The sequence below is a fragment of the Adlercreutzia sp. ZJ242 genome (assembly GCF_011038995.1).
Lineage (GTDB): Bacteria > Actinomycetota > Coriobacteriia > Coriobacteriales > Eggerthellaceae > CAAEEV01.
In genome coordinates, this window is record NZ_JAAKEE010000004.1 from 1 (window position 1) to 57,671 (window position 57,671).

The window sequence follows — 57,671 nt, forward strand, 5'->3', positions numbered from 1 at the left end:
GCCCGCGTGCGCCTGCGCGCCGCTGGGCACCCGCGCGTGCCCGCGCGCATTGCGCGCCCGCGCGCCGCCGGGCGGCATCCGAGCATCATCCGAAGGAGTTTGACCCATGGAGCGAATCGCCAGCTTTTCCGTTGACCACACCGTGCTCGAGCCGGGCGTGTACGTGTCGCGCAGCGACGCGGACGCCGCCACCGGCTGCGTGACCACCACGTTCGACCTGCGCATGACCGCGCCGAACCGCGAGCCGGTGATGGACACCGCCGCCGTGCACGCGCTCGAGCACCTCGGCGCCACCTTCCTGCGCAACGACGCCGAATGGGCCGACCGCGTGGTCTACTTCGGGCCCATGGGCTGCCGCACGGGCTTCTACCTGGTGGTGTTCGGCGCGTGCGAGCCCGCTGACGTCGCCGACTTGGTGCTGCGCCTGTTCACGTTCGCGCGCGACTTCGAGGGCGAGATCCCCGGCGCGCGCCCCGAGGAGTGCGGCAACTACCACGACTCCGACCTCGCGCAGGCGAAGTGGTGGGCGCGCCGCTACGTGGCCGAGACGCTCGAGGTGCTCGACGAGGCGCACACCGCCTACCCCGCGCTGCTCGACTAGCGCAGAAGGCGGATGCGGCAGGCGCGGCAGGCAGAAGGATGGTCGAGCGCGGGCGAGGGCGCAGGCGCGCATGATGCGCGGCCTTGCGCCCGGACGCGGAAGGAGAACGGCATGACGGTGAAGGTCGGCGTCATCGGCGCCATGGACGTCGAGGTGGAGGCCTTGTGCCGCGCGCTCGGTGACGCGCGCGTCACCACCTGCGCGAACATGGACTTCCACGAGGGGGTCGTCGGGAGCACGCCCGCCGTGGTGGTGCGGTGCAACGTGGGGATGGTGAACGCCGCCGTGTGCGCGCAGGTGCTCATCGGCCGCTTCGGCGTCACGCACGTGGTGAACACCGGCGTGGCCGGCTCGCTCGACGCGGCGATCGACATCGGCGACGTGGTGGTGGCGACCGACGCCGTGAACCACCTGATGGACGTCTGCAACCTCGGGTACGCGCCCGGGCAGACGCCGGGGCTTGACGCGCTCGCGTTCCCCTGCGACGCGCGCCTGCGCGAGCGGCTCGCCGACGCGGTGCGCGCGACGTGCCGCGTCGGCGTGCACGAGGGGCGCGTGGCCTCCGGCGACCGCTTCGTGCGCGACGCCGAGGAGAAGGCCCGCATCCGCGCCGCGTTCGGCGCCGCGTGCTGCGAGATGGAGGGCGCCGCCATCGCGCAGGCGTGCTGGCTGGGCGGCGTGCCGTGCGGCATCGTGCGCGCCATATCCGACAAGGCCGACGGGTCGGACGCCGTGGACTACCCCGTCTTCGAGGCGCGCGCCGCCGCCGACTGCGCCGCCATCGTGCGGCAGCTGCTCGAGAGCTGGGAGTAGCGGCCCACGCGGCACGAGCGCGCGTGCCGTGAAGCCCCGAGGCCCCGAAGCGCGCCCTGGGCCGGGACGGCCCGCGGCGCGCTAGTACGGCTCGTCGAGGTCGGCGTGAGCCCAGGCGTCGGCGTCGAGCCCGAAGAACTTGCCCGCGCGGAAGCGATCGAGCGCCACGAGCGCGATCATGCCCGCATTGTCGCCGCACGAGTGCAGAGGCGGCATGACCAGCCGCACCCGCATCTTCGCGCACAGCTCCTCGTAGGCCGCGCGCAGCACGGGGTTGGCCGCCACGCCGCCGCCGAGGCAGAACGTGCGCGCGCCCGTCTCCTCGAGCGCCCGCCGCGCCTTCGCCACCTGCACGTCGACGACCGCCTGCTGGAAGCTCGCGCAGACGTCGGGCACGCTGAGCTCGCGCCCGGCCGCGCGCTCTTGGTTGACGTAGGTGACGACCGCGGTCTTGAGGCCCGAGAGCGAGAAGCGCAGGTCGCCCGAGTGCATCATGGCGCGCGGGAACGCGATGGCGTCCGGGTCGCCGTCCTTCGCGTAGCGCGAGATCACGGGGCCGCCGGGATATCCCAGCCCGAGCGCCTTCGCCACCTTGTCGAACGCCTCGCCCACCGCGTCGTCGATGGTGGCGCCGAGCGTGACGTAGTCGCCCCAGCCGCGCATGTGCACGAGCAGGGTGTTGCCGCCCGACACGAGCGACACCACCGCAGGCGGCGCGAAGTCAGGCGCGCCCACCTTGTTCGCGTAGAGGTGGCCCTCGAGGTGGTGCACGCCGACGAAGGGCACGTCAGCCGCCCACGCCGCGCCCTTCGCGAACGCCACGCCCACCACGAGCGCGCCCACGAGCCCCGGCGCGTAGGTGACCGCCACGGCGTCGAGGTCGCGCCAGCGCAGGCTGCCCGGCGCGCCGCCGAGGCGGGCGGCCGCCACGTCGAGGCACTCGTCGCACACGCCGCAGACGGCCTCGATGTGCTTGCGGCTCGCGATCTCGGGCACCACGCCGCCGAAGCGCGCATGGAAGTCGATCTGCGAGGCCACCACGTCGGAGAGCAGCACGCCGTCCCCGTTGACGACGGCGGCGGCCGTCTCGTCGCAGGAGGACTCGATGGCGAGGATGAGCGGGCGGACGGGCTCGGAAGCCGCGGAAGCGCCTGCGCCTGAGGCGCTTTCGGCCTCCGCGCCTGCGCTGCCCGCGCCCGCGTCCCCGCACGCGGCGTCCCCATCATCGAAGCGCTGCAGCTCCATGCCCGCGACGTCCTTGCGCGCGGCGGGCAGCGTCTCCGCCTTCATGATGAGGGCGTCCTCGCCGTCGGAGTAGTAGCGCGGGCGCACGCCGAGGCTTTCGTAGCCGAGCGCCGCGTAGAGCGCCTGCGCGCCCGCGTTCGCCGCGCGCACCTCGAGCGAGCTCGTGCGCGCGCCCAGGTTGCGCGCGTCGGCGGCCACGCGCGCGACGAGCTCGGCGGCGATGCCGCGGCGGCGGTGCTCGGGCGCGGTTCCCACCTTGAGGATCTGCACGTCGCCGTCGACCACCCAGCCGCCCGCATAGCCCACGAGCGGCGCGTCAGGCGGAAGCGGCATGGCGGGGTCGGCCGCGAAGGCCGCCCACCACACGCGGTCAGCGCGGCCCAGCTCGTCGGCCACGAGCGCCTCGCTCCACGCGTCAGACCCCATGATGCGCGCCTCGAGCGCCGCCACGTCGGCCACGTGCGCCGCGTCGAGCGGCTTGTAGGCGATGCCCTCGCCGTTCGCGCGCGCGTTGGCGATGGCCGTGTCGTTCATGGTGACGTGCTTGCTGCCGCGCGCGCCGGCGAGCGCCTGGTCCGCGCGCGCGAGGCGCGCGCGCTCAGCCTCCTCGGCGTCCGACAGGCGCGTGTACACCGGCAGCGCGAACGCCGGGTCGTGCCGGCGCGCGTCGAGGGGGTCCGCCTCGCCGGCGCGCCACGCCGCCTGCAGCGCCAGCAGCAGGCCCGCGCCCGTCGGCGTCCACTGGTCCTCGGGCAGCAGCGCACCGCACGCCGAGAACGAATCGGCGTACTTCTTGAGCGCGTCCCCCGTGATGAGCAGCTGGTCTGAGGGGGAAGCGGAGGAGGCGGGGCGGGGCTCACCAAGCGAGTTCCGCAGCGAAGCGAGGACTGTCTGAGCGACTGAGTCCTGCCCCGCCTCCGCAGCGTCGGGAGCCGTTGAGAGTTCGGGGCTGCTCACCAAGCGAGTTCCGCACGAGCCGGAAGCGCCGGCGGCGCTTCCGAGCGAGCCAGGACTGTCCGAGCGACTGAGCTGCCCCGAGCCCTCGACGGCGGCGGGAGCGACAGCGTACTCCCGCGCGCACAGCTCCGCCTTCACCACGCGATCCTCGCCAAGGCGCACCACGCCCGCGTCGCTCACGTCGAACTCAACCGGGTACACCTCCTTGCGCATGGCGTCAGCCGCCACGAGCAGGTGCCCGCGCACGCCCGCGCCCCACGCGCCCCACGCCACCGCGTCGAGCGTCGAGACGCCCACGAGGCCCACCTCGAGCGCGCTCGCGATGCCCTTGGCCGTGGCCATGGCGATGCGCACGCCCGTGAACGAGCCCGGGCCGCGCCCCACCGCCACGCACGCGACGTCTCCGCGCGCCACGCCCGCGTCCCGAAGCAGCGCGTCGATGCGCGGCAGAAGCTGCGTGTTCGACGCGCGCCGCGCCGCCACCTCGACAGCCGCGACGAGCGCGACCGAGCGCGCGGCCGCGTCAAGCGCGCCCACGCCGATGGAGATCACCTCGTTGGCCGTGTCAAACGCCAACACGTATTGTGCCTGCACTTTCGCAAACCTCCGTAAAGCACGTCTCGCACGGGCGCCGCCTTGCTTACCAAGACGGCGCCATGATATACTGAGCTACGCCAGCAAAGCCCGCGTTTCGTTGACAGGGTACGGGCGGCGCGGTGTTTTCGAATCAAGGGGTCGGTTGCAGTCGACCCCTTCTGCTTCTCCCGCTCACCATCCGATCACTTATTTTTCCGTCGTTCGAGCAACAAGGGCAGCAGCGAGGCAAGCGCCGCAACCCATGCCGGTAACCCGTAGAGCACGAAGTTCAGAATTTCTTTCAGCATAAGGCGACTCCTCTCTCGAGAGGCACCGCCCGTGTCGGACTTTGCTGGCGTTGTGCATTCTAGCAGATGCGGCGAAGGGGCCGCTTGGGTCAGCGGGCGCCCCCCGCCGTCTTCGAGAGGCGCGACCGCGAGTCGCTCGCCCACACGAACAGCAGCTGGCGCGCGCGGGCGCCGCAGGAGTGCGCGCGCACGATGCGCTGGCCCGCCGCGTCGACGGCTATGGTGATCTCGAGGTAGTCGCAGGGCAGCTCGTCGGGGAACTTCTCGGCCCACTCCACGAACGTCGCGCCGTCGGAGTCGCCGTCGATGAGCGCGTAGTAGTCGATGTCCTCGAGCTCGCTCGCATCATCGAGGCGGTACAGGTCGAGGTGGTGCAGCGGGATGCGCCCCTCGTCGTAGGTGAGCAGGATGTTGAAGGTGGGGCTGGTCACCGGGGAGGTGACGCCGAGCGCCGCCGCCACGCCCTGCACGAACTGCGTCTTGCCCGCGCCGAGGTCGCCGTTCAGCACCACCACGTCACCCTCGTGCAGAAACGGCGCGAGGGTGGAGGCCAGCTGCTTGGTCGCCTCAGCCGAGCCGGTCTTGCGCAGATATGTGAGTCCACTCGCCATGTCATCATCATACGCCAAAGCGCGACGGCACGCAGGCTCGCGGTACCCACCGCATGGGAAAATGCGCGAACTTACGCCTTTGCCGCCTTCCCCTCCGCCTTCTTCGCCTTCTTCGTGCCGTGGCAGGCGTACATCACCACGCCCACGAGCACGCCGCCCACGATGTTGCCGAGCGTGACGGGGACGAGGTTCGCCGTGACGAACGTGCCGAAGTCGAGCACGGCGGTGTTGATGCCCGCGTCGACGATCATCTGCGTGTAGGCGGGGTTCAGGTACGCGAAGATGCCCGCCGGGATGTAGTACATGTTGGCCACGCAGTGCTCGAAGCCCGCCAGCACGAACCCCATGACGGGAACGTAGAGCCCCATCATGCGCCCCGCCGCGTCCTGGGCGGCGTTGCCCAAATACACCGCGATGCACACCATGAGGTTGCAGAAGATGCCGAGCACGAACGCGTTGCCCCACGGCAGCGCGTCCTTGCTCGCCGCCACCTTCGCCGTGTAGACCGCCAGATCGCCGCCGCCGATGTTGAGCTGCCCGAAGAACGCCATGAGCGCCGCGAGCGCCACCGCGCCCACGAGGTTGCCCACGTACACGATCGCCCAGTTGCGCGCGAGGCGCCCCCAGCTGATCCGCCCGTCGAGCGCCGCCGTCACCATGAGGGCGTTGCCCGTGAACAGCTCGGTGCCCAAAAGCACCACCATGATGAGCCCCATGGGGAAGATGAGCCCCGACACCAGACGCACGAGGCCCGCGTTGTCGAGCGCATGCGCCGCCGTGGAGGAGGTGACCGCGCCCAGCCCGATGAGCAGGCCCGCGGCCACGCCCAGCACGAGCAGGCGCCACGCGGGAGAGGCCGCCTTGCCGACCGAGGCGCTCATGTAGTTGTCAGTGATCTCAGTGGGGGTGAACAGGGGCATGGCTATCCTTCCGCGATCTTTTCCGCTGCTTGCACGACATGCGCCATGGTGACGCTCGTGGTCACCGATCCGAGGCCGCCCGGCACGGGCGTGATGGAGCCCGCATCTCCGAGCACGGGCCCTGCGGCGTCGAAGTCGACGTCGCCGCACAGGGCGCCCTGCGCGTCGAAGTTGATGCCCACGTCGAGCACCGTCTGGCCGGGTCTGAAGTACGCTGCGCCGAACGCGCGCGGGCGCCCCGTGGCGCAGACCACGACGTCGGCCAGGCGCGTGAGGGACTCGAGGTCCTCGGTCTTCGAGTGGCACAGCGTCACGCTCGCGTTGCGGCCGAGCAGCATCATGGCCACCGGCCGGCCGATGACGAGGCTGCGCCCCACCACCACCACGTGCTTGCCCTCCACGGGGACGCCGTAGTGGTCGAGCACCTCGAGGCACGCCTGCGCCGTGGCGGGCGGGAAGCCCTGCGGAGTTCCGGCGAACACGCCCGCGAGCGACGAGCTCGTGATCCCGTCGACGTCCTTCGCGGGAAGCAGCAGGTCGCAGGCGCGCGCCTCGTCGATGTGCGACGGGAGCGGGCGGAACATGAGGCAGCCGTGGACGGAGGCGTCGGCGTTCACGGCCTCGATGGCGCGCGCGAGCTCGTCGAAGGGCGCGTCGGCGGCCAGCGCGAGCGAGCGCACGCCGATGCCGAGGCCCGCGGCGCGCTTGGCGGCCGTGCGCTCGTAGGAGAGGTCGTCGGGACGCTCGCCCATGCGAACGACGGCGAGCGTGGGGGTGATGCCGCGCGCGGCAAGCGACGCCACGCGCGGCGCCAGATCATCCTCCAGGGAATCTACGACCTCCCTGCCGGCAAGCAACCTCACCATCAAACCCCCTCTTTTCCGCCATCTCAGAAGATCGGTCTATCTTAGATGATAAGCGAGGACAATGCGACGGCAGTATGCCCGTCGGCTCGCCAAACCCCGCGAAGCTCCATGATCTTCAACATGCGGCAAGAGCCCCGAACAGCAGAGCGCGAGGACGAGGCGCGAGGATGCGAGGATGCGAGGCAGCAGGGCGCGAGGCCGCCCACCCCTTCCGCGCGCACGGCGAAGCCTCAGCCCCGCTCGCGTCCCTGCCTGGCAACTGCAGCCATGAGCTTGATGCGATTCACCTGGTTCACGCTGCTCGTGCCTGGGTCGAACTCCACGGTGGCTATGTTCGCGCCCGAGCCGTAACGACGAAGGCGGCGCAGGACCCCGCGCCCGACCACGTGCCCCGAAAGGCAGCCGAACACGCTCGCGTAGACGATGTCAGTGACGCCCTCGTCGATGAGAATGCTCATCCAACCCGCAAAAGACCAGCCCAGACCATGAGTGAGCAGCTCGGGGACGAAGCGCAGCCCCGCGCTTCTCGCCCGCTCGTAGGTTACGGCGTGCGGAATGACGCGCAGCCCCTCGCTCGCGCACGCACACAGGCCATCCACCTCCTCGAGGAACGTCCCCTCTGCGCCTTGGGCATGAAGAGCATAGCTTACCAGGCCTGACAGGTACGGAGCCACCACTTCGCAGCCCTCCTCCTCGAGCACCTGGAGCAAGCCCCCGTTGACGGACGGGCAGAACAGCGCCGCCGCCGTCCCCGCAACGCCGACGCGCGGCTTGGAGAGGCGGGCCGTCGGCAGAAGCCGCGCCGCCTCGTCGTCGAGATTGCGCATGAAGCTCCTCGCGTCGAACGGCTCTCCCGAACGCAGCATCTCCAAAACCCTGCCGCGCCAGCTCTCGGAAAGCGCGTCGAAATAGGGCACCTGCGGCCCCTCCAAGTGGGGGCGCATGCGCAGCCGAAGCTGAAGCAGCAGGTCACCCGCCATGAGGGCATGTGCAAGGCAGCGCTGCTCAGCAGAGGAGGCGCCGCGGAGGAGCTCGTTGAAGTCATGCAGCGTGATCCCTGGCAACCCCGCTTCGCGCAAGCCGCGCTCCACGAAGAAGGGGATGTCCTTGCAGCGGCATCCCGGGCACAGCATCGGCACGCACACGTCAGCCGACTCGCCGGGGATGCCCGCGCCCGCTTGCGCCTGCACGGCGCGATGAGCCTGTGCCACGGCCACGACGGCCGTGAAGCACGCGTCATTGTTCACCAGCGACAGTCCCTGGCGAATCGCGTCAGCGTCCGCCTCCGTCGGAAAATGCGCACCCAAGCCGGCGCCTTGCGCCGCCGCAGAGAGGAACCCCCCGTGCCAATCGGACGGAAGGGGAATGATCAGACGCTCTCTCATCGAAGACCCCTTGCTCTCTCGTCTGCCATGCCGCCCCGCAGCTCACGCGTCCTGAGGCCGATGATGCCCGCCTGTGCCGCCGCCAGCGACCTTATGCGAATGCGCACCGCCGCAAGATCGCACATCTCGTCGATCTTGAGCATCGTCATCATCTTCCCGGACGCCCGCAGGACGTCCCTCACCTTGTCAGACGCCGCGGCATCCAAGCCGCAGCCGAACGAGCACAGCTCAACCAGCTCGAGCTCGTCGTGACGCGCGACGAGCTGCGCCGCCGCCAGCAGCCGGTCAGGATACTCCCACAAGCGCTCCCCCGCGCCAGGCGCCTGCCGAGCACCGAGGCAGTCGTCAGTCAGCACCGCGTACCCGCACGATCGCAAGAGCCCCGGAATGCCATGGTGAACCGCCGGGTCAACGTGATAGGGACGGCCCGCCAGCACAATGCCGCGCGCGCCTGACGCGGCGATCTGCTCCAAGGCGCGCGCGCCCTCCGCCCGCAGGGCGCGCCTGAAAGCGCTCTGCGCGGCACGTCCTGCCCGTACCGCCACGTCGACCTCAGCACGCGTGACGTCAGGCCACGCCGACGCAAGCGACGCGCGAACGACTTCTGCGAGCGCTGCGGCCGCATCCGGGAAATCATCCCGCGCGTCCCCCAGCAGACACGCGACCTGCGGCATGACGAAGCGGACCTTCTGCCGATCCGCCGTGCTCACGTTCTCCGCGAGCACGAGGCCGTAGCCCGCCGCCACCGGGCAGGCAGACCTCGGCATGCTCACGCCGTCCACAAGGGGCAGAAAGACGGTGTCCACCCCGCGGTCGATCAGGTCGAGCAGCTGACCGTGGGCGAGCTTCGCCGGATAGCACACCGACTCAGACGGTATAGTCTCCAAAGCCCGGCCTCGCAGCTCGCCGCAAGACAGCACGACGCGGAACCCAAGCGCCGACAGGAGCGCATGCCAGAACGGATACGTCTCGTACATGTCGAGGGCGCGCACCACGCCGATCTCCCCGCGTCGCGCGTCGCTCAGCTCAAGCGAGGGACGATCGAACAGGGCGTGATAGCGCCAGTCGAACAGATCAGGTAGCGTCCTCGTGCTCGACGCCCCCGCACGCATCCCCCCAGGATGCGCTTGCTCGCCCGCACCGCGCTCGCAGCGGTTTCCCACCGTGAAGGTTCGCCTCTCCCCCGCATCAGAGAACGTCGTGACCATGAGCGTGCAGGCGTTTGGGCAGCGACGGCACGTCACCGTCTTTCCAGCGCAGGAAAGCCCCCTCATGCGCTCGCGCGAAAGCAGCGCCGACGTCGACTGGCCGCGCCCGCGCTCCCGCGCGATGAGCGCAGCGCCGTATGCCCCCATGTAGGCGGCGATGTCCGGTCGGTGCACCGTGCGACCGCATACGCGCTCGAAGGCCCGCAGCACTGCGTCGTTGGAGAACGTCCCGCCCTGCACCACGATGCTCTCGCCCAAGGCGGACGCGTCGCGTACGCGCATGACCTTCTCGAGCGCGTTTCTCACCACGGAGTACGCGAGCCCTGCCGATATGTCCCCCGTGCTCGCGCCTTCCTTCTGCGCATGCCGCACGCGCGAGGTCATGAACACCGTGCAACGCGTCCCCAGGTCAACGGGGTTCTCAGCCGTAAGCGCCGCGTTGACGAAGCGATCGAGCCGCACGTTCATCGACCACGCCATCCCCGAGAGCAGCGCCCCGCATCCGCTCGAGCACGCCTCGTTCAAGACCACGTCGTCAACCGCCCCGTCGCGCAGGTAGACGCACTTGATGTCCTGACCGCCGATGTCCAAGATGAAGTCCACGTCAGGAACAAGCTCGAGTGCCGCGCGCACATGGGAGACCGTCTCCACCTCGCCCGAGTCGAACGAGAACGCCTGCTTGAGGTATCCCTCGCCATATCCCGTGACGCAAGCGTGCGCGATAGTGATAGCCGGGTTGCCGTCATGCAGGCGCGGAAGGCGCTTCCACAGGTCGGACAGCATGTCACGCGCCACTTCCATGAGATTTCCCGCCGAACGCTCGTACCCGGTGCGCAAGATGCGACCGTCCTCGGAGACCAGCGCGTACTTGATCGCCTCCGACCCCGAGTCCACGCCCAGAAAAGCGCGCCCCTCATAGCTTGCCAGGCCAGCGCGAGGTGCGCGGCAGCGCGCATGCTCGTCTGCGAAACGGCGATGCTCGTCACGCGAGGCGAACAGGGGCTCGAGGCGCGAGAGGGTGGCGCCGTCATCCCAGGAAACGCCCTCCAGCTGATCCAGCAGCTGCGCCAGCGTGCAGGACGATTCGCCGCGAGCCTCGAAAGCAGCTCCTTGGGCGACGAACAGGTGTCCTTCGGCGGGCACCAGCATGTCCTCGTCGGAAAGCCCCAGGCGCTCCTTGAACCGCCCGCGCAAGTACGATAGGAAATGAAGCGGCCCGCCGAGCAGGGCGACCTTGCCCGTGATGGGCCGCCCGCATGCCAGCCCGGCTATGCACTGGACAGACACCGCGTCGAAGACCGAGCCGGCGATGTCCTCGCGCGAGACGCCCTCGTTCAACAAGGGCCTCACGTCCATCTGCGCAAACACCGCGCACCGCGAGGCGATGGGGTGGATGGTGGCGCATCCGTGCGCCAGGTGGTTGAGCTTCTCGGCGTTGACGTCCAGCATGCCCGCTATGGTGTCGATGAAGCCGCCTGTGCCTCCTGCGCACGTGCTGTTCATGCGCAGCTCCTCGCCGTCGGACAGAAAGAGGATCTTGGAGTCCTCCCCGCCGATCTCAATGGCAACGTCGGCTTCAGGGATGAGGCGCTCAAGCGCCCGGCGGCAGGCGACGACCTCCTGCGTGAACGGAAGGCCCAGTGCGCCCGCCAGCTGCATGCCCGCCGAGCCGGTAACGCCCACCGCGAACAGCTCGCTCGGGTAGCGTCGCATGGCGTTGCGCACCACGTAGGAGAGTGTCTCCCTCACGTTGGAGAGGTGTCGATCGTAGCTTGAGTACAACAGTTCTCCATCATCGTCTTGTACGACGATCTTGATGGTCTTCGACCCGATGTCGATACCCATGCGAAGCGGCGTTGCGCCGGAGCCCTCCTTGCTTGAGACGCCCATGGAACTTATCCCTGCTCCCAAGGGTAGACAGGCCGCGGCGTCTGATTCGCCTCACGACGCTTTTTTGCCGCCGCCGCAAGCGCGATGATCTGCTCATGCTCAACCTTCTTCTTCGCAAGGTAGGCCTGCTTGGCACGGGAGCGCATCGCATCGGTGATGGGCTCGCCGCAGTTCGGACAAGCGTCATCGAGCAGGTTAATGTCGCCGCCGCACACGGCGCACGTCGAGCGCTTGTCGTAGCACTTCCCGCAACGGGAGCAGTCGGTGCAGGAAAACGTCATGGCACTTCCCTCCTAGCGAAAGGCGGACCGGGGCTTCACGCCCCGGCCCGCCAAGCTCAACTCAAAGCCTCAGACGCCAAACCTAGCGATATACCGCCAAGTGACCCTCAGTCTCATCTGCCAGCTTGTTGATCTCGTCAAGCTCGCCAACATGCAGCGCATGGGAGATGCAGATGGCGGCGCAGGGAGCGTTGCCTTCCTCCTTCTCCAGGCAGTACGCGCACTTGTCGAGGCGGTACGGATACGGCGACATGAACATCTCGTGACGGCCGTCAACCACATCAGGCTTCCCGAGGAACACGCGCATGTACGTGTCGGTCACAGGCAGGTCGTAGTAGTTCTGGCACGCCAGCTGGCACGCCGAGCATCCCACGCAGTAGTCAAGCTCTACGAGCACTCCAATTTTCTTTGCCATGATCAATCCCTTCGTTACTCACTCGCGTCAGATTCAGCGAATCAAATTAAAACTCGTTCACCTTGGAAACCTTGCACAGCATGCTGCGCATGGGCGCGGCGCCGAAGCCCGGGTCAGATCCTTCCGCAGTGCACAGAACGTTGGGGTTGGCCTGATCCCAGCTGAAGCCAGGAAGGTTGAGCTCATCACAGGCATGCTTGTAGTTCGGGCGGCACATGGAGGCTGCGCCCTTGATGACGCCCTTGGAGATGCGGGCCTTCGCGCGGATCTTGCCGCGGCGGGTCTCGACCCACAGCCACTCGCCCTCGGAGATCTGGCGCTCGCGCGCATCCTCGTCATTGAGCTCGACGTAAGGCCAGGGCTCCAAGATGCGCTGGTGCGCGATGTTGGTCCATGCAGAGTGGTAGAACGCGTAGTCACGCGCGCCGGTGGTCAGGCACAGGTCAAACTCCTTGTACACCTCTGGCGTCTGATACGGGCTCTCAAACGGCTCGCTGTAGCTCGGCAGCGGGGAGTTGTAGCCGTACGAGGGCATCTGCTCGGAGTACACCTCGATGCGGCCCGTCGGCGTCTGGAACTTGACCAGGCCCTTCTCATGCTGCCTGGTAGTGCGGTTCTCACCGCCGTACTCGATGAAGTAGCCGATCTCGGCGGCCTTCTCGTAGTCGGTGATGGGTTCCTTGCCGTTGGGGATCAGGTGGAACTCGTTCAGGCGCCACAGCTGCATCTCCTCGGAGCTCTCCCATGGCCACAGGTCGGGAGCGAAGCGCTTGCCCAGCTCGCGCTGGAAGTCCCAGTCGTCGCGCGCCTCACCAGGAGGAAGCACGGCCTTCTGCGGGATGATGAACGGGCAGGGCTCGGGGTAGAGTTCCTCGTCGAACACGCCGACGCGCTCAGACCAGTGGGCAGCCGGCAGGACGATGTCGGCGATCTCGTTGCCCGGGGTCATGAAGTAGTCCATGTCGACGTTCAGCTCCAGAACGTCGCCCGTGAGCGCCTTGTGGATCTTCTGCGAGTCCTCGAAGCAGCCCAGCGGGTCGTTCGCGACCGAGATCATGACCTTGGCCGGCCACGGCTCGCCCGTGATCATGGACTCCCATACGTCGTTGGGGATGTTGGCGTTGCCGTAGACCTGCGTGTACATGGGATGCTTGTCGTAGCCCAGGCGCAGCTTCGGGGGAACGCGGTCGTACGCGGTGATCTTCGGGTCGAGCATGAACTCCCAGAAGGTGTTGAAGTAGATGCCGCCTTTGTCGTCCAGCGGCGGGTTGAGCAGCAGCTGGAGGATGGTGATGGCGCGGCCGGACTGCAGCGCGTTGGAGGTCATCATGCAGGCGCCCAGGTAGGCGGTCAGAAGCGACGGCTTGTCGTCGGCAGGGTTGGTGATGATGTCGAACATCTGCAGGATCTTCTCGACCGGGGTCCAGGTGACGGAGGACACCTTCTCGGGCGTCCACACGGCGATCTCGTCCTTGTAGGTCTCGAGGCCGGTCTTGCAGGTCATCTTCGAGCCGTCCTTGAGCGTCACCTCGAAGGCGCCCATGAGCGCAGGGCGCACGTCCTCGCGGTTGAAGCTCTCGGTCTCGGGATGCCAGATGGCGATGTCGTTCGCGTTCTCATCCCACACCACGTAGCGCTCGTCAGAGCCGTCCTCGGAAAGCTCGGCCTCACGCAGCATCATGCGAGCGTCGGCGTTGATGAGGAACGGGGCGTTGGTCCACTTGATGAGCATCTCGTGAGCACGCTCGAACTTGCCGCTCGTGAACATGAGGTTGGCGAGGCCCATGGCCAGCGCGCCGTCGGTGCCGGGGCGAACCGGGACCCACAGGTCGGCCTTCGCGCCGATGTCGCGGAACACCGGGTCCACCACCACGACGTGGGCGCCGTTGCGCTTGGCGTCCATGATGCGCAGGCCGGAGTACTGGCGCGAGCGGATGGGGTTGGTGCCCCACATGACGATGGAGCCGGCGTTGCGATAGTCGCACGCCTCGTGGGGATGGAACATGCGACCCCAGGTCACATGCGTCTGAGCCAAGTTGGGGAGCAGGCAGACATGGGTCGGCCACACCTTGCCGCCGCCGTTCCAGGAGTTGTTCAGGCGGTCGAGGAAGTGGTTGGAGCCACGGCCGGTGCCCTGGGAGATGATGACGGACTGCGGGCCGTACTCGTCGATGACCTTGCGCACCTTCGCCTCGATGAGGTCGATGGCCTCGTCCCACGTGATGCGCTCCCACTCGTCCTTGCCGCGGTTCTCGGTGTGAGGCTCGTCGACCGACCAGGTCTTGCGCTTCATGGGGTACTTCAGGCGATCGGGATGGGCGTGGATCTCGGGAGCCGAGAACGCCTTCACGCACAGGATGCCGTCGTTGACCGGGCAGTCCGGATCGCCCTCAACGCGCGTGATCTCGTTGTTGTCATTCACGGTGAGAATGACGCCGCACTTCGAATGGCAATCGAAGCACACGGTACGTACTTTCTTCTCCATTGCTGTCCTCTCTTCTCTCTATTGGACCCTGCGTGCCTCCTGCGCACGCAGGTAGTTCCCCCTGCTGCGAACGCGCTCCCCAACGAGCCCCTCGGGGAGCGCCGCGCACATGCGCTAGCGTGCCGCCAGCGCCTTTGCCTCCAAGACGCCTCGCTAGAACGTCTTGTCCTTGGTCTCAGGGCCGAACAGGAACACCAGCAGGCCGGGGATGATGACCATGGCGGCTGCGATGTACATGGTGGTGTACACGCCGAAGCTGGTCATGACGCCCGCCAGGATGATGGGTCCCAAGATGGAGCCCATGCGGCCCCAGGACGTCGCCAGGCCGTTGCCCGTAGTGCGAATGTTGGTCTCGTACAACTCTGGCGTGTACAGAGCCATCATCATGGCGTTGAGGTACTTGCCGAACTGATACAGGATGCCCGTGATGATCAGCATGACCAACGTGGTGGACGCACCGTAGGCGATGCCGAAGATCGACGTGCACAAACCGGCGATGAGGAACGTCTTCTTGCGCCCGAGCTTCTTGGCAGACCATGTTGCGAAGAACCATGCCGGGATGCCGCCCAGGATGCCGATGGTCACGAACCCAGTGGACTGGACGACGTCGAAGCCCTTCTCCATGAGGATGGTGGTGAGCCACGTAGTCAGGCCGTAGTCGCTGAACATGCTGATGAACCACACGAAGAAGCACAGAACGGTGACCCTCAGGTACTTCGGGCTGAACAGGTCCTTGAACGACGCCTTCTTATCGGTGCGCTCGATGCGAACCGGCTCGGGCAGCTCCTTGTGGCGGGCGATGGCCTCCTGCTCGAACTTCGTGCAGATGGCATCAGCCTCGTCGTATCGCCCCTTCGCCTCAAGCCACAGGGGCGACTCGGGGCACGTCTTGATGATGCCGATGATGAACAGCGCCGGGAGCGCCTCAGCCAGGTACACGCCGCGCCAGTCGAAGTGCGGCAGGATGAGCACGGTGAGCACGCCGGCCACCGCGAAACCGATGGGCGTCATGAGCTGGTAGAGCGTCATGTACTTCGGACGCTCGGCACCCGAGACGATCTCGGAGAGATAGCTGAGGGCCACGGGGAACTGCCCGCCCAAGCCAACGCCCAGAATGAAGCGCATGGTGAACAGGTAGTAGATGTTGGGCGAGAACACCAGGGCGAACCCGGCAATACCCCAGAGGAGCATGGCGCCGACGATGGTCTTCTTGCGGCCGATGCGGTCAGCGATGCGGCCGGCGCCGATGGCACCGATGAACATGCCCAAGAAGCAGATTGACGAGTAGTAGCCGCCCGTCGTGGCATCCATTTCGAAGTATTCGCGAATGGTCGGCATCAAGAAGCTCGTTCCGCCCAGGTCGATGGTTTCGGCAAACCACCCCATGAGCACGAAGAAGATGATGACGACCGTATGCGGAGACGTCGGGATGCGGTTCATTCGATCTGCGATTGTGTACTCAGGCTTAGCCTGAGCTGCACCAGAAGCGTTTGGCATTTCAACCCCCTTAAGAATGTGAGCCTTTCCCCCTGAAAGGCATGCCTGAACAAATGGTGGGCTGCCTGCATCCAGGCGTGTTCCCCCTCTCGCTCTAGCCCCCTTCAAACGCTCTGGGAAAACCTTACGATGGGCAAGGCGGGCAGGTCGATCAGCAGGATGTTTAAGCGCTTCAACAGACCGTAGTGATGACAGCTTGAGCTGGTGCTTTGCAAGCTCTTACACGTGCTGGAGCACGCGAAGAGCCCAGCGCGAGGCGCGGCCTTACCGCCCTTGCGCAAGTTCAAACGTGCCCGCGAAGCGACCACGCTCGGCGCCTTCGCGCACGCGCTTCTTCATGAACGAGATGACCTCTTGGACGCGCGGCGACTCCCCGTCAACACGCGGCACCAACACGCCGAACTCCGTGCTGAAGAACCCCCGCGTGGGAACGGTTCTGATGCGGTCAGGCAAGACGCCCACACCCTCGATGAGCTTGGGGGCGAAGCTTATGAACTGGTTCTCCATGATGCGCGCGTAGATGACGGGCGTGGCGTTCGTCACCGTCTTGACGCACTCCTCCCGTATGTAGTCATCGAGCGCGTCGCCGAGCACCGTGTCCTGGTAACGCGCCACCGAGCAGCCGTCGACGTCGCCTGGCACGATCTCAGACTTGCCGGCCAGAGGGGAGTAGGCTGACACGAGGGCGACGAGCGGCGACGTGAACAGCGCCTCGTACTCCATGTCGCTCTCCTCCATCAGCTTTTGCACGAACCCCCAGTACTTCTCGATGGCGGGTATCGAGATGAACCCGAAGGAATCCTCGCCGCCGCGAGCGACGATATGGGGAACCACACGGTAGACGTTCGACTCCTTGAACTTGACGTTGAACGGGAACTGCCCCGGCTTCTGGATGTCGAGGAACGTGGCGACGTACTGCGACACGCACGGCGTCACCGTAACCCTGACCGTTTCATGGCGCGCACCTCCCCCGATCTCCGCGAGACGGTATCCGGCGAGCGTCCCCTTGACGCGCTCCAGCGCGTCAATGACGCCGTCAACCTGCCGGCTCAACTCGCGTCCCGCCGGCGTGAGCGATATGACGTTGTTCCGATACGAGGTGAGCGTCACGCCGAAGTCCTTCTCGAGCTGGTGAATCGCCCGGCTGACGCCTTGGGGCGTCATATAGAAGTTTGTCGCGGTCTTGGAAATGGAAAGTGTCTCGGAAAAATCCTTGAAGTAGTACAGATACTCAACATGCATGATTCCCCCCTGGTCCAAGATGGATCCGTGCCTTGAATCACCCTTCGATGCTGTCTTCAACCCCTCAAGTCTGCCTGCCCCCACGTCACCGAACGCACGACAATGCCGCTTGGCGTTGAAACGCCAAGCGGCCCATGCATAGAGCGTCCGCCTTGCGGCCGCCACCCTGGTATGTTGCCTCCCCCTATGCTTTGGGAGCCGAAGGCGGCTGTGGGCCCTTCGGGGCACCAGGCATGGCAGGAGCTGGGGCTCCGGGCGAGGCCGGAGCGCCTGCCTCGGGAAGCGGCGCCTTGCAGAACGGGCAGACGACGGGGCGGAAATTGGGCGACACGATCTTCTTGCCGCACTCGGGACAGATAAGCGGGCCCGACGTCGTATCAGGTGGTCTGAAACACATACGATCTCCTCCTTCATGAAGCCGTTACACAGCAAGCCGAAGCAGCGCCTCCGTTCGCTGCGCCGTTTACGGTAGCCCCATGTTACGAACCGCCTCTCCCCTACACAACGAACTAACGGTAGGGGTGCGCGCAACCAATCGTTGAAAGCGCTCGAAAACGTTTGCCGATAGCCTGGTAATGCCAAAGAAAGATGCCGTTGAGGGGGTTCGCCATGGCTGAAAACGCTGATCTGAAAGTAGCACAGATAAGACGGAAGAGGGTCGCTTATCTGGCCGTGTCCACCGTCTCGCTTCTCTTCCTCGGCCTCATATACGCGTTCTCCCTATTCTCCGCGCCCATGTGCGCCACGTTCGAACTCGAGAAGAACGACGTGAGCCTCACGTTCAACATCATGATGATGGCGTTTTGCGTGGGCGCCGTCATCGGCTCGCAAATCGAGAAGGTCGTCGGGGTCAGGGGCTCCATCATATGCGCGGGGATCATGTTTCTCGTGGGGTTCGCCGGAACGGGGCTCTTCGGCTACGGCAGCATCATGGCGGTCTACCTGCTCTACGGCGTATGCGGCGGCATGGGCGTGGGCATCGGGTACAACTCCATCATCGCCACCACCAACGTGTGGTTTCCCGACAAGGTGGGCTTCTCATCCGGCGTGCTCATGATGGGGTTCGGCGTCTCCGCGCTGCTCGTCGGCAACCTGTCCCTGAGCTTCGTCGCATCAGCGGGGCTCACCCCCGTGCTCATAGCGCTCGGCATAGCGACGTTCGCGGTTGCGTTAGCCTGCGCATTCATACTCAAACGTCCGCCGGAGAACATCATAGAGATCATGACGGGCAAGGAAGCCGTCACCACTGGCGACGACCCCGCTGACAACGACAAGCCCCTCTCCACTCCTTCGTTCTATGTGTACTGGATCTGGGCCATCATCGTCATCGCCATCGGCCTTGCCACCATCGGAAGCTGCGCGTCTGACGCTCAGCTGGTCGGCCTCGACACGGCGTTCGCCACCATGCTCGTAGGGGTCGTCTCCACGGCGAACGGCCTGGCACGCATCGTCATGGGCGTCGTGTACGACAAGACCAACGTCAAGGTCACCATGGCCGTCAACGCCGGCGTGGCCGTCATCGCCGCAGGCGGCATCTTCGTCGCGTTCGCCACTGGCATGGGCGTCTTCTACGTGATCGGAGCGGTGTGCTGCGGCTTCTGCTACGGCACCGTCCCTGTCGCCACCTCGGCGTTCTCCCGCCAACGCTTTGGCTCGAAGAACTACCCGCTCAACCTTTCCATCGCGAACCTCGCCATCTTGTTCGGCTCGCTCCTCAACATCGCCGTGCAGGCGGCCGTCGGCGGCGCCGAGAACCGCCTGGGCGTATTTGCAGCACTGCTCGCACTGTCCGCCATCGCACTCGCCGACGTCATCCCCTTCTCCAAGATGTGGAACCGCGACATGAAGCGACTCGATGAGGCAAGGACGCAGGCGAACTGAGCGACGCTCAGGTCGCGGCGCCGCCGAGCTCGTCGAGCACGAAGGCGTACACCGCGTCGGCGAGGCGCGTGCCTTCGTCGACGAGCCGCTCAGCCTGCGCGCGGTATGCTTCCGCACGCGCGACGTCGGCCATCGACCCCGCGTTGATGAGCACGTTCAAGCTCGCACCCTGGAGCGCCGCCTTCGCGAAGAGCGCGGAGACGCCCGCGTCCGACACCGCCATGCGGCTGCCGCAGCGCGCCATGAAGTCGCACTCGCGCAGCACCTCGACGCACGCGCGCATGATCTCGAGCGGCACCTCGGTCGCGCCGACGAGCGCCTCCTGCAGCGCGTCCTCCTTGGCCGCGCGCTCGTCGGGCGTCTCGCGCGGCATGCGATAGGCCGCCGCCAGCGGCTCGAAGGCGCGCGCGTCCTCGTCGACGAGCGCGACCAGGCGCTCCCGCAACGTGGCCAAGCATCCCAGCGACGAGAGCACCTCGCCCTCGACGTCGGCGTAGCGAGCCTTCCCCACCGTGAGGTTGCCCACCATGGAGGCGAGCGCCGAGGCGAGCGCCCCGCAGCAGGCGCAAGCCCCGCCCCCGCCGGGAACGGGAGCGGAGCTCGCCAGCTCGTCGATGAAAGCAGCATCCAACATGGAGTTCCGCTCCTTCTGCACAGCCAATCTGGACAGCGCCAGGCGACCGTGCTACTATGCGAGTTAGAGGCGCCCCGCCAGTCCGGGCAGCGTCGTTTGAGTGAAGCCCCGTCAGTGTCCAAACTTAGCGGGGCTTTTTCACGTCAAAGCGAAACCGTGCGCCATACCACCCCGAAAAAGATTAGAACAACCCGGAGATCTTGCCGGTCTCGTCCACGTCGATCTTGAACGCGGCGGGCGTCTTGCCGAGGCCCGGCATGGTCATGATGGAGCCCGTGAGCGCCACCACGAAGCCGGCGCCCGCGCTCACCTTCACCTGGCGCACCGTGATCTGGAAGTCACGCGGCGCGCCGAGCTTGGCCTGGTCGTCGGAGAACGAGTACTGCGTCTTGGCCATGCACACGGGCATGCCGCCGAAGCCGAGCTTCTCGAGCTGCGCGAGCTCCTTCTTCGCGCTCGGCTCGAACACCACGCCGTCGGCATGGTACACGCGCTGCGCGATGGCCTCGATCTTCTCCGCCAGCGTGAGCTCGTCGCCGTAGGCGAACTCGAAGGTGTCGGCGCTGCGCCCCTCGGCGTCGCCCTCGGCGCACAGGCGCACCACCTCGTCGGCGAGCGCGAGGCCGCCCTCGCCGCCGCGCGCCCACACCTCGGACAGCGCCACGTTCACGCCCAGCTCGCGGCACTTGGCCTCCACCAGGTCGAGCTCGGCCTTCGTGTCCGTGGGGAACGCGTTGATCGCCACCACGCAGGGCAGGTTGTACACCTTCGTGATGTTCTCCACGTGCTGCAGCAGGTTCGGCAGGCCCGCCTCGAGCGCCTCGAGGTTCTCCTCGTTGAGGTCGGCCTTCGGCACGCCGCCGTGGTTCTTGAGCGCGCGCACCGTGGCGACCACCACCACGGCGTCGGGCTTGAGGCCCGCCAGGCGGCACTTGATGTCGAGGAACTTCTCCGCGCCCAGGTCGGCGCCGAATCCGGCCTCGGTCACGCAGTAGTCGCCGAGCGCCATGGCCATGCGCGTGGCCATGATGGAGTTGCAGCCGTGCGCGATGTTGGCGAAGGGGCCGCCGTGAACGAACGCCGGCGTGCCCTCGAGGGTCTGCACGAGGTTCGGCTTGAGGGCGTCCTTCAGAAGCGCGGTCATGGCGCCTTCCGCATGCAGGTCGTGCGCGGTGACGGGCTGGTCATCATAGGTGTAGCCCACCACGATGCGGCCGAGGCGCTCCTTGAGGTCGGTGATGGAGGTGGCGAGGCAGAAGATGGCCATGACCTCGGAGGCCACCGTGATGTCGAAGCCGTCCTCGCGCGGCACGCCGTGGGCCTTGCCGCCGAGGCCGTCCACGATGTTGCGCAGCTGGCGGTCGTTCATGTCCACCACGCGCTTCCACGTGATCTTGCGCACGTCGATGCCCAGCTCGTTGCCGTTGTGGATGTGCGCGTCCAGAAGCGCGGCCAGCAGGTTGTTCGCCGCGCCGATGGCGTGGAAGTCGCCCGTGAAGTGCAGGTTGATGTCCTCCATGGGGACCACCTGGGCGTACCCGCCGCCCGCGGCGCCGCCCTTGATGCCGAACACGGGGCCGAGCGACGGCTCGCGCAGCGCCACCATGACGTTCTTGCCGCGGCGCGCCAGCGCGTCGGCCAGGCCCACCGTGGTGGTGGTCTTGCCCTCGCCCGCCGGCGTGGGGTTGATGGCCGTCACCAGGATGAGCTTGCCGGGCGCATGCTCCTCCTCGCGCAGCAGGTTGTAGTCAACCTTGGCCTTGTAGTTTCCGTAGCACTCAAGGTACTTCTCGCTGATGCCGGCCTTTTTGGCAATCTCGCCGATGCGCTCCGGGTGCGCTGCTTGGGCAATTTCAATGTCGGTCAACACGTCGGGCCCGCTTTCTCCTCATGACGCACGCCGTCGCGCCTCGCCGCGCGACGCACCGCGCCTCGTTTGCCAGAATGAGCTCATTTTAGCGGGCTTGGCAGGCGGTTTCCACGTTGAGCGCGCCAAGGGCGCGAGAAGCCAGACTGGTGGCGAGCAGCCTCAGTCCCTCCAGCGTGAGCTCGGGCAGCACCTCGGTGATCTCGCTCGAGTGCGCGGCCACGAGCGCCGAGAGCCCTCCGGTGGCCACCACCGGGCACGTGCGGCCCAGCTCGGCGAAGATGCGGCGCACCAGGCCGTCCACGCGGTCGGCCTCGCCGAGCACGATGCCCGCCTGCACGGCCTCCTCGGTGCTTTTGCCGACGGCGGCCGGAGGCGCTGCGAGGTCGATGGTCGACAGGCGCGTGGCGTGCGAGAACAAGGCGCTTGCGCTCGTCTCCACGCCCGGGGCGATGATGCCGCCCAAAAAGCTCCCGTCCTCGTCGACGACCTCGATGTTGGTGGCGGTGCCGAAGTCGACCACCACCACCGGCGCGCCGAAGAGGGCGCGCGCCGCCACGGCGTCGGCCACGCGGTCGGCGCCGATCTCGCGCGGGTTGGGGTACGCGCTCTTGAACAGGCCCGCCGCGCTGGCGGCCTCGGCCGTGCACAGGCGCGCCTCGACGCCCGCCAGCTCGCGCACCGCGTCCGACCAGGCGCGCGTGAGCGCCGGCACCACCGAGGCCATCGCCGCCGCGTCGACGTCATGCGCCGTGACGCCCGCGGCCGCCATGAGCGGCAGGAGCTTGGCGCGCACGTCGTCGGCCGCGTCGCGCTTGCTGGTGGCAACCCGCCACACCGCATGCGGCTCCACCTTGTCAAAGCCGCGGTAGACGCCCACCACGGTATGCGTGTTCCCCACGTCAATCGTAAGTAACATAATTATGACAAACGCCCTTAGCTTTCCGAAGTTGCCCGTTGCTTTCGCTATAGTGATCGCAGACATTATAGCAATCGCCCAACGAACGGTCCCCGAAAGCCACTCGGCCGGTTCACGAGAGAAAGGCAGAGCCATGACCGATAAGCAGAGCCGCATACTTGTCGTTGACGACGAGCCTTCCATCACCGAGTTCGTCGGGTACGCCCTGAGCAAGGAAGGCTACGCCGCCGACATCGTCAACAGCGGCGAGGACGCGCTCGCGCTTGCGGCGAAGAACGCCTACGACCTGTTCGTCCTCGACATCATGCTGCCCGGCATCGACGGCTACGAGCTGTGCCGCCGCCTGCGCTCGAGGACCGCGGCGCCCGTGCTGTTCCTGTCGGCGCGCGACACCGAGCTCGACAAGGTGGTGGGGCTCGAGATCGGCGGCGACGACTACCTGGCCAAGCCCTTCGGCGTGCGCGAGCTGATCGCCCGCATCCGCGCGCTCCTGCGCCGCGGCTCCGGCGAGATGCAGGGCAGCGCCAGCGCCATCACGGCCAGCGGCATCACCATCGACGAGGACGCGCACGTCGCTCGTGGCGACGCAGGCGAGATCGACCTCACGCCGCGCGAGTTCGAGCTGATGGCGTGCTTGATGAAGAGCGCCGGGAAGGTAGTGTCCCGCGAGGACCTCCTGCGCGACGCCTGGGGCTGGGAGTACCTCACCGAGACGAAGACGGTGGACACCCACATCAAGCGCCTGCGCGACAAGATCTCCGCCGCCGGCTACGACCCCACGATGGTGGAGACGGTCCGCGGCTACGGCTACCGGTTCCGCGCATAGCGCAGGAGCTGCGAGCGCAGGACCCCGAGGCACGACGGGCGCAGGCCAGCCGCAAGCCGACCTGCGCCCGAAAGCCCCTACCTCACGGCGGAGCGCACCACGCGGGCGCAGGCCACGGCGGCGAGGATCTTCAAGAAGTCGATTCCCGCGAAGGGGGCGACGCAGGCGAGGAAGGCGGCTTCGGGCCCCACTCCCATGACGGGCATGAACTGGGCGCAGCCGCACAGATACGCGATGCAGGTGAACAGCACGCCCGCCACCACCTCGACGCCCGAGATGCGCATGAAGCGCGCGAACTTCTGCGCGAAGGAGAGCTTCGCCTCGGCAGCGGGATCCATCTCGGCGGCCCTGAGGCTCACGTCCCAGTCCGTGCGCGTGCGCACCACGTGCAGGAACAGCACCGCGGCAGTCACGCCGAACAGGTAGCCCCACAGAAAGCCGCCCGTCGGCCCGGCGAGCACGCCGATGCCGCCGCGCATCCCCGAGAACACCGGCACGCCCACGGCGCCGAGCGCCAGGTAGCACACGATGGCCGCGATGGCCTCCTTCGGCTTGAGCACCACGATGGCGAAGGTGACGGCGAACATCTGCAGCGTGACGGGCACCGGCCCGATGGGGATGGTCACCCACGCCGAGACGGCCATGATGGCCACCGTCAGGCCCACGAACGCGATGGAGCGCGTCCGCGACGAGCTCGTCGCATGCGCCTTAGCTTGTTCCATAATCGATCCTCTCTTCCCTCAGATGAACGTGCTGAAAAAGAAAAGACACATTATAGCGCACGCGTGCTCCTGGCGCGTTTCCGCGCGCTTACACCTCCGCCATGCGCGCGAGGCCGCTGCCGCTGACGGGCGGGCGCGCCCGCACGCCGCTGCCGAGCCGACGCCCGCGCCCGCACGCCGCCTGCGCGGAGCCGCTACCTCACCTTCAGGTCGACCTCGCCGCGCTGCACCCTTCCCAGCCGGCGCATCTCGAACGCCACGAAGCACGCCGTCACGCAGATGGAGAGCGCATCGGCGACAGGCTGCGCGAAGTACAGCGCGTCAAGGCCGTTGAGCGTGGGGGCCATGAGCGGCAGCAGGTCGGGCAGAAGCCAGATGAGCGGCACCAGGAACACGATCTGGCGCGTGAGGGACAGAAAGATCGACTTCGCCGGCTGGCCCGTGGCCTGGAAGTAGTTCGACGACACGATCTGGAAGCCCACGAGCGGCAGCGTCACGAACTGCACCTTCATGGCGAACACCGTGAACTCGTTGAGGTCGGGGTTCGTGATGCCGAACGCGCTCACCACGCCGGCCGTGAACAGGTAGATGCACGCCCAGATCGCAACGCAGATGGCCGAGGCGCCCACCACGCCGCACTTGTACGCGCTGCGCACGCGGTCGATCTTGCGCGCGCCGTAGTTGTAGCCCAGAAGCGGCTGGATGGCCACGGCCACGCCGATCACCGGCATCACCGAGAACTGGCCGATGCGCTGCACCACGCCGATGGACGCCAGCGCGTTCTCCGCGCCGATCACCGTGAGGGCGCCGTACTTCACCAGCTGGTAGTTCAGCAGGAAGTTGATGATGGCCATGCCCGCCTGGATGGCGAAGCTGGGGAAGCCGAGCGCGAAGATGCTGCCCACGAGGCGCGACTGCGGGCGCAGGTAGCGCAGGCGCAGGTGCATGGGCGCGTCCTTCACGCCGATGAAGTACCACAGCACCAGGGCGCACGAGAGCGCCTGGCCGGCGAGCGACGCGCACGCGCTGCCCACGATGCCCCAGCCGAGCATCATCACGAACAGGAAGTTGAACGCCACCGAGGACAGAAGCCCGGCCACCATGGTGACCAGAGCGCGGATCGGCGCGCCCGAGGTGCGGATGAAGTTGTTCACGCCCATGCCGATCATCTGGAAGATGAAGCCGAAGCACAGGATCTGGATGTAGATGCGCGCGTAGGGGCGCACGTCGTCAGTGGCGCTCGAGACGGTGAGCACTGCGTCGATGATCAGGGGGCTCGCGGCAGCCAGCGCCACGATGACCCACACCACCAGGCTCAGGAACACCACGTTGCCCAGCGCGCGCTCGGCCTCGCCGTGTCGGCCCTCGCCTAGGCGCAGCGCCGCGAGCGCGTTGCCGCCGTTGCCCACGAGCATGGCGAACGCCATGAACACGATGAGCATAGGGTTGGCCACCGTGATGGCCGACAGGCCGATCTCGCCCACGGCGTTGCCGAGGAACACCGAGTTGATGATGGCGTACGAGCCGTTCACCAGCATGCCCACCACCGACGGGATGGCGAACTCCACCACGAGCTTCGGCACCGACGCCGTGCCCATGCGCGCGACCTTCGCGTCGCCCTTTGAGACGGGCGCCGCCTCCTCGCCGCGCTCGCCTGCGGCGCCGCCGCTGGTGCCATCGCCTGGGACGCTGCCGCCGGAGATGCCGCCGCTTACGCCGTCACCCGTCTTGCCCTCGCCGTCCAAGCTGCCTTCGATGCGCTCGTCTGATCGTACCATTGTTCACATGCCTTCCCGTCTTGCTCCGGCACATTGTAGCGCGCGAAGCGGGCGGTTGCTAGCTAACGGACGAGATATGCGCCTCACCCGAGGAAACTGCGACCAAATCGCCACCGAGCGGCGGCTCGACCAGAAGGCGGCCCTGCTCGTCCACGCCGCGCACCACGCCCTCGGCCACCGGCGAGCCGTCGATGTTCTCGACGGAGACGCGCAGCCCGTCGAGGGCGGCGTGCGCGGCGTACTCAGGCAGAAGCGGGGCGAAGCCGTGCGCCGTCCACGCGGGGTAGAGCTCCGAGAACGCCTCGAGCACGGCCGCGCGCACGGCGGGAATGCCGGGGACGGACGGCGCCTCAGGGGCGCGTGGCGCGTCGGGGGAAGGCTGCGCGTCGGGCGCGGGCGCGAAAAGCTCGCTCACGTAGGCGGGCGCGTTCTTGCCGCCGACCGCCTGCGCGCCTGAGCCCTGCGGCGAGAGCACGTTCACGCCGATCCCCACGCAGATGCCGCCCGCGTGCGACTCCAGCGAGATGCCGCAGAGCTTCGCGAGGCGAAAGGGGGCTCCTTCCGCGGCGCGGGCAGGGGCGTGCACCACGTCGTTGGGCCACTTGATCTTCACGCGCGCGGCGGCGCCGGGGGCGAGCGCGACGAGCGCGCGGCGCACGGCCATGCCCGCGACCAGGCTCAACGTGGGAAGCTGCGCCAGCGGCACCTGCGGGCGCAGCAGCAGCGACACGTACATGCCGCCCTCGGGGCTCTTCCACGCGCGCCCCTGCCGGCCGTACCCGGCCGTCTGCGCCCGCGCGCCCACGGCGAGCCCCTCGGGCTCCCCCTCCTCAAGCGCGCGCTTCACCAGGTCGTTCGTCGAAGTGACCTCGTCATATGTCATTAAGCGAAACAAAAAAGAGCTTCCCTCTCTTGCAACAGCTGCACAAACCGCCCTGGTCGTTCGTAACGTCAGCGAGGGCTTCTGAGGCGTTTCAGATAGCCCCGCCTTGGGGCCAAGTTGGCTCCGCCAACGCCGCGCCCCAAACAGCAAACAGTCCTGTGGACTGTTTGGGACCATCTATGCGCCCGAGAGGGCGCGCCCTGAGCAGCTTTGCTGATCAGGGCTCCAGGTGCCGCAAGAAGCCGCAGCGTCGAGCAGTTCCGCTTGCCCCGTCAGGGCAAGCGGAACCAACTCACAGCTTCCACGCGCGGCCGACCCGCTCGGACTCGGGCACGGCGCCGACGGGCGTGCCGTCTGCCAGCACGTGTTCCGGCAAGATCTCGAGCAGCGGCTTCACCACGAAGTCGCGCTCGGTGACGCGGGGGTGCGGCAGCGTGAGCTCGTCGGTGGAGAAGTCGTACATCTGGTAGTCGAGGATGTCGACGTCAAGCGTGCGCGGCCCGTTCTCCACCTCGCGCACGCGGCCCAGGCTGCTCTCGACGGCGTGCAGGTAGCCCAGAAGCTCGCGCGGCGGGATGCCGCAGCGCATCAGCACCACCGTGTTCACGAAGTCCTCCTGGTCCTCGAGGTAGGCCGGCTCGCTGCCGTAGAAGCTCGCGACGTCGATGATCTGGGAGTCGGGCAGCGCGCACAGCTGCCCGATGGCATGGTTGATCTGCGCGATCTTGCCCTCGGTCTCCTCGCCGGGGCTCGCCACCAGAGCCACGTTCGACCCCAGGCCCAAGAGCACGTAGGGCCGCAGGTCGGCCAGCGCGCGCGCCGTCTCCTCCACGTTGTGCGTGCGCACCACGCCGGCCCCCAGCTCGCAGGCGAGGAGCGCCTCGGCGGCGGAGGCCGCGTCGCGCTCGAGCGGGTCGTCGATGTGGTAGGCGTAGCCCACGTAGCTCTTGCGCGAGGGGGCCGCCATCACGGGATAGCCCAGGTGGACCAGCTCGTGCAGGTTGCGCATGAGCTCGATGGTCTGCTTCGGCGTCTTGCCGAAGCCCGGGCCGGGATCGACGCAGATCCGCTCGCACGCGACGCCCGCCGCCTCGAGCGCGGCGCAGCGCTCGCGCAGGTAGTCGCGCACCTCGGACACCACGTCAACGTACGCGGTGTCGTCCTGCATGGTGGCCGGCTCGCCCCTCATGTGCATGACCACGAGCCCCGCGTCGCTCTCGCGCGCCACCTCGACCATGGCCGGGTCGCGGAAGCCCGACACGTCGTTGACGACCGAGGCGCCCGCGCGCACCGCGCGCGCGGCCACGTCGGCGTGCCGCGTGTCAACCGACACGCACATCCCGCGCTCCACGAGCGCACGCACCACCGGCTCGATGCGCGCCCACTCCTCCGCGGGCGTGACCGGGGCCGCGCCCGGGCGCGTGGACTCGCCGCCCACGTCGATGATGGCGGCTCCCTGGGCGGCCATCTCCTCGGCATGCGCCACCGCTGCCTCGGGCGCGGCGTACGCGCCGCCGTCGGAGAACGAGTCGGGCGTGACGTTCAGGATGCCCATGATGACGGGCACGCTCGTGTCGAACGTGAAGGTGCCGCAGGTCCACTTCATGGCGCTACTCGTCCCCGTGCTTGTCCACGCCGTACGGGTTCGCATACGGGCTCGCGTCCGCCACCGGCGCCTGCGCGCCCGCCGCGGAGCCCGCCGCCGTGCCGCCACTCGCACCCGCAGCGCCGCCCGCGCCCGCGTCGCCGTCCGCGCCGTCCGCGCCCGTCAGCGGCTCGCCCGCGGCCAGCAGCTGCTCGTCGCGTGCGCGCGCCTCGGCCTCCTCGCGCTCCTTCGCCGCCAGGATGTCGCCCTCGCGCTTGAGGTAGGCGTCCCACTCGTTGTCGAGCAGGGCGCGGCACGCCTCGCCCTCGACGGTCTCGCGCTCCAGGAGCACGCTCGCCATCAGGTGCATCTGGTCAGCATGCGCCGACAGGATGGCGTAGGCGCGGTCGTGCGCCTCCTTCATGATGACGGCCACCTCCTCGTCGATGCGACGCGCCGTCTCCTCGGAGTAGTCCTGCGTGTTGCCGTAGTCGCGGCCGAGGAACACCTCGTGGTTGGGCTGGCCGAACACCTGCGTGCCGAGCGGGCTCATGCCGTACTGCGTGACGATGGCGCGCGCCATCTTCGACGCCCGCTCGAGGTCGTTCGAAGCACCCGTGGTGATGTCCTCGCAGAAGATCTCCTCCGCCACGCGGCCTCCCATGAACACGGCCAGGTCGTCCTTCATCTCGCCGAGCGAGTTGAGCATCTTGTCCTCGTCGGGGATCGAGAGCGTGTAGCCGAGCGCGCGCCCGCGCGAGATGATCGAGATCTTGTGCACGGGGTCGGCGTGGTCGAGCAGATGACCCACCAGGGCGTGGCCGCTCTCGTGGTAGGCGATGGTGTGCTTGGTCTTCTCGTTCATCACGCGGCCCTTGCGCTCGGGGCCGGCGATCACGCGCTCCATCGACTCGCTCACCTCGCGCATGGTGATGATCTTCTTGCCCTTGCGCGCGGTGAGCAGCGCGCTCTCGTTCATGAGGTTCGCCAGGTCGGCGCCGGTGAAGCCCGGGGTGAGCTTCGCCACGGCGTCGAGGTCGACGTCGCTCCCGATGGGCTTGTCCTTCGAGTGCACCTCGAGGATGCGGCGGCGACCCTTCACGTCGGGCGTGTCGACCACGATCTGGCGGTCGAAGCGGCCCGGGCGCAGAAGCGCCGGGTCGAGCACGTCGGCGCGGTTCGTGGCGGCGATGAGCACCACGGACTCGTTCTTCTCGAAGCCGTCCATCTCGACGAGCAGCTGGTTCAAGGTCTGCTCGCGCTCGTCGTGCCCGCCGCCGAGGCCGGTGCCGCGCTGGCGGCCCACCGCGTCGATCTCGTCGATGAAGATGATGGAGGGCGCCGCCTCCTTCGCGTCCTTGAACAGGTCGCGCACGCGCGAGGCGCCCACGCCCACGAACATCTCGACGAAGTCAGAGCCCGAGATGCTGAAGAACGGCACGCCCGCCTCGCCGGCCACGGCCTTCGCGAGCAGCGTCTTGCCCGTGCCCGGAGGGCCCACGAGCAGGCAGCCGCGCGGGATCTTCGCGCCCATGGCCTGGTACTTCTCCGGATTGGCCAGGAAGTCCTTGATCTCCTGCATCTCCTCGACGGCCTCGTCGACGCCCGCCACGTCAGAGAACTTCACGTCGGGGCGCTCCTCGAGCGTCTTCTTCGCCTTGTTCTTGCCGAAGCCCATCTGCTGGTTGGTGCTCTTCTGCATCTGCGAGAAGAAGAACAGCAGGATGCCGCCGATGAGCAGGATGGGGAGCAGCGAGGAGAGCACGCTGAGCCACGGGCTCGGCAGCGTCACCTCGTACTGCACGTCGGGATGCTCCGCGAGCAGGCTGCCGAGCGAGTCGGCGCCCACGTAGGTGGAGGTGTAGTTGTGCTCGGTGCCGAGCGTAGCCGGGTCGAGGTCGGAGGTGCCGATCCCGCCGAGGGCATCGCCCGTGCGCGCGTCCTTGAGCGTCGCCATCTTCGCGTTGAGCGCGTCGAAGGCGCCGTTGAAGGCGTCAGCCGCGCTCGCGCCCGCGGTGGCGGCCGGGTAGTAGGTGCCCGTGACCGTGTAGTCGCCGGCGCCGTACGTCACCTTCGTCACGCGGTTCTGCTCGACGGCCTGCACGAACTCGGAGGTGAGCAGCGTGTCGGTCTGCTTGGCCTGCGTGCCGTTCGCGGCGAAGAGCTGGCCCCCCACGAAGAACATCACCATGCAGATCAGGACGACGGTGATGATCGTGGTGCGCGCGTTCGGCTGCTGGGGCTGCGGGGTTTTCTTGTCGTTGTCTGCCATGGGAAGCTGCCTTTACTGGTAGATCTCGGGCTTGAGCACGCCGATGTAGGGAAGGTTGCGGTAGCGCTCGGCGTAGTCGAGGCCGTAGCCTACGATGAACTCGTCGGGGCATTCGAAGCCCACGTAGCGGCAGTTGATCTCCGCCTGGGCCGGGGTGTTCTTGCGCAGCAGCGTGGCCACCTCGACGGAGGCGGGGTTGCGCGACGCGAGGTTCCTCATAAGGTAGGCGAGCGTGAGGCCGGAGTCGAGGATGTCCTCGGCGATGATCACGTGGCGCCCCTCGATCTCGGTGGAGAGGTCCTTCAGGATGCGCACCACGCCCGAGCTCTTCGCGCCGTTGCCGTAGGAGGACACGGCCATGTAGTCCATCTCGAGCGGCAGCTCGACGGCGCGCGCGAGGTCGGCCATGAAGACGGCTGCGCCGCGCAGCACCGAGACGAGCACGATGCCGTCCGCGGCCGCGTCGGCGTAGTCGCGCGTGATGTCCGCGCCGATCTGCGCTACGCGACGCGCGATCTCCTGCTCGGTGAACAGAACCTGTGATACGTCGTTGTGCACGCTGTACCTTTTTCCTCATTTCTGACGAAAGCGCGCCTTGCCGCAGCCCATCTTCCGCAGGCCCCGCTTTCTCCTGCGAGCCGGCGCGAGGATGAGGCGAAAAGGCGAGTCGCTCCATCACTTTTACGTGTTACGGGCATCAGTGTACCATTGTAGGTTCCCCCACGAGAGACGATACGGTAACGGCACATCAATACTGCATCCGCCCTCATGAAAAGCGCAGAGGAGGGCCGAAGGGGACGCGAGGGAGCGCGAGGGGACGGGCGCGGGCGGCCGAGCGGGCGGCGCAGGAGAGCGCCGAGCAGCCGGCGCTCGGACGCGGAAGGGGCGCGGGGCGGGCATGCCCTAGCGGCGACGGTCGAAGCCGGAGCCTTGGTACCAGGCGGACTTGTCCTGGTACATGCGCCGGTCGGCCTCCTTCAGCACCTCCTCGAGCGAGTAGTCGGGGAACTCGCCGCGCGCGACGCACCCCACCGAGAGCGCCAGGGGGCACTCGCACCCCGGGAAGGAGCCCTTCCAGCTGAGCGCCTCCTGGGCGATGTGGGCGAGCAGCTCGTTCATCTGCTCGGAGTCGGCGGGGCTGATGACCGCGAACTCGTCGCCGCCGATGCGCGCGACGACGCTGTCGGACCCGAAGGTTTCGCTCAGAAGGTCCGCCGCGGCGCAGATCACCTCGTCGCCGGCCAAGTGCCCGAAGGTGTCGTTGACGTACTTCAGCCGGTTCAGGTCGAAGACCGCCAGGGAGAAGTCGTCCTCGGCGTGCTTCTCGAGGGCCTGGGTGTAGTAGATGCGGTTGTACAGCTTGGTCAGGCCGTCATGGTAAGCCTGGTCGACGGTCTTGTTCAGGTAGTACTGCTTCTGGACGGCCAGCACGCCCATGCCGCCGAAGGCGGCGAAGTACAGCACGGGGAAGCGCGCGATGAACGTGGCGGTGTAGTGGTCGACGACCATCTGGTTCAGCGGGGTGCAGAACAGCGCTATCAGGAACAGCTGGAAGTACGTGCTCAGGAAGAAGGCCACCCTGATGCCCAGAAGGCTCGGGCCGATGACGGGGACCAGCAGGATCCACAGGCAGGCGAAGCCCTCGTTCTGGCCCGACAGGGCGTAGAAGGAGAAGGTGACGGCCACCATGACCGCCGTGATGACGGACGACGCCAGGGCCTTCTTCCGCTTGGCGCACAAGGCGGCGACGAGGAACCCCGCCACGAGAAGCCCGGTGCTCGCCGTCATGAGCCACCAGCCCTTCGCGATGTTCATGGCGGTGAGGATCGCGGAGATGAGGGCGAGGAAGACGGTTCCCAGAAGAAGCGTGCGCAGCTGCAGCTCCCTAGCGGAGTCAGTTCGCAGATCCTCGAAGATCGTCTCTTTGACTATGTCCCACTTCGTCATCAGCAGGTCCTCGCTCGGTAAGGCAACGCGCATCTTTTCATTGTAGGACGCGATGCCGAAAAGCACCTGAAGAATGTTCGAGAATCGTCACGAACGGATGCTTTTTCGCACCGACCGCCTCCCCCTCATAAAAGCCTTGCCTATCAGGGATTTCACGTCGAATAAATCATTGTTTCGGCGAGATAGCGTCGGGGGGCCGACAGCGCCGATGGCAGCAGCGGCGGGGACGCCCGCAGAGCCGCCCGCGCAACCCGCAGCGGCGGGGCAGATCAGGAACGCCGGCGCCCGCGGCACGTGGACAAGGGCGGCTTCCTCCGCCGGCGCCCGCGGCGCAGGGCGCGAAGTCCCGCGGAGACGAAAAGAGCCGCCCGAAGGCGGCTCGACACATCATGGTCGGGTTGACAGGATTTGAACCTGCGGCCTCTGCGTCCCGAACGCAGCGCTCTACCAAACTGAGCCACAACCCGAAGGCTGTCTCGCGACAGCGGACGATATGATACCACATTGAGCGGCAGGCGCAAGCAAAAAGTTTGACAAACCTGCGATCACGCAGCTGACGCCCAGCGCCCGGCGTCCCGCGGCTCCCCGCGCCCCTGCTTCCCGCGACTCCCCTGCGCGCCCCTACGCAGACGCGGCGTCGCGCTGCTCCACGTAGGCGCGGGGAACCACCCGGCACGTGACGACGCCCTCGCTCATCACGTCGCCTGCGTCATCGTAGGCCGTCACGTTCCAGAAGTGCTTGACGCCGCCCGCGCGCCCGCGGGACGGCTCCTCGCGGTCGAACTCCGCCACGCCGCGCACGTGCCCCTCCCTGCCGCTCTTGCGGTGGCGCACGTGGACCTCGACGCCGAAGGGCTGCTCAGCCTCGGGATCGCAGCGCAGTTCGGAGCCGCGGCTCGCGACCGACTCCAGAAGCGCGATGGTGGCGCCGCCGTGCACGAAGCCGAACGGCTGCGTGATGGCCGGCGTGACGGGCATGCGCGCCTCCACGCGGCTGCGCCCTTCCGCGAAAAACTCGACGCCCAGGGTCTCGATCAATCCCCCGCCGCTCATTTCCCCGCCATCGCCCCTGTCGCCACCGTTCATGTCGCCGTCGCCCATGCGCCCTTCCTTTCGCCGCGCCCTTCTCGCCTCGCCGCGCCCGCTACTTCTCGGAGCGCCCCCTCGGCTTCGCCTGCGCGCCCTTCTCGACGCGCGGCCGCGGCTTTCCCTTGGCGCCCTTCTCGACACGCGGCCGCGGCTTTTCCTTGGCGCCCTTCGCCTTCTCGGCGGCGCGCTCGGCCCTCAGCTTGCGGCCAGCCTCCACCGAGGCGCGCACGGCCTCCATCGAGAACGGGCGGTCGAAGGCGTTGCGCTGGAAGAACAGCCAGGCCACGAGCGCTATGCCCGCCACGCCCACCTGGATGGTGCCCTGGAACAGAAACTCCGCGCCCGCGATGATCGACAGCAGGCTCAGCGTGATGGCCCACGCCGTGCGGAAGCGCATGACGAGGCCCACCGCGCACACGATGAGCACGATCGAGCTTATGATCAGCGGGATCCCCACGAACAGCGCGCTCATGTCAACCCACTCGGTCAGCATGGTGAACGGCGCGAACGTGCCCGGCACGAACGACAGCCCGATGTTCACCACGCCCACGAGGAACACGAGCGTGCCCGAGATCCATCCGATGTCCTTGTGCCGCTGCTCCTCGCTCGCCGTCTTCTTCGACGTGAAGAAGCCCGACTGCGACAGCAGCACCGCGCCGATGCAGAACGGCGCCCAGAACATGATGCCGCGGTACACCAGCGCGATGGCCGTGGCCGTGGCCAGCGAGCAGCCGTACGCCGTGAGGATGGCCGCGATGGCCGCCTCCACCACGCCCACGCCCTGCGGCGTGGGGCTCAGGATCACCGAGATGGCCGCCACCGCAAACGCCGCCACGAGCGCCGCCACGTTCTCGAAGCCGAACGAGTAGCCGATCGCCACCAGGCACGCCATGTTGAGCAGCGCCGAGAGCGACGCGTAGCCCACCGTGATGAGCGTGCCCTTCGGGTTCGACGCCAGGATGTTCGCCGTGTTCACGAACGAGTGCGCCGTGTGGCGGCCCCACGCGGCCTTGAGGCTCCGCCTCACCAGGCCGAGCACCGCGTTGATGGGGCGCTCGAGCCAGATGAAGAAGCGGAACAGCACGCGCGGGCGAAGGTGCCCCACGAAGAACATGCTCGACAGCACCACCAAGACGCCCGCGAGCGTCAGGCCGCCGATCAGAAAGAGCGTGTTCATCTGGCCCGCCAGCAGCATGGTCACGAACCCGATGGTGGATATGACGAAGATGGCGGCGAAGTACCCGATCTGCGAGAGGATCGCGCCGCCGGTCGACTGGCCCGCGTCGCAGCCCTGGCGGCGCGCGTCGTCGATGATGAACGCCACGCCCGTGGCGCCGGAGAACAGGCAGAACGTGTTGATGAACACGAGCGAGTAGATGAGGATGACGTTGTGCCAGAAGCCCGTGCGATGCCCCACCGCCTCGAACGCCGCGTCGTAGGAAGCCGCCTGCACGAAGTGGCGGGCCAGCATGAGGATGCACGACACGACGAGCGGGAGGAGCGCGCCCGTCTTCATGGTGGTCAGGATGTTGGAGATGTAGTCGGCATTGGCGATGAGGAAGCACACCGTGACGATGCCGAGTATCAGCAGCAGCGCTTTCTTCAAGCAGCGTCCCTTCCTCGTCTTGGCAGCGCGCAGCGCCGCAACCCAAGAATACCGAATGGATATTATAACCCGACGCGGCGCGGCAACGCGCAGACGTCACCAAGCGGTCAGCTCCCTCGCACACAATAAACAGCGCGAGCGGCAAGCCGAGCGGCAGGCGCCCGCAGCAAAGCGGCGAGCGCTGCGGTAAAATAGCTCGCGGCACGCCGCTTCTCGACGTGCCGCGCGAAATGCGCCGCATGAGGCGCAGAGGGGAACACCATGGGGAGCAGAAGCGAAAACGCAGATCAAGGCATGAGGCACGCGGAAGGGGCCGCCGATTGCGCCGTAGGGGCGAAAGTCCTCGAGGGCCTGTTCTGCCAGCCTCCGACCAGCGAGAACAGCCTGCCGCACGTAACTGCCGCCATGCTCGCCGACCGTCTCGCAAGCTGCGGCATGCTCGCAGCGCCCACGGCAAGCAGGCGTACGTTCCGCTGGTACGCCCCGATCATGCGCGCAGGAGACGCCGAAGGGGCCCCGGCCGCCGCATGCTCACCCTGCGCCGCGCCCACGCGCGTCAGCGAATCCCAGCTGCTCTTCGTGTGCGACGCGACCAGCGCGCGCAAGCTCTTGGCAGAGCGCCCGGCAGCATTCGCCCTCGTGCAGCTTGACGATGCGAGCCGCCTCTCAGACTTCGCGCCCTACCGCGAGCGCACGATCGTGCTCGAGCGCCGCAGCAGCCTGACCCACCTGCTCTTTCTGCTGCAATCGCTCTTCATCCGCATCCTCATCTGGGAAAGCGACCTTGAGCGCATCCTGCTGCGCCAAGGCACGCTCACCGACATGCTCGACGCGAGCGCGTCCGTGATCGGCAACTTCATCTTCGTCTCGGACAACAACTTCAACGTGATCGCGCGCACCACCGCCGTCGAGCCGCCTGACGAGCTGCATCGCACCATCATCGACAACGGCTGCCTCACTCCGGCCACCATCGCCGAGAAGCGCTTTCGCCTGCCGGAGAAGACCTTCTACACGCGCGCCGCGTCCGAGATCACGCCGTTCGACCGCGTGTCGTGCCCCATCCACGTCAACCACTCGTACTTCGGCTCCATCTCCATGGCGTGCAATGCCATGCCCGACACCGAAGGCATGCGGGATCTGTTCCTCACGCTGGTGAGGCACATGACGCCGCTGTGCGAGAAGATCTGGAGCCACGAGGCGCAGCTCAACACGCCGTCGTACTTCTTCTTCAGCAAGCTGCTCGAGCACGCGCCGCTCGACGAGGCATACGTGAGCGCCCAGATGGACATGGCGGGGCTCACTGACATGGGGCACTTCAAGCTGGTGGCGTTCGACGTCGACGAGGGAACCGACCCCAAGCGCGCGCGGCTGGTGGCGAAGGCCGCCTCCATGCTCAACGACGGCAACGTGCGCTGCTTCCCCCACCAGCACCACATGCTGGCGCTGCTGTACAGCTGCGCCGCCGACGGCAAGCTCGCGCATTCGCGCACGCTGGACGAGCTGCACCGCAAGGTGTTCGAGCCCTACGATGTGGTCAGCGGCGTCTCGTCGGTGTTCAAGAACATCACCGACCTCGACCTTGCCTTCCGGCAGACGCAGATCGCGCTGGGGTTCCGCGGCGCCATCCTGCAGGAGCAGTTTGCCGACACCAGCTCGCACGCTCGCGGCGCGTACCTGTTCGAGGACGCGCTGCTGTACTACCTGATCGACCCCACCGCGCATGACCAGCGCTTCATCCGGTTCGCGTTCCAGTGCTCCATCGCATCCATCCTGCACCAGGAAGACCTCGAGAACGGCACGAACCATCTCGCGCTCATGTGGTTCTACCTGCAGAGCGAGCGCAACGCCACCGCCGTGGCGCAGCGCATGCACATGCACCGCAACACCGTGCTCTACCACGTCGAGAAGATCCAGAAGCGCTTCTGCTTCGACCTGTCGAGCAAGACGGCCCGCGACTGGATGCTCCTGAGCTTCAAATACCTCTTCCTCACCATGAGCAACGAGTCCCTCAGCCAGATCTTCGGGGAAGCCGCAGCCGGAGAGCGCTTGGAGGATCACCGGGAGGATCGCTGAGCCACACGGGCGTCTGGGCGCACGCCCAATCCCGAGCCCGCCTCAATGGAGGATCCGACAAAAAAGGAGGCGGATTTTCGGAGGAACGTACATAGGCCGAGCGCCTCGAAGGACTGGGCCCGCTCGCTATAATGGATTCAGCAGGCAGACCAAGGGGGACGAGCATGGCTGTCGACATTCCCTATATCAGCTATCACATGATCATCGACGCTCTGAGGCCCTGCACCATCATCTCAGAGCCCGCGCGAAAGCCCGCGCGCTTCAAATGGGCGTCATCCGTGCACTGGCAGAAGGGCGTCATACCCGAGCGCGACATGCTGTTCGTATGCAGCGCGAAGGCAGCGCCCAGGGCAGCGGCGCTCTACCCCGGCGCGCTTTTGATCGTCGCGGCAGACGCCCCCGCCCTCGAGAGCCTCGAGGAGCTTGACAGCCCTCTCGTTGTCGTCGAGCAGAACGACGCGTCGAGGGGCCTGCTCCAGAAGCTGCAGAACTACTTCCTGCTCGTCCAATCGTGGCAAAGCGAGCTCGCCCACGTCACAGCGACGTCCGACGGGTTCAGGCAGATGCTCAACAAGAGCGCGCGCATCATCGGCGCGCCGCTCCTGCTCTACGGAAGCGACGCGCAGCCCATCGCAAAGGCCCTGACGAACATCGGATCGCCTCTCTGCAAGGACTTCCTCTGCCGAGAGCGCGAGATAGTCAACAGCGTCAGGATGATCCACCGCTCCCCCGTCTCGTTCAAGAACGGCCCGAGCGACCTCATCATAGAGAACACCGTCATCGGCGAGGAGAAGGGCGGCCAGCTCCTCCTCATGGCGCTCTTCGAGAAAGAGCCCTCGCGCGGACAGCGCGACCTCTTCGACATGCTGGCAACGTCGCTCTCGAGCAGAGCCGACCTGCAGACCGGGCGCTTCGACCCCATCCGCTACTCGTTCTTCTCGCTCTTCGACGACCTCGTCAACGGCCGCTACGTGAGCCGGGGGCAGCTGAACGACTACGCCTCGAACATCAGGATCCCCCTTGACGCGGAGTTTCGCCTCCTCTGCTTCGAGCCGCGCGAGGGCATTCCGCGTGACAACCTCAGCGACCTGGCGCTCACGCTCAAGCGGGTCAACGGGGCGCGCAACGCCACCGTCGTCTACGATGACCGCCTCTACCTGCTCCTCTACTCCAAGGGCCTCGACAGCAGCCTGTCGAACCGCATCATCGAAGAGCAGCTTCTGCCCCACTGCGATCCCGAGAAGGGGTTCGTCGCCGTATCCCAGGTATTCGACGAGATCACGAACGTCAAGTTCGCCTACCAGCAGATCCAGCTGGTCTCGAAGTACAAGGACAACATCGACCTCGCCTACTGGTTCACCATGTCAGGCGAAGAGCGCGGCAAGCTGTGCTACACCTTCGAGGAGGCCCTGCGCTTTCTGGTCGTCGACTCGGACGAGATGAACCCCGCCTTGCGCGACTTCTCGTTCTCCCACACCATCCTCGACAAGATCATCGCCGAGAACGCGGCGAACGGCGGAGACGACGCGCGCATCCTCGCCGCCTACATCCACTACGAGCGCAAGGCGACCATCGTGGCCGAGAAGCTGCACATGCACCGCAACACCGTGCTCTACCGCATCGGCAAGATCGAGAGCCGCTTCGGGCTTGACTTCGACGAGAGCTGGTCACGCGACCGGCTGCTCTTCGACTTCTCGATCCTGTACTCGAAGCTCATCCACGACCCCGAGCTGTTCAAGAAGATCGTCGGATGCGGCTTCGAGGACCTCTTCGCCTAAAGCGCTGATGGGGCGCCCTGCGTTGAGCGCCCCATCAGAAATCCCTGCCAAGCTCCCGGTACTCGGCGCCTGAAGCCGAGCGCCTAGGCGACCGGGGCCTCAACCCCCTGCACCACGGCCCGCTCGGAAAGGACCGCGCGCGCCTTCTGGCGCAAGGCCATCTCGCGCAGCTGATAGGTGCGCCCGTTCATCTCGAGCATCTTGCGCGCCCCTGCGTGGTCCCGAGGCGATATGGCGCGGGCCGCGCGATCCAGGTCGGCCTCCCCGACCTCGAAGCCCTCATGGCGCGCGAGCGCGTCAAGCGCGAGGCCCTGGCGCAGCACCTCGCGCGCGCGGGCGCTCATCTGGATCATGAACTGACTGCTCGTGACGCCCTGGGCGAGGTAGAACTCCTCCTCGCTCATGCCCTTGCGCGCGAGGGCGGCCGAGACGTTCTGCAGAAGCCCCGCGCGCGCGTAGTCGTAGTACAGGTCCGGAAGCTCAAGCTCGGGAAGGCGCTCGGCGAGGGCGGCCGAGGCGGCCTCGTCCTTGAGCCGATCGTAGTCGGCTCGCGCGCGCACCGACAGGTTGCCCCTGACGAGCTCGTAGAAGCCCTCCACATCATGGGCGCCGGGAACGTTGCCCTTCACCCACGCGTCAGTAAGCTCGGGGGTCTCCTTCTTCACGATGCGCAGCACGCTCAGCGTCGAGTCCATCTCCTCCTCGACGTCAAGCCCCAAGAAGTTCTTGCTCGTGACCGTGAACGAGAACTTCTTCGTCTCGCCAGGCTCCATGCCCGCAAGGGCGTCGTCGATCTGCTGCGGAAGGATCCCGCTGCCCATCTGGTAGACGATGCTCTCGAAGGTGAGCGGCTGGACCTCCATGCCGCACTTCTCGGTGCGCAGCGAAATGACGGCCTTCACACTCGGGGAGACGCACGCAGCCGACTCGTCGTCCACGTAGCGCGCGCGGTCCTCGACGATCGCCCGCACGTTCCTCTCGACCATCTCAGGCGAGACGGTGAACGCGGGGATGGGGAGGGACACCGGCTCGTACGAGGAGAGCTCCAGCTCGGGCTTGACGTGGATCAGCACCTTGCACGAGAAGGACGCGCCCTCCCCTATCTCGGAGGAGTCGCGCACCACGGGCTCGAGCGCGGCGGCGAGCCCCTCCGCGGCGATGATCTTGTCGGCGCACTGGTTTGCGAGGCAGCTCGCCACGCGCTTGCCCAGGTCGTCGCCAAAGCGCCCGGCGAGCGCCTCGGCGCTCTGGTCGGCGAGGTACTCGACGCCCGCCTGCATGGCCAGAAACGCGTAGATCTCGTCAACGAGGCGCTTCGTCTCCTCGGCCGTGAGGTCCACCTCGTACGTTCTCTGCAGCTCGGTTGACTCAGCCGCGCAAAGCCGGTAGTCCATGGGCTTCTTCTTCCTCTCCCTCACCATGTACCTGCCCTTGAGCGAAGCAGGCATCTCGCCCTGGGGTCTGCACCTGCCGCAAAACGGGTTGCACACGTAGCACGGCATGGCAGACCCCTTCCTCAAATCCTCGTCTTGAGTCCCGACGCTAGATGCGCCCTGCGTCGCGCATCTTCTTGAAGCACGGCGCGCATACGATCATGCAGTTGTCGGCCGTGAGCGGTCCCTCCGGATCGCGCGCGATGGCCTCCCACCCGCCGATGTTCGGACCTCCCTGCATGGGGAGGATGCAGCGCTGCCCGCACTTCCCGTCATGGCCGTGAGACTCGTCCTCGCACTCGCAGCAACCGCCGCAGCGGGCCCACACTTCGTTGACGACCAACGTGGGGAAAGGTTCCTTACCTGCCATCTCAGTTCTCCTTCTCATTGAACGTTAGTAGATGCACGGCGCTGCCGGGAGAGCCATGCGTCCCGGCAGCGCCGCATGACGCTGCTGTGTCAGCGCTCGGCGAGGCTAAGCCTGCGCGTTGTAGATGACGCTGCGCGGGTGCTTCTCGGCCAGCTTCGCCAGGTTCTCAAGCGTGTCGTACACCATGATGCCGGACTGGCAGTGATGCACGCAGTTGGGGAGGCGCCCCTCCTCTACGCGGTCAGCGCAGAAGTCGCACAGGTGCGTGGGCAGCGGAAGGTAGGTGAGCTCCCACTTGCCGTTGATGTTCTTGCGCGGGCCGTCCTCGAACACCACGATGCCATGCTGCCCTTCGGGGAGGTTGAGCGCCTTCTTGCAGGCAACCTCGCACGTATGGCAGCCCGTGCAGTACTCGTAGTTGATGAAAAGTCCGTAGTTACTCATATTTATAACCTCCCATGGCCAGCTTCTCAACGCGGTCGTACTCCCAGCCACCCATGCGCGTTACCTGCTCAGACGGCATGATCTTGCTGTTCTCCTCCGTGCAGGGGTAGATCTTGCACAGAAGGCCCTTGTAAGGCGCGCCGTAGCCCGTCTCGCCAACGACCATCATCGAAGTGAGGTTGTTGATGTTGGAGTCGAACACGCCGAACAGGTTGGGCTCGGCGCCCTCGGTCTCGGGGAACCACCAGCCGTGCTCGGCGCTTGCGCAGCCGGGCTTCATGCCCTCGGTCACCCAAGCGATCTGGCGGCAGCGGCCGCGCTGGTTCTCGATCCACACCCACTGGCCGTCTTCGATGCCGTACTTGGCGGCCGTCTCGGGATGGATGCGCACGCGCGGGTTGGGATGGAACTCGCGCATCGTCTTCTGGTTGCGATGCTCGGAGTGGAAAAACTCGAAGGAGCGATGGCCCGTGGTGAGGACGATCGGGTACTCCTCGAAGCGCTTCGGGGTGCTGATCGGGCTCTCAGGCGGCTCTTCGTAGCTCGGCAGCGGATCGTTGCCGAACGCCTCGAGCGTCGTGCAGTACAGCTCGATCATGCCCGTCGGCGTGTTGAAGCCGGGCTGGCCGTCGGGGCGCAGTAGGCCCTTCTCGTAGCGATGGTACTCGAGCGGCTCCCAGTCGTAGACCATTTCCTGCAGGCCGGCGAAGTCCTCGGGAACCTCGCCCTCCTTCAGGCGGGCGTTCAGGAGGTCGATGTCGGTCTCGTACGGCCACGCCTCGGGGTTCAGCCTCTTGCCCAGCTCGAGGATGATCTGCTCGTCGGTCTTGGACTCGTAGTACTCGACCACGCGCGTCGACTGGCGCAGCGGCGTCCACCACGTGCGCAGCTGGTTGCGCTCGGGGCTCATGGCGCACGGGAGCACGATGTCGGCGCAGGCGACGGCCGTCGGGGTGATGCAGTAGTCAACCACCACGTTGAACTCAGTGGACTTGATGGCCTCGTACACGCGCGGAGCCTCGGCCGCCATGTTGGCGATGGAGTTGCATCCCTGGAACCACAGCATCTTCACCGGATAGGGCTCGCCGCACTCGATTGCCTGGAGCACCACGTCAGATGCCGCGGTGGAGCTCAGGCCGAACTGGTGCATCGGCGAGATGTCGTTGCCCAGGCGCTTGGCGCGCATGTCGACGTCGAGGTTCTCGAAGTAGCCGCACAGATACGCGAGGTTCATGCTGTAGGCCTCGCGGGCAAGGTAGTTGCCGCCCGCCTGGTCGACGTTGCCGCAGATGGCGTTCAGCGACATGAGGCAGTGCGCCTCGGAGATGCCGTTGACGCGCATGTCGGTGGTCAGGCCCCACTGCAGCGCGCCCGGCTTGGCAGCGGCGAACATGCGCGCAGCCTTGCGGATGTCCTCGGCGTCAACCCATGCGATCTCGGCGGCCTTCTCAGGAGTCATGTCCTTCACGCGCGCGGCCAGCTCGTCGAAGCCGTACGTCCAGTTCTCGACGAAGTCGTGGTCGTAGAGGTCCTCCTCGATGATCACGTTGGTCATGGCCATGGCGATGGCGGAGTCGACGCCCGGGCGCGGCTGGATCCACACGTCGGCGCGCGACGCGAGCCAGGTAAGGTCGGGGTCAACCACGATGAGCTTGGTGTTGGCCTGCGTCATCATGTCGACGATCCAGTGGCCCAAGAAGCCGTCGCCGTTGGACTTGATCACGTCGTTGCCCCACACGAGCACGACCTCGGGGTACTCGTACTCGGGATGGTCCCAGCGCTCCTCGTTGAACTGGGACGCGTCGACTACGGGCAGGTCACCGCACACACAGAACGACAGCGACGTGCGGGGGACCATGCAGCAGTCGCCCGACAGGAAGCCGAAGCTCATGTTGGGCGAGCCGAAGCCCGCGTAGCAGATGAGCGGGTTCTGCCAGCACACGTTGCGGCCCGTGCCGATCATGCCGCAGATGGCCTCGGGGCCCCACTCCTTCTGGATGCGGCGCACGTTCTCGACGATGATGTCGTACGCCTCGTCCCAGCTGATGCGCTCCCACTGGTTCTCGCCGCGCTCGCCGACGCGCTTCACCGGCCACTTCAGGCGATTGAGCAGGTCGTTGCATGCCTCAGGCAGATTGAGGCAGCGCATGCACAGGCGCCCGCGGTTGTACGGCTGGTTCGGGTCGCCCTCGACGCGCTCGAGCTTGCCGTCCTTCACGTACAGCAGGATGCCGCACGAGTTGTGGCAGCCCGGTGCCGACCAGTGGCACACGCGGTAGACGTCGTAGTCTCCCTCCTTCCAATGGAAGTCGGTCTTGTAGAGTTCGGGATTGAACTTCTTCTCGAAAAGTTCCATAACCCACCTTCCTCTTCCTTTGCTCTCCTAAATCGGGAATCTCCCTCTTGTCTCCAAACGCTTGAAAGCGCCTCGCTCGCAATGCCTTCAGCTGCGGGAGAGCCCTGAACATCGCCAGCATAGGGAACCAGCCGAAGAAGGCATATGGAGAAGCCTACAAACCATCGCGGCCATTTTTTGGAGCCTTCTTCATGCGCCGCGCCCAGGCGCCCGCCCTGTAAAACCTCCAAGATAACCGCCCGTTTTTTGGACGTTTCTCCATATCCCTCGCCGCCGAAGTCCCTTAGACTCCTCAACCGTCGGGCCCGCCGTTTGGCGCCCCTCAGCGCAATCGCGCGGCGAGCAGCCCCTTCACGAAAAACCCGAGGAGAGGATCCAACTATGTGCTTCAGACCAGCCGAAGTGTCCGGCCCCAAGAAATGCCCTGGATGCGGGAAGATCATCCCCGTCATCCCCAACATGCCCTTCCCGGAGACCTGCAAGGGCTGCGGTGCCGACTTGTCGTCCATCGCGCCGGGCGGCGCCTCTGCGGGCGCGCCGAGCGCTCCCGGGGCTCCCGCTCCCCGCACGCCGGGCGCGCCTAAGGCGCCGGGCGGACCGCAGCAGTAGCCCGCCTCGCCCGGCCGCGCTCCGGCGATCGGGCGATCAGGCGGCATCTGCCGCAACTCTCAGCTATGCCGTTCTCCTTCTCGCGAAGCAGGGGCGCGCCCAGACGGGCCGCCTCTGCTTTTTTCGCTGCACGATTTCGGGCTGCGGGCCTTTGGGACGCGCGCCTTCGAGCCGCGGTCCTCTTGGCTGCGCGCGCCTTCGAGCTGCGCGCTTTCGAGCCGCGCGCCTCCCGCCTGCGCGCCTTCAGGCTGACGCAGGCCCGGCATCCGCCCCTGCGGGCGTGTCCTTCGCCGGCGCGCCTCCCGCATCTGCGCCCGCGGCGCTGCGCGGATTCCCCATGACCTTCGTCGGGTCAAGGTAGAGCGACGCCCCGCACGCCTCGCATTCGCGCGCGCCTCGCTCGTTCACGTGGCGGCACGCCGGGCACCGGCGCACGAACACGCCCGGCGGCGTCTCGCCGCGGCACCTCCCGCAGTTGAAGCAGTAGTGACAATTTCCCATACGCACTTCCTTGAAACTAAGGGCGCGCGCCTCGCCCTGCGCGCCTCGAACGCACGCAGGGTTCCCCGCCATGCGCGGGGAACCCTGATGCGCTTGCCCGAGGCAAGGCGCCCGCCTTGAAGCCAAGCGCCTTTGACCTTGAGCCTCAAGCTCGCTGAGGAGCTAGGCTTCGATGGCCTTGCCCTCGGCGGCAGCCTTCTCGTCGGCGATCTTGTCGGCCACGTTCGAGCGAACGTTGCTGAACAGGAACATGCTCAGGAAGGACAGCACGCACAGGATGGCGATGCCGATGTAGATGCCCTGGTAGAACACCAGTCCGTCGGTCTGGCCCGTCACGGCGATCACGAGCGGGGACAGCACGTAGGATCCGAGCAGGAACATGCCGAAGTTCTGGAAGGTGGCCTGGACGCCGCCGACCACGCCGAGATGCTCGCGCTTGACGCTCGGCAGAAGCGCCGGCAGCATCTTGACGATGGGCATCATCGAGCAGAAGAACACGGCCTGCAGGATGTAGAGGACCCACGTCATCGGGCCGTAAGGCACGAAGTACAGAACGCCGAAGCAGACGGCGCTGCCAGCGCAGCAGATGAGCGCAGGCGTGCGCATGTTCTTGAAGCGCGCGACGAACACGACGGGCAGGATCATGGACAGCGTCGCCGCGATGACCGTGTTGAGGGTGGACAGCGTGCCAGCCTCAGCAGCGACAGCGGGATCGCCGCCGGCGAGCGTGGTAATGGCAGCGACCATGAAGCTGGAGTTCGGGTTGCTCATGCCGCCGAACACGAGGAACGCGAAGATCGAGATGCCCCAGACGTCCTTGTTCTTGAGGACGACGCGCAGGTACTCGACGATGGGCTCCTTGTCGATCTCGTCTCCGTCAGGATGCTTGCGATACAGAAGGAGCCAGATCACGATGCCGATGGCGACGAGGGCGGTCGAGAAGATCCAGCCTTCGTTGATGGTGGCGATGTGGGAGCCGTAGAACAGGGCGAGCGCGGCGCCGAAGCTCATGCCGGCCGTGTACACGCCCATGGCGAACGAGTTCGCCTTGCCCGGGAACCACACGCGCAGAAGCTTCGCGGAGTTGGCGTTCAGGGCAGCCGGGGCGAAGCCCATGACGATGGTGCCGGCCATCAGCATGACGAAGTCGCTGCCCGAGAAGATGCGCATGGCAACGCCGACGAGGCAGATCAGAAAGCCTGTGACCAGAACCTTGTTCAGGCCGATGCGGTCAGCCAAGACGCCCGCGGGAATGGCGAACAGAAAGCCCGTCAGGTACGGAGCGGTCATGATCATGGAGAACATCATCGGTTCGATGCCGTATTGCTGCATGACCAGGATGGCACCGCCACCGGGCAAGATAACGCTGAACTGGATGGCGACCAGAATAAAGGTCATGCCGATGAGGATAGCCCAGCGTCTGGGGTATAACTTCTCCTCCATTTTGTTTCCTCCTAGAAATACTATAATCCCCTACGGACCGCACCCCAAACAGGGGTAGCCGGCTGTTTCACCAGCCAGCCGCCCTCATTTGGAACGTGCGGGGGTTATGGCGGCTCGCTTCCTCTTCCAAAAGCGTGCGAGCCGCCTTTTCCCTTGGATCAGCGCCTGCGCGCTACTTCGCGAAGATGACCATCTTGTCCTTCGCGGCAGCCTTCGCCTTCGCGGCGAGCTCCTCGATCGTGCCGTACACCATGACGCCGGCCTGGCAGTGGTGCACGCAGGTGGGGAGCTTCCCCATGTCAACGCGCGCCGCGCACAGATCGCACAGGTGCGTGGGCACGGGAATGTAGTCGAACTCCCACACGCCGTCCGAGGACTGGCGCGGGCCGTCCTTGAGCACCTTGATGCCGAAGTCGCCCTTGGGCATCTCGTGCTCCTTCTTGCAGGCCACCTCGCAGGCGTGGCAGCCGGAGCAGTACTGGTAGTCGATCAGAAGACCGTATTCGCCTCTCGTCATTTCTCTAACCCCCTCTATTTCCGCATGTCGTAGAAGCTCGGCGTGTCGGTGGCATGGGACTCGCCATGCGAGTAGCCGCTGCCACGGGTTACCTGGAAGGACGGCTGGTCCTCCGGCGCACTGTTCTCCGGCGTGCACGGGTAGACCTTGGCGATGGAGCACTTGATGGGGGCGCCGTAGCCGGATTCGCCGTTCTCGCACTGCGGGATCAGGTTGTTCGGGTTGCAGTTGAACACGCCGAACAGGCTCGGCTCGGCAGCCTCCTGCTCGGGGAACCACCAGCCGTGCTCGGTGGAGATCACGCGCGGGTCGAGCGTGGAGTCGAAGCGCGCCACCTGGCGGCACTTGCCCATCTGGTTCTCGATCCAGGTCCACTGGCCCTCGGCCACGCCGTACTTGGCAGCCGTGTCGGGATGGATGTCGAAGTACGGCACCGGGTGCAGCTCGCGCGAGGTGGTGTCGGCCTGGCGCCACTCAGAGTGGAAGAACTCGAACGAGCGCTTGCCGGTGGTGAGCACGAGCGGGTACTCCTCGCAGAGCTCCGGGGTGCGGTAGGGGCTTGTGGGCGGCTCCTCGTAGAAGGGCAGCGGATCGTCGCCCCACGCGTCAAACAGCGTGACGGACAGCTCGTAGAGGCCGGTCACCGTGTTGAAGCCGGGCTGGCCGTCAGAGCGCAGCAGGCCCTTCTCGTGCTTGTAGTAGCGGAAGTCGTGGTAGTGCCAGCCGCCCGCTTCCTCGAGCTCCTCCATGCTGTCGTAGCGGCAGTCCGGGGCGGTCTGCATGCGCCAGTTCATGTAGTCGCGCGGCGTCTGCACCCACTCGGGCCACGCGTCGGGGTTCAGGCGATGGCCGAGGTCGATCATGATCTGCTCGTCTTCCTTGGCCTCGTAGTACTGGCCGCACTTCGTGAGCGAGCGGATCGGGTCGAACCACACGCGCACGCAGTCGCGCTCGTTGGACATGGCGCACGGCAGGACGAGGTCGGCGCAGGCCACGGCAAACGGGGTCTTGAACATGTCGATCACGCAGATGAACGGCACGTTCCTCATGGCGCGGTAGATGCGCGGAGCGTCCTGGCCCATGTTGGTGATGGGGTTGGACGACTGGATCCACAGCATGTTCACCGGACGCGGGTTGCCGTTCTCGTCCTTGCCCGTCTCGCATGCCTCGAGGATGCAGTCAGACTGCGAGCTGGCCGTGAAGCCGTACTTCTTCAAGTTGTACTTGGAGTTGCCCAGGCGCTTCTGCACCATGCCCTCTTTGAGGTACTCGATGCCGGAATTGTAGCCGAACTCCAAGCCACCGGCCTGATCGATCAGGATGTTGCCGCCGGGGTTGTCGATGTTGCCCGTGATGCCGGCCAAGCATGCGATGCCGAGCGCCGTCTGCGTGCCGATCTTCGACATGTCGACGGCCAGGCCCCACTGGATGGTGGACGGCTTGGCCTGAGCGTACCAGCGCGACGCCTCGACGAGCAGGTCCTTGTCGATCCAGCAGATCTCGGCGACCTTCTCGGGCGGGTACTCCTGCACGCGCTCGCGCAGATCCTCGAAGCCGAAGCACCACTTCTCGACGAACTCGTGGTCGTAGAGGTCCTCGTTGATGATGACGTTGAGCATGCCGAGCGCCAGAGCCGCGTCGGTGCCGGGGCGCAGGCGCAGCCAGTACTTGGCCTTGCTGCCGATCCAGGTGAGCTGCGGGTCGATGGAGAGCAGCTCGGAGCCGCGCTTCATGCACTCCACGATCCAGTGGCCGAGGAAGGCGTCGGAGTTGCACACGACGGGGTTGGTGCCCCACAGCACGATGCACTCGGGCACGACCCACTCGGGATCGTCCTCGTAGCGCGTCTCGCGGAACTGGCTCATGTCAGCCACCCACTGGTTGCCCATGACCACATAGCACAGGGCCGTGCGGGGCAGCATGCAGGAGTCACCCGAGAGGAAGCACAGCGTGAGGTCGGGACCGCCGAAGTTGGCGTACTGGTTGTGCGCGATGACCTGGGAGACGTTGCGGCCGGTGCCGATCATCGAGATGATGGACTCAGGTCCGTCAGTCTCCTGGAACTTGCGCACGTTCTCGCAGATGATGTCGTACGCCTCGTCCCAGCTGATGCGCTCCCACTTGTCCTCGCCGCGCTCGCCGACGCGCTTCAAGGGGTACTTGAGGCGGCTCTCGTGGTTCACGAGCTCGGGCAGCTCGAGGCAGCGCATGCACAGGCGCCCCTGGTTGAACGGCGAGTTCGGGTCGCCCTCGACCTTGACGAGCTTGCCGTCCTCGTCAGTGTAGAAGATGACCTGGCAACCCTCGTGGCAGCCCGGGCCCGACCACATGGTGGTACGCGTCGCGGTGAGGTCACCCTCCTTCCAGTGAAGCTTCTTCGGGTACAGGTCGAGGTTGTACTCGTTGTTGTACTCCATTCCGTCTCCTCTCTTGAGTTTCCCTATGCGGCACCCATCGCCAGGTGATGCGGCCTTTGCGCTTGTCGCCCCTCCGAGAGCCGCGAAGCCGCGAGTCCTCGGGAGCGCACGGTCGGCATGGTTGGCACGGCCGCCTGGCGATCGCGCGCACTGAGCCGAACGTGACGGCTGGAGACGCCGTCTGCTCCCCCGCAGCGCCGCGCGCAATGTGCGCCGAACATGGCCCATTCTAGAAAGCGAGGGATGCACCCCGAAACGGCAAAGCCTCCAAAAAGGGCTGTGAAGTTTTGGAGGATCCTCCATAGGCGCCGCAGAGCGGCGGTTCCTATACTTCTCGGCAGCTCAAACACGGCAAAACGCGAGGAGGAGTCTCATGGGCAACGAGGAGAAGCGAGAGGACGAGCGCATGGCGAGCGCCGCGAGCGCGAAGCGCGAAAGGCAGCGGATGAGCGCGCCGTACGTGAAGACCGCCGCCGCGGCCTGCCTCATCATGAGCGCCATGATCGCAGGCACGGTGAGCTTCGGCTTCTTCATGGATCCGGTGACGCGCGACCTGGGGTTCGATCGCTCCACGTTCTCGCTGTACTTCAGCTTGATCACCATCGTGGGCACCATAACGCTGCCCGTCTACGGCAGGCTCGTCGCGCGCTTCGGCACGCGCCGGTTCGTGATATGCGGCGGGATCTGGACGGGGCTCACCATGGCGGCCCTGTCGCTCTGCACGACGCTGCCGACGTTCTACGCGGTGGGATGCCTGATCGGACTCGGCTTCTTCGGCTGCAGCTACGCGGTGGTGCCGGTTATCGTGAACACGTGGTTCGTCGAGAAGAGCGGGTTCGTGATGGGCGCGGCCGCCGCGTGCGGCGGCATCGTCGCCATGGTGCTGAGCTTGGTGTTCCCCGTGGTCATCGAATCGCTCGGCTGGCAGGCGGGATACGTTCTGCTCGGCTGCGTCGTATTCGCGTTCACCACGCCGGTAGGCTTGCTCTTGCTGCGCTCAGACCCCTCTGAGCTGGGGCTTCCGCCCTTCGGTGCGCAAGTTGGCGCAAGCGGCGAGAGCGGCGTGGGCGAGCTGCCGGGCGTGCCCTACGCCAAGGCGCTCAAGATGCCGCAGCTGTGGGTGATCCTTCTGGCCTTCCTGCTTCTCGCCATCACGGTCACCGTCACGCAGCATCTGGCCGCGTACTTCGTGAGCGTCGGATTCGACGCCATCACCGCCGGCGTGTTCATGTCGGTGATCTCCGCGGGCATCATTTTCACCAGCTCGGGCGCCGGCATCGTGGCCGACAAGCTCGGCCTCGTCAAGACGCTGCTCCTGTGCTCGGCGCTGTACCTGGCGTCGTTCATCCTGCTGCCCGCCACGCCCGTCGTCGCGGTCATCTGCGTGGCGCTCGTCCTGATGTCCATCGGCAACGCCAACACCTCGGTGTTCGCTCCCATGGTTACCAGCGCCGCGTTCGGCCCGCGCGACTACGCCGCCATCTGGGGGCTTGTGAGCATGGCGAACGTGCTCGGCCAGGCCATCGGCGCGCCGCTGTGGGGCCTCGCCTATGACCTCACGGGCAGCTACGTCCCCGGCATGTACGTCTCCGCAGCGGTCATAGCGGTGGCGTTCCTCATGCTGGCCTGGGCTTCCAAGCCGAAGGCAACGGCCGAGGACGCCGAGGGCGCCCTTGGAAGCGCAACGGCTGCCGCGGCCCATCCCGCCGCAGCCTCGAGAAGCGTCGAGGTGAGCACGAGCGAGGCACCGGCTGCCGCGCCTGGCAAGTAACCCACCCTCGGGCGGCAACCCGCCCTCATCCCCCCTAGCGAGAAAGCCCCGCAAGCCGAAGGCCGCGGGGCTTTCTCGTTGCGCAAGCGTGATGCAGCCGGTCGGCAAGGTCTATGCCGCCTCGGCCATCGTTTCGACCGCTGCCTCGGCCATTGCGAAGGCCGTTGCAGGCTAAACGACCTTCGCTGGCCGTCATCGCTCTACCTGCTGATGCTCTACATGCCGATGCCCTATCTGCCGATGCCCTACCTGCTTATCGCCGACGGCCACCGACAACGGCGCTTTTCCATCCACCCCTCAAGTGATTTTGGATGAAAGAGGGGCGTTATCGGCGATTTCTCGAGAAAAGTGGATGCGAAAGGCCCGTTGTCGGTGGTTTTTGGGGCTCGAAGCACCGACAACGGGCGTTTTCCATCCAGCTTTTTCGAGCTGTGGATGAAAAGAGGGCGTTGTCGGTGCGGCAAGAATCCTGAGGATTAGGAGGACTGCATGTACACGCCCCCTGAAGAAAAGAGCAGGGCGCTGAAGGGACACGACGACCTCCGATGCGTCGAGCTCACCGTCAGGCGCCTGGGCTATCCCAGCAGGGAGCGCCTGCGGTGCTGGGTGGCCGAGAGGGGCGCCCCGGGAAAGCCGAGGAGGCCAGGCTCGCCATGCTGATCGCGGCCAAGCTCGAGGCGCGCTCGATGCTGGAGAGCGGCGCGACAACGCGCAAACGTCACCAAGCGGTCAGCGCCCTCGCACACAATAAGCAGCGCGAGCGGCGAGCCCCGAAGGCATAAGACTGCTTGCAATCAACAGGATCAACGGATATAAAGGAAATCAAGGAATATAAAGAGAATCAAGGAATACCCATCCATGGAGTCATCATGAGCTCATACGCCCCGCAGGAGAACCCCTTCACCCCGACGTTCGGCGAAGTACCCGCGCACATGGCAGGACGCGCCGTCCTCGTCAATGACCTGAGACGCGCGCTCAGCAGCGCCAAGCGCCACCCAAACCTCACCACAGCTATAACGGGCGCGCGCGGCTCAGGCAAGACAGCTCTTTTGTCCTTCGCCGCCGAGGAAGCCGAGCGGCGCGGCTGGATTGCCGTGAGGACCGTGGCGCTGCCGGGAATGCTTGACGATGTGCTCATATCAACGCGTCGAAAGGCCGCCCACCTCCTGTCTCCCAAAGCCGCGCGCGTCACAGGCGTGGAAGTCGGCCAAATGCCCGGAGTCGAATGGGAGCGCGAGGACGAACCCACCAATTGGCGCAACGAAATGACCGGTCTTCTCGAGCAGCTCGACGAAACCGAGACGGGGCTTCTCATCACTGTTGACGAAGTGCAGCCCAAGCTCCCCGAAATGGTGCAGCTCGCCGCAATCTACCAGATCTTCGTAACCGAGGGTCGTAAGGTGGCCCTCCTCATGGCCGGGCTCCCGCACAACATGCTGGCGCTTGAGACGGACAAGACCGTTTCGTTTCTCCGCCGCGCTCAAAAATGGCAACTCGGGCGCATCGAAGATTACGAGGTCGAAGACGCCATGCGTCGCACTATCGAGGAATCGGACAGATTCATTGCGCCAAGCGCGCTCAAGAAGGCTGCAGCGGCCGCCAACGGGTTTCCCTTCATGATGCAGCTCGTCGGATTCCGCATGTGGGACCAGCATCCGGGGCAAAGGGAGATCACCGACGCTGACGCAGATGCCGGAATTCTGCTCGCCAACAAGGAGATGCGCGAGGGGATCGTCCGGGCAACGTATGAGGCCCTTTCGCCCGTCGACAAGGCGTTTCTCAACGCAATGCTGCCCGATGACCGCCTGAGCACCATGAGCGACATTGCTCAGCGCATGGGAAAGACCCACTCGTATGCCACGCAGTACAAAAACCGACTTCTCGGACACGGCATCATCGAAGAAGCTCCGGGCGGCGTCCGCTTTCAACTTCCCCTCATGCGAGAGTACATCGCCGACCAGCAGCTATAGAGTATGGCAGCGCATGAGAAGCGCCTCGGCCACACATGCGCAGAGGGGGCTGCAGCCATGGAAGAGGGGGCCGCGGCTAAGCCGCAGCCCCCTCGTCTCGCCCCAAGCAGCCCTCGCCTCAAGCGGCCCTTTCGTCTCGCTTCAGGCAGCTCTCGCTTCAAGCGGCCCCTTCGTCTCGCTTCAGGCAGCTCTCGCCTCAAGCGGCTCTTAGTGGTGGAACAGGCGCATACCCGTGAAGGCCATGGCGATGCCGTACTTGTCGGCCGTCTCGATCACGTTGTCGTCGCGGATGGAGCCGCCCGGCTCGGCGATGTAGGCCACGCCCGACTTGCGCGCGCGCTCCACGTTGTCGCCGAACGGGAAGAACGCGTCGGACCCCACGGTCACGCCCTCCATCTTCGCGATCCACGCCTTCTTCTCCTCCGCCGTCAGCGGCTCGGGCTTCACGGCGAACACCTGCTGCCACTCGCCGTCGCGCAGCACGTCCTCCCACTCGTCGGAGGTGTACACGTCGATGGCGTTGTCGCGGTTGGGGCGGCGGATGCCGTCGACGAACTGCAGGCCGAGCACCTTGGGATGCTGGCGCAACCACCAGTTGTCAGCCTTGTCGCCCGCCAGGCGCGTGCAGTGGATGCGGCTCTGCTGGCCGGCGCCCACGCCGATGGCCTGGCCGTCCTTCACGTAGCACACAGAGTTCGACTGGGTGTACTTCAGCGTGATGAGCGCCACCATCATGTCGATCTTGGCGGCGGCGGGGATCTCCTTGTTCGCCGTCACCACGTTGGCCAGCAGCTCCTCGTTGATCTCGAAGTTGTTGTGGCCCTGCTCGAAGGTGATGCCGAACACGTCCTTGAGCTCCTGCTCGGCGGGCTCGTACGCCGGGTCCACCTTGACCACGTTGTACTTGCCCTTCTTCTTGCTCGTGAGGATCTCGAGCGCCTCGTCGGTGTAGTCCGGGGCGATGATGCCGTCGGACACCTCGAGCTTCAGGTAGCGCGCCACGTCGGCGTCGCACGTGTCGGACAGCGCCACCCAGTCGCCGTAGGAGCACAGGCGGTCGGCGCCACGCGCGCGGATGTAGGCGCAGGCGATCGGCGAGAGCTCGCCCTCCTGCTCGACGAAGTACATGGCGCGGTCGGTCTCGGTGAGCGGGTGCCCCACCGCGGCGCCCGCCGGGGACACGTGCTTGAACGACGCCGCCGCCGGCAGCCCCGTGGCGGCCGCGAGCTCGCGCACGAGCTGCCAGGAGTTCAGGGCATCGAGGAAGTTGATGTAGCCGGGCTTGCCGTTCAGCACCTGGAGAGGCAGGTCAGAGCCGTCCTTCATGAAGATGCGCGAAGGCTTCTGGTTGGGGTTGCAGCCGTACTTCAGTTCCAGTTCGTTCATAGGTTCTCCTTTGCTGTCATGGTCTATCGAAGCGGGGTCGGCGGGCATTCCAATTCGCTCAAACAGTCCTCGCTTTGTGTGACAGTCCACAGGACTGTCACAGTCGCTGCGGAACTCGCTCGGTTGGAACACCTGCCGCCCCCTCCGCATGATCTCCTCAATCGAAGCGGGGTCGGCGCGGGGCGGGGCGGTGCTCCGCGCGCAGTTCCGCAGCGACCGGAAATGCCCTGCGGGCATTTCCGCAAAGCGAGGACTGTCTGAGCACGGAGTACTGCCCCGCCCCGCGCCGACCACCCCGCAGATCGCAGTTTCGAAGCCTAGTCGCCGAGGTTCTTGTTGTAGAGGGTCACTTCCCCGCCGACGTTGGCGTAGAGCGACACCTTGTTGTCGGCGTTGAGCGCCGCCCACACCGCGTCGGGCTCGGGCAGGGCCACCTCGACGGGCTCGCCGGCGAACGTGGGCAGCGGGTCTCCGTCGCCCTGGTACGTGCTGATGAAGTAGCCCATGCCTTCGTCGGCACCCTCGTAGGCGAAGAACTCGCGCAGGCAGCGGCCCGACTCCTGGTGCTTCAGGATGGACAGCTCGAAGGTGCCGTCGGGGTTGACGATCGCCGAGATGCGCGGCGTGAAGTTCGGCGCGTCGGGCTCGAACTCGCGCTTCATGCAGCCCGCGCGGAAGTCGCCCGCCTCCACGATGGTGTCGGTCTGGTCGCCGTTGGTGACCACGAGCGCATCGCCCATGGCGCGCACCGGATGGTAGATGATGAGGCTCGGGTCCTCCAGAAGCGCCGGGTCGTGCGCCTCGGTGCGGATGCCGTCCTCGGTCTTGACGAAGATGCGGTTGCGGCTGTTCCGGCTGCGTCCCATGATGAAGTAGTAGACGCGGTCCGCCCCGACCACGATGCCGCGGCCCGGATACGAGTTGTTCTCCAGCAGTTCGATGAGGTCTTGCATCAGCACTCCTTGTCAGTCGTCCCTCACATCGGCACGCCGAGCACCCGGCCGCCCCGCAAACGCAAGAGGGCAAGCCACTCTGCTCGAACGGCTTGCCCAGACGGTCGGCTCATCTCTGCGCGCCGCTCCCCCGTGGTGACCCACGCTAGCCCGTCAGTCACGACGCGTTTCTTCTTCCACGCAGAATACCACGGCAAAGCCGCAGGCGAAAGGGCACGCAGGCCAAGCGGCTACCGCCCGAGGCTCCGCTCGTGGCGCTCGCGAGCCTCGGCGCTGTAGCGCTGGCGGTAGCGCACGTCCACCAGCTCGGCCACGATGGCGATGGCGAGCTCCGCCGGCGTCTTGGCGCCGAACTTCAGCCCGATGGGGCGCTTGATGCGCTCCCAGTCCTCCTGCGTGGCGCCCTTCGCCAGCACCAGGTCGTGCACGGTGTCGTTCTTCCCCTTGCAGCCCATCATGCCGATGTAGCGCGCGCCGCACTTCGCCGCCCACACGCAGCCCTCCGGGTCGAACATGTGCCCGCGCGTGAGCACGCACACGTAGTCCTCGGGGCGCGCCTCGTAGGCGGACAGCCCCTCGAAGGTGCCGCCGGGCAAGAGGATGCGCCGCGCCGCGGGGAAGCGCTCCTCGTTGAGGTAGGCCGCGTCGTAGTCGACGGCCACCACGTCGAATCCCACGTGGGCGGCAAGCGCGCAAACCTCGCTCGACGCGTCGGACGCGCCGAGGAGCCACACGCGCACCGGCTCGAACAGCGCCACGCTCGCCCAGGTGAGGCCCTCGAACTGCTCGTTGTGCATCGAGGGGCCGCGCGTGACGTCCTTCATCTGGAACTTGTCGCGGTCCGAGTACGCGCGCGACGCCACGATCTCCTTGGCGTCGTTGCAGAAGAACACGAGCGGCTCGCCGTCGGCCGAGCCCGCCTCGCCGTACTTCTTCGTCACCTCGTTGTCGACGTTGGCCTGCGCCGCCGCGGCGTCGTAGACGACCTTGAAGCCGAGCCACGCCAGGTCGCCCTCGTCGATGGCGCGCAGGGCGCGCTCGAACGTGGGGATGTCCGCCGGCGTCAGGCTCGCGGCGATCACGTCGAGGTACGCCGGGCTCACGTGCTCCTTGCCCGCGAGCGCCTCCTCCGAGAAGCACGGGAAGTCGGCGGCGGAAAGCCGGGGCGTGCGGCCCTCCCCGAGGTCGGTGATGATCTGCTTGAGCGTGGATTCGATCATGGAGCTCCTCTCTCTCGTTCGGCAAGGACAAGCGGGCGCGGAGTCGGAGGGTCTGGCTGCGAAGGGGTTGCACATGCGGACGCGCCGCACCCGGGGCCAGATCCTTCGACTCGCTTCGCTCGCTCAGGATGACATAAGGAAGACGCGTCCCGCGGCAGGGCGCTTGTTATTCCGAGATGTGGATGATTCTGTTCTCGTCCATGGTCATGCGGCCCTCGGCGATGGCGCGCAGGACCTCGGGGTAGAGCACGTGCTCCACCGCGTGGATGGCGCTCTCCAGCTCGTCGATCGTCCAGCCCTCGCGCACCTCGACGGCGCGCTGCGCCACGATGGGGCCCTTGTCGTAGTCCTCGTTGGCCAGATGGACCGTCACGCCCGTCACCTTCACGCCCGCCTCGTACGCGTCGGCGATGGCGTGCGCGCCCTTGAACGAGGGCAGGAGCGCCGGGTGCAGGTTGAGCACGTGGTCGGGGAACGCGTCGAGCACCACGGGGGTGAGCTTGCGCATGTAGCCCGCCATCACCACGTACTCCGCGCCCGCCGCCCGCATCTCCTCCACGATGCGCGCGTCGGCCGCAGCCGGGTCGGCGTACGCGTCGCGGTTGAGCGCCGTGACCGAGATGCCCGCCGCCTTCGCGCGCTCGATGCCGTACGCGTCGGGACGCGACGAGATCACGTGCACGACCTCCACCGGCAGCCCGGCGGCCGCGGCGTCGATGATGGCCTGGAGGTTGGTGCCGCTGCCGGAGAGCAGCACGCCGATCTTAAGCGCTGAAGCCATAGAGCCCGCCTTCGTTCGCATACTGGACCTCGCCCGTGCCGGACACGACGCGCCCGACGCGGTACGTCGCCTCGCCCGCCGCGGCGCACGCGGCCTCGACGGCCTCGGCCTGCGCGGGGTCGACGATCAGCACGAGGCCGAGGCCCATGTTGAAGGTCTTGAGCGCCTCGGCCTCGGAGAGGTGCGCCGCGTCGCACACGTACCTCGCCACGGAGGGGACGGGCCACGTGCCGAGGTCGACCTCGGCGTCCACGCCCTCGTTCAGCGCGCGGTTGAGGTTCTCGGAGATGCCGCCGCCCGTGATGTGCGCGAGCGCGCGCACCGCGCCCGGGCACGCGCC

The 57,671-nt window shown here is 66.5% G+C and carries 46 protein-coding genes, 1 tRNA gene and 1 riboswitch (1 of these 48 running past the window's edge); of the genes, 10 read left to right on the forward strand and 37 right to left on the reverse strand.

What is annotated here, in order from left to right; all coding sequences use genetic code 11:
* Positions 1-106 precede the first annotated feature (106 nt).
* A complete protein-coding gene (locus G7Y49_RS02055; protein WP_165170755.1) occupies positions 107-601 on the forward strand; it encodes an S-ribosylhomocysteine lyase in 495 nt (164 codons plus the stop codon).
* A gap of 111 nt (positions 602-712) precedes the next feature.
* Positions 713-1,414, forward strand: a complete 702-nt coding sequence (locus G7Y49_RS02060; RefSeq protein WP_165170757.1) for a 5'-methylthioadenosine/adenosylhomocysteine nucleosidase — start codon at positions 713-715, stop codon at positions 1,412-1,414.
* Positions 1,415-1,495: 81 nt separating this feature from the next.
* On the opposite strand, the gene tsaD is transcribed toward G7Y49_RS02060, so the two are convergent.
* From tsaD to G7Y49_RS02115, 11 genes are all read right to left on the reverse strand, one after another.
* Positions 1,496-4,195, reverse strand: coding sequence for a tRNA (adenosine(37)-N6)-threonylcarbamoyltransferase complex transferase subunit TsaD (gene tsaD / locus G7Y49_RS02065; RefSeq protein WP_241157222.1), 2,700 nt, complete (start codon positions 4,193-4,195; stop codon positions 1,496-1,498).
* A 394-nt stretch (positions 4,196-4,589) separates the two neighbouring features.
* Positions 4,590-5,111 (reverse strand): tRNA (adenosine(37)-N6)-threonylcarbamoyltransferase complex ATPase subunit type 1 TsaE, encoded by a 522-nt coding sequence (gene tsaE, locus G7Y49_RS02070; RefSeq protein WP_206214520.1) that lies wholly within the window; start codon positions 5,109-5,111, stop codon positions 4,590-4,592.
* 71 nt (positions 5,112-5,182) lie between these two features.
* Positions 5,183-6,031: a formate/nitrite transporter family protein gene (locus G7Y49_RS02075; protein WP_165170761.1), complete on the reverse strand. Its 849-nt coding sequence runs from the start codon at positions 6,029-6,031 to the stop codon at positions 5,183-5,185.
* A 2-nt stretch (positions 6,032-6,033) separates the two neighbouring features.
* Positions 6,034-6,897, reverse strand: coding sequence for a bifunctional 5,10-methylenetetrahydrofolate dehydrogenase/5,10-methenyltetrahydrofolate cyclohydrolase (locus G7Y49_RS02080; RefSeq protein ID WP_165170763.1), 864 nt, complete (start codon positions 6,895-6,897; stop codon positions 6,034-6,036).
* 230 nt (positions 6,898-7,127) lie between these two features.
* Positions 7,128-8,282, reverse strand: coding sequence for a hypothetical protein (locus G7Y49_RS02085; protein WP_165170765.1), 1,155 nt, complete (start codon positions 8,280-8,282; stop codon positions 7,128-7,130).
* Complete coding sequence (locus tag G7Y49_RS02090; protein WP_206214521.1) at positions 8,279-11,335, reverse strand: BadF/BadG/BcrA/BcrD ATPase family protein; 3,057 nt, start codon at positions 11,333-11,335, stop codon at positions 8,279-8,281. Before G7Y49_RS02090 ends, G7Y49_RS02085 begins: the two co-directional genes overlap by 4 nt.
* 50 nt (positions 11,336-11,385) lie before the next feature.
* Positions 11,386-11,661 (reverse strand): hypothetical protein, encoded by a 276-nt coding sequence (locus G7Y49_RS02095; RefSeq protein ID WP_165170769.1) that lies wholly within the window; start codon positions 11,659-11,661, stop codon positions 11,386-11,388.
* Between the two features lie 82 nt (positions 11,662-11,743).
* Positions 11,744-12,076 (reverse strand): hypothetical protein, encoded by a 333-nt coding sequence (locus tag G7Y49_RS02100; protein ID WP_165170771.1) that lies wholly within the window; start codon positions 12,074-12,076, stop codon positions 11,744-11,746.
* Positions 12,077-12,122: 46 nt separating this feature from the next.
* A complete protein-coding gene (locus G7Y49_RS02105) occupies positions 12,123-14,561 on the reverse strand; it encodes a molybdopterin-dependent oxidoreductase (RefSeq protein WP_165170773.1) in 2,439 nt (812 codons plus the stop codon).
* 153 nt (positions 14,562-14,714) lie between these two features.
* Positions 14,715-16,058: an MFS transporter gene (locus tag G7Y49_RS02110; RefSeq protein WP_165170775.1), complete on the reverse strand. Its 1,344-nt coding sequence runs from the start codon at positions 16,056-16,058 to the stop codon at positions 14,715-14,717.
* A 264-nt stretch (positions 16,059-16,322) separates the two neighbouring features.
* Positions 16,323-17,714: a LysR family transcriptional regulator gene (locus G7Y49_RS02115; protein WP_370519565.1), complete on the reverse strand. Its 1,392-nt coding sequence runs from the start codon at positions 17,712-17,714 to the stop codon at positions 16,323-16,325.
* A gap of 195 nt (positions 17,715-17,909) precedes the next feature.
* Between G7Y49_RS02115 and G7Y49_RS02120 the strand changes: the two genes are divergently transcribed.
* Entirely contained in the window at positions 17,910-19,181 is a 1,272-nt protein-coding gene (locus tag G7Y49_RS02120) for an MFS transporter (RefSeq protein WP_165170778.1), read from the forward strand.
* Positions 19,182-19,188: 7 nt separating this feature from the next.
* Here G7Y49_RS02120 and G7Y49_RS02125 read toward each other — a convergent pair whose 3' ends face one another.
* The 3 genes from G7Y49_RS02125 to G7Y49_RS02135 all read right to left on the reverse strand — a co-directional run bounded on the left by G7Y49_RS02125 (position 19,189) and on the right by G7Y49_RS02135 (position 22,601).
* The gene (locus tag G7Y49_RS02125; protein WP_241157223.1) at positions 19,189-19,815 is read right to left on the reverse strand and encodes a cyclodeaminase/cyclohydrolase family protein; all 627 of its coding nucleotides are present in this window, start codon (positions 19,813-19,815) and stop codon (positions 19,189-19,191) included.
* A gap of 181 nt (positions 19,816-19,996) precedes the next feature.
* A complete protein-coding gene (locus G7Y49_RS02130) occupies positions 19,997-21,685 on the reverse strand; it encodes a formate--tetrahydrofolate ligase (protein WP_165170780.1) in 1,689 nt (562 codons plus the stop codon).
* A gap of 85 nt (positions 21,686-21,770) precedes the next feature.
* Entirely contained in the window at positions 21,771-22,601 is an 831-nt protein-coding gene (locus G7Y49_RS02135; RefSeq protein ID WP_165170782.1) for a type III pantothenate kinase, read from the reverse strand.
* Between the two features lie 133 nt (positions 22,602-22,734).
* Here G7Y49_RS02135 and G7Y49_RS02140 point away from each other — a divergent pair, with 133 nt between their 5' ends.
* Positions 22,735-23,427, forward strand: coding sequence for a response regulator transcription factor (locus tag G7Y49_RS02140; RefSeq protein ID WP_165170784.1), 693 nt, complete (start codon positions 22,735-22,737; stop codon positions 23,425-23,427).
* Between the two features lie 77 nt (positions 23,428-23,504).
* Here G7Y49_RS02140 and G7Y49_RS02145 read toward each other — a convergent pair whose 3' ends face one another.
* The 10 genes from G7Y49_RS02145 to G7Y49_RS02190 all read right to left on the reverse strand — a co-directional run bounded on the left by G7Y49_RS02145 (position 23,505) and on the right by G7Y49_RS02190 (position 35,309).
* Positions 23,505-24,149: a biotin transporter BioY gene (locus G7Y49_RS02145; protein ID WP_165170786.1), complete on the reverse strand. Its 645-nt coding sequence runs from the start codon at positions 24,147-24,149 to the stop codon at positions 23,505-23,507.
* 194 nt (positions 24,150-24,343) lie between these two features.
* Entirely contained in the window at positions 24,344-25,927 is a 1,584-nt protein-coding gene (locus G7Y49_RS02150) for an MATE family efflux transporter (RefSeq protein WP_241157224.1), read from the reverse strand.
* Between the two features lie 58 nt (positions 25,928-25,985).
* Complete coding sequence (locus G7Y49_RS02155) at positions 25,986-26,822, reverse strand: biotin--[acetyl-CoA-carboxylase] ligase (protein WP_241157225.1); 837 nt, start codon at positions 26,820-26,822, stop codon at positions 25,986-25,988.
* A gap of 280 nt (positions 26,823-27,102) precedes the next feature.
* Positions 27,103-28,416: a dihydropteroate synthase gene (folP, locus tag G7Y49_RS02160; RefSeq protein ID WP_165170788.1), complete on the reverse strand. Its 1,314-nt coding sequence runs from the start codon at positions 28,414-28,416 to the stop codon at positions 27,103-27,105.
* A 4-nt stretch (positions 28,417-28,420) separates the two neighbouring features.
* Complete coding sequence (gene ftsH, locus G7Y49_RS02165) at positions 28,421-30,667, reverse strand: ATP-dependent zinc metalloprotease FtsH (RefSeq protein WP_165170790.1); 2,247 nt, start codon at positions 30,665-30,667, stop codon at positions 28,421-28,423.
* A 12-nt stretch (positions 30,668-30,679) separates the two neighbouring features.
* Positions 30,680-31,225 carry a hypoxanthine phosphoribosyltransferase gene (gene hpt / locus G7Y49_RS02170; protein ID WP_165170792.1) on the reverse strand — a complete coding sequence of 182 codons (546 nt, stop codon included), beginning with the start codon at positions 31,223-31,225 and terminating at the stop codon, positions 30,680-30,682.
* Positions 31,226-31,570: 345 nt separating this feature from the next.
* Positions 31,571-32,614, reverse strand: a complete 1,044-nt coding sequence (locus G7Y49_RS02175; RefSeq protein WP_165170794.1) for a sensor domain-containing diguanylate cyclase — start codon at positions 32,612-32,614, stop codon at positions 31,571-31,573.
* A 390-nt stretch (positions 32,615-33,004) separates the two neighbouring features.
* Positions 33,005-33,081: transfer RNA gene (locus tag G7Y49_RS02180), tRNA-Pro, on the reverse strand.
* A gap of 154 nt (positions 33,082-33,235) precedes the next feature.
* Positions 33,236-33,715 (reverse strand): PaaI family thioesterase, encoded by a 480-nt coding sequence (locus G7Y49_RS02185; RefSeq protein WP_241157226.1) that lies wholly within the window; start codon positions 33,713-33,715, stop codon positions 33,236-33,238.
* A 43-nt stretch (positions 33,716-33,758) separates the two neighbouring features.
* A complete protein-coding gene (locus G7Y49_RS02190) occupies positions 33,759-35,309 on the reverse strand; it encodes a lysylphosphatidylglycerol synthase transmembrane domain-containing protein (RefSeq protein ID WP_165170796.1) in 1,551 nt (516 codons plus the stop codon).
* Positions 35,310-35,570: 261 nt separating this feature from the next.
* Here G7Y49_RS02190 and G7Y49_RS02195 point away from each other — a divergent pair, with 261 nt between their 5' ends.
* Positions 35,571-37,382 carry a helix-turn-helix domain-containing protein gene (locus tag G7Y49_RS02195; RefSeq protein WP_165170798.1) on the forward strand — a complete coding sequence of 604 codons (1,812 nt, stop codon included), beginning with the start codon at positions 35,571-35,573 and terminating at the stop codon, positions 37,380-37,382.
* Between the two features lie 164 nt (positions 37,383-37,546).
* The gene (locus tag G7Y49_RS02200) at positions 37,547-39,160 is read left to right on the forward strand and encodes a CdaR family transcriptional regulator (protein ID WP_165170799.1); all 1,614 of its coding nucleotides are present in this window, start codon (positions 37,547-37,549) and stop codon (positions 39,158-39,160) included.
* 83 nt (positions 39,161-39,243) lie between these two features.
* Here the strand turns inward: G7Y49_RS02200 and G7Y49_RS02205 are convergent, their stop codons facing one another.
* The 4 genes from G7Y49_RS02205 to G7Y49_RS02220 all read right to left on the reverse strand — a co-directional run bounded on the left by G7Y49_RS02205 (position 39,244) and on the right by G7Y49_RS02220 (position 43,763).
* Complete coding sequence (locus G7Y49_RS02205; protein ID WP_165170800.1) at positions 39,244-40,662, reverse strand: trigger factor; 1,419 nt, start codon at positions 40,660-40,662, stop codon at positions 39,244-39,246.
* A 40-nt stretch (positions 40,663-40,702) separates the two neighbouring features.
* On the reverse strand, positions 40,703-40,963 hold the full coding sequence (locus tag G7Y49_RS02210) for a hypothetical protein (protein ID WP_165170801.1): 261 nt from the start codon (positions 40,961-40,963) through the stop codon (positions 40,703-40,705).
* Between the two features lie 105 nt (positions 40,964-41,068).
* Complete coding sequence (locus tag G7Y49_RS02215; RefSeq protein WP_165170802.1) at positions 41,069-41,407, reverse strand: 4Fe-4S dicluster domain-containing protein; 339 nt, start codon at positions 41,405-41,407, stop codon at positions 41,069-41,071.
* A complete protein-coding gene (locus tag G7Y49_RS02220; protein WP_165170803.1) occupies positions 41,400-43,763 on the reverse strand; it encodes a molybdopterin-dependent oxidoreductase in 2,364 nt (787 codons plus the stop codon). Before G7Y49_RS02220 ends, G7Y49_RS02215 begins: the two co-directional genes overlap by 8 nt.
* A 381-nt stretch (positions 43,764-44,144) precedes the next feature.
* Between G7Y49_RS02220 and G7Y49_RS02225 the strand changes: the two genes are divergently transcribed.
* Entirely contained in the window at positions 44,145-44,372 is a 228-nt protein-coding gene (locus tag G7Y49_RS02225) for a hypothetical protein (protein WP_165170753.1), read from the forward strand.
* 243 nt (positions 44,373-44,615) lie between these two features.
* On the opposite strand, the gene G7Y49_RS02230 is transcribed toward G7Y49_RS02225, so the two are convergent.
* The 4 genes from G7Y49_RS02230 to G7Y49_RS02245 all read right to left on the reverse strand — a co-directional run bounded on the left by G7Y49_RS02230 (position 44,616) and on the right by G7Y49_RS02245 (position 49,250).
* Positions 44,616-44,873 carry a hypothetical protein gene (locus tag G7Y49_RS02230; protein WP_165170804.1) on the reverse strand — a complete coding sequence of 86 codons (258 nt, stop codon included), beginning with the start codon at positions 44,871-44,873 and terminating at the stop codon, positions 44,616-44,618.
* A 162-nt stretch (positions 44,874-45,035) separates the two neighbouring features.
* On the reverse strand, positions 45,036-46,316 hold the full coding sequence (locus tag G7Y49_RS02235; RefSeq protein ID WP_165170805.1) for a nitrate/nitrite transporter: 1,281 nt from the start codon (positions 46,314-46,316) through the stop codon (positions 45,036-45,038).
* Between the two features lie 172 nt (positions 46,317-46,488).
* Entirely contained in the window at positions 46,489-46,833 is a 345-nt protein-coding gene (locus G7Y49_RS02240) for a 4Fe-4S dicluster domain-containing protein (protein WP_165170806.1), read from the reverse strand.
* Positions 46,834-46,847: 14 nt separating this feature from the next.
* Positions 46,848-49,250, reverse strand: a complete 2,403-nt coding sequence (locus G7Y49_RS02245) for a molybdopterin-dependent oxidoreductase (protein WP_165170807.1) — start codon at positions 49,248-49,250, stop codon at positions 46,848-46,850.
* Between the two features lie 373 nt (positions 49,251-49,623).
* Here G7Y49_RS02245 and G7Y49_RS02250 point away from each other — a divergent pair, with 373 nt between their 5' ends.
* The 3 genes from G7Y49_RS02250 (at position 49,624) to G7Y49_RS02255 (ending at position 52,991) form a co-directional block, all read left to right on the forward strand.
* Positions 49,624-51,021, forward strand: coding sequence for an MFS transporter (locus tag G7Y49_RS02250; protein WP_165170808.1), 1,398 nt, complete (start codon positions 49,624-49,626; stop codon positions 51,019-51,021).
* Positions 51,022-51,674: 653 nt separating this feature from the next.
* Positions 51,675-51,803, forward strand: a complete 129-nt coding sequence (locus tag G7Y49_RS12340) for a hypothetical protein (RefSeq protein ID WP_255465895.1) — start codon at positions 51,675-51,677, stop codon at positions 51,801-51,803.
* A gap of 6 nt (positions 51,804-51,809) precedes the next feature.
* Complete coding sequence (locus G7Y49_RS02255) at positions 51,810-52,991, forward strand: ATP-binding protein (RefSeq protein ID WP_241157227.1); 1,182 nt, start codon at positions 51,810-51,812, stop codon at positions 52,989-52,991.
* A 207-nt stretch (positions 52,992-53,198) separates the two neighbouring features.
* On the opposite strand, the gene G7Y49_RS02260 is transcribed toward G7Y49_RS02255, so the two are convergent.
* From G7Y49_RS02260 to purM, 5 genes are all read right to left on the reverse strand, one after another.
* Positions 53,199-54,377 carry a phosphoribosylaminoimidazolecarboxamide formyltransferase gene (locus tag G7Y49_RS02260; protein ID WP_165170809.1) on the reverse strand — a complete coding sequence of 393 codons (1,179 nt, stop codon included), beginning with the start codon at positions 54,375-54,377 and terminating at the stop codon, positions 53,199-53,201.
* 317 nt (positions 54,378-54,694) lie between these two features.
* Positions 54,695-55,330, reverse strand: coding sequence for an IMP cyclohydrolase (locus G7Y49_RS02265; protein WP_165170810.1), 636 nt, complete (start codon positions 55,328-55,330; stop codon positions 54,695-54,697).
* Positions 55,331-55,417: 87 nt separating this feature from the next.
* Positions 55,418-55,501, reverse strand: a riboswitch (ZMP/ZTP riboswitch).
* A gap of 59 nt (positions 55,502-55,560) precedes the next feature.
* Positions 55,561-56,550 carry an XdhC family protein gene (locus G7Y49_RS02270; protein ID WP_165170811.1) on the reverse strand — a complete coding sequence of 330 codons (990 nt, stop codon included), beginning with the start codon at positions 56,548-56,550 and terminating at the stop codon, positions 55,561-55,563.
* Positions 56,551-56,716: 166 nt separating this feature from the next.
* Positions 56,717-57,331 (reverse strand): phosphoribosylglycinamide formyltransferase, encoded by a 615-nt coding sequence (gene purN, locus G7Y49_RS02275; RefSeq protein ID WP_165170812.1) that lies wholly within the window; start codon positions 57,329-57,331, stop codon positions 56,717-56,719.
* Positions 57,315-57,671 carry the end of a phosphoribosylformylglycinamidine cyclo-ligase gene (gene purM / locus G7Y49_RS02280; RefSeq protein WP_241157228.1) on the reverse strand. It continues 723 nt past the right edge of the window, so only the last 357 of its 1,080 coding nucleotides appear in the window; its start codon lies beyond the right edge, outside the window — the gene reads right to left on this strand; the stop codon is at positions 57,315-57,317. Before purM ends, purN begins: the two co-directional genes overlap by 17 nt.

Bases quoted from the DNA above. Each gene is read 5' to 3' on its own strand.
- G7Y49_RS02195 (WP_165170798.1), top strand. From the start codon at position 35,571: ATGGGGAGCAGAAGCGAAAACGCAGATCAAGGCATGAGGCACGCGGAA.
- ftsH (WP_165170790.1), bottom strand. From the start codon at position 30,667: ATGGCAGACAACGACAAGAAAACCCCGCAGCCCCAGCAGCCGAACGCG.
- G7Y49_RS02265 (WP_165170810.1), bottom strand. From the start codon at position 55,330: ATGCAAGACCTCATCGAACTGCTGGAGAACAACTCGTATCCGGGCCGC.
- tsaE (WP_206214520.1), bottom strand. From the start codon at position 5,111: ATGGCGAGTGGACTCACATATCTGCGCAAGACCGGCTCGGCTGAGGCG.
- G7Y49_RS02110 (WP_165170775.1), bottom strand. From the start codon at position 16,058: ATGCCAAACGCTTCTGGTGCAGCTCAGGCTAAGCCTGAGTACACAATC.
- G7Y49_RS02145 (WP_165170786.1), bottom strand. From the start codon at position 24,149: ATGGAACAAGCTAAGGCGCATGCGACGAGCTCGTCGCGGACGCGCTCC.
- G7Y49_RS02250 (WP_165170808.1), top strand. From the start codon at position 49,624: ATGGGCAACGAGGAGAAGCGAGAGGACGAGCGCATGGCGAGCGCCGCG.
- G7Y49_RS02200 (WP_165170799.1), top strand. From the start codon at position 37,547: ATGGCTGTCGACATTCCCTATATCAGCTATCACATGATCATCGACGCT.
- G7Y49_RS12340 (WP_255465895.1), top strand. From the start codon at position 51,675: ATGCTGATCGCGGCCAAGCTCGAGGCGCGCTCGATGCTGGAGAGCGGC.
- G7Y49_RS02245 (WP_165170807.1), bottom strand. From the start codon at position 49,250: ATGGAGTACAACAACGAGTACAACCTCGACCTGTACCCGAAGAAGCTT.
- G7Y49_RS02085 (WP_165170765.1), bottom strand. From the start codon at position 8,282: ATGAGAGAGCGTCTGATCATTCCCCTTCCGTCCGATTGGCACGGGGGG.
- G7Y49_RS02060 (WP_165170757.1), top strand. From the start codon at position 713: ATGACGGTGAAGGTCGGCGTCATCGGCGCCATGGACGTCGAGGTGGAG.
- G7Y49_RS02210 (WP_165170801.1), bottom strand. From the start codon at position 40,963: ATGGCAGGTAAGGAACCTTTCCCCACGTTGGTCGTCAACGAAGTGTGG.
- G7Y49_RS02095 (WP_165170769.1), bottom strand. From the start codon at position 11,661: ATGACGTTTTCCTGCACCGACTGCTCCCGTTGCGGGAAGTGCTACGAC.
- purN (WP_165170812.1), bottom strand. From the start codon at position 57,331: ATGGCTTCAGCGCTTAAGATCGGCGTGCTGCTCTCCGGCAGCGGCACC.
- G7Y49_RS02080 (WP_165170763.1), bottom strand. From the start codon at position 6,897: ATGGTGAGGTTGCTTGCCGGCAGGGAGGTCGTAGATTCCCTGGAGGAT.
- G7Y49_RS02075 (WP_165170761.1), bottom strand. From the start codon at position 6,031: ATGCCCCTGTTCACCCCCACTGAGATCACTGACAACTACATGAGCGCC.
- G7Y49_RS02090 (WP_206214521.1), bottom strand. From the start codon at position 11,335: ATGGGTATCGACATCGGGTCGAAGACCATCAAGATCGTCGTACAAGAC.
- G7Y49_RS02240 (WP_165170806.1), bottom strand. From the start codon at position 46,833: ATGACGAGAGGCGAATACGGTCTTCTGATCGACTACCAGTACTGCTCC.
- G7Y49_RS02235 (WP_165170805.1), bottom strand. From the start codon at position 46,316: ATGGAGGAGAAGTTATACCCCAGACGCTGGGCTATCCTCATCGGCATG.
- G7Y49_RS02230 (WP_165170804.1), bottom strand. From the start codon at position 44,873: ATGGGAAATTGTCACTACTGCTTCAACTGCGGGAGGTGCCGCGGCGAG.
- folP (WP_165170788.1), bottom strand. From the start codon at position 28,416: ATGAAGTGGACCTGCGGCACCTTCACGTTCGACACGAGCGTGCCCGTC.
- G7Y49_RS02225 (WP_165170753.1), top strand. From the start codon at position 44,145: ATGTGCTTCAGACCAGCCGAAGTGTCCGGCCCCAAGAAATGCCCTGGA.
- G7Y49_RS02140 (WP_165170784.1), top strand. From the start codon at position 22,735: ATGACCGATAAGCAGAGCCGCATACTTGTCGTTGACGACGAGCCTTCC.
- G7Y49_RS02175 (WP_165170794.1), bottom strand. From the start codon at position 32,614: ATGACGAAGTGGGACATAGTCAAAGAGACGATCTTCGAGGATCTGCGA.
- G7Y49_RS02115 (WP_370519565.1), bottom strand. From the start codon at position 17,714: ATGAAGGAGGAGATCGTATGTGTTTCAGACCACCTGATACGACGTCGG.
- G7Y49_RS02260 (WP_165170809.1), bottom strand. From the start codon at position 54,377: ATGAACGAACTGGAACTGAAGTACGGCTGCAACCCCAACCAGAAGCCT.
- G7Y49_RS02105 (WP_165170773.1), bottom strand. From the start codon at position 14,561: ATGGAGAAGAAAGTACGTACCGTGTGCTTCGATTGCCATTCGAAGTGC.
- G7Y49_RS02150 (WP_241157224.1), bottom strand. From the start codon at position 25,927: ATGGTACGATCAGACGAGCGCATCGAAGGCAGCTTGGACGGCGAGGGC.
- G7Y49_RS02185 (WP_241157226.1), bottom strand. From the start codon at position 33,715: ATGGGCGACGGCGACATGAACGGTGGCGACAGGGGCGATGGCGGGGAA.
- G7Y49_RS02270 (WP_165170811.1), bottom strand. From the start codon at position 56,550: ATGATCGAATCCACGCTCAAGCAGATCATCACCGACCTCGGGGAGGGC.
- G7Y49_RS02215 (WP_165170802.1), bottom strand. From the start codon at position 41,407: ATGAGTAACTACGGACTTTTCATCAACTACGAGTACTGCACGGGCTGC.
- G7Y49_RS02135 (WP_165170782.1), bottom strand. From the start codon at position 22,601: ATGTTACTTACGATTGACGTGGGGAACACGCATACCGTGGTGGGCGTC.
- G7Y49_RS02120 (WP_165170778.1), top strand. From the start codon at position 17,910: ATGGCTGAAAACGCTGATCTGAAAGTAGCACAGATAAGACGGAAGAGG.
- G7Y49_RS02055 (WP_165170755.1), top strand. From the start codon at position 107: ATGGAGCGAATCGCCAGCTTTTCCGTTGACCACACCGTGCTCGAGCCG.
- G7Y49_RS02100 (WP_165170771.1), bottom strand. From the start codon at position 12,076: ATGGCAAAGAAAATTGGAGTGCTCGTAGAGCTTGACTACTGCGTGGGA.
- G7Y49_RS02220 (WP_165170803.1), bottom strand. From the start codon at position 43,763: ATGGAACTTTTCGAGAAGAAGTTCAATCCCGAACTCTACAAGACCGAC.
- G7Y49_RS02125 (WP_241157223.1), bottom strand. From the start codon at position 19,815: ATGTTGGATGCTGCTTTCATCGACGAGCTGGCGAGCTCCGCTCCCGTT.
- G7Y49_RS02205 (WP_165170800.1), bottom strand. From the start codon at position 40,662: ATGCCGTGCTACGTGTGCAACCCGTTTTGCGGCAGGTGCAGACCCCAG.